The sequence below is a fragment of the Sphingomonas sp. 2378 genome, from assembly GCF_038084995.1.
Lineage (GTDB): Bacteria > Pseudomonadota > Alphaproteobacteria > Sphingomonadales > Sphingomonadaceae > Sphingomonas.
This window is the reverse complement of record NZ_JAXCMJ010000008.1, coordinates 1-57040: the sequence shown is the minus strand read 5'-3', so window position 1 is coordinate 57040 and position 57040 is coordinate 1. Positions and strand designations below refer to the sequence as shown.

The 57040-nt window shown below is 65.2% G+C and carries 55 protein-coding genes and 2 tRNA genes (1 of these 57 cut by a window edge); 32 read left to right on the top strand and 25 right to left on the bottom strand.

From position 1 onward, the window contains the following. Both SM191_RS06365 and SM191_RS06360 read right to left on the bottom strand, forming a co-directional pair. A protein-coding gene (locus SM191_RS06365; RefSeq protein WP_341505433.1) for a YDG domain-containing protein crosses the window boundary here: on the bottom strand, positions 1-5499 show its 5' portion. The gene continues 2193 nt to the left of window position 1, outside the view; 5499 of the gene's 7692 nt are visible here — the first part of the coding sequence; it begins with the start codon at positions 5497-5499; its stop codon lies off the left edge, out of view. A gap of 65 nt (positions 5500-5564) precedes the next feature. Continuing rightward, positions 5565-7244, bottom strand: coding sequence for a ShlB/FhaC/HecB family hemolysin secretion/activation protein (locus SM191_RS06360; protein WP_341505432.1), 1680 nt, complete (start codon positions 7242-7244; stop codon positions 5565-5567). A 1211-nt stretch (positions 7245-8455) separates the two neighbouring features. Between SM191_RS06360 and SM191_RS06355 the strand changes: the two genes are divergently transcribed. Continuing rightward, on the top strand, positions 8456-8704 hold the full coding sequence (locus tag SM191_RS06355; protein ID WP_341505431.1) for a hypothetical protein: 249 nt from the start codon (positions 8456-8458) through the stop codon (positions 8702-8704). Between the two features lie 44 nt (positions 8705-8748). Here the strand turns inward: SM191_RS06355 and SM191_RS06350 are convergent, their stop codons facing one another. The 7 genes from SM191_RS06350 to SM191_RS06320 form a co-directional block, all read right to left on the bottom strand. Then, complete coding sequence (locus tag SM191_RS06350; RefSeq protein WP_341505430.1) at positions 8749-8934, bottom strand: hypothetical protein; 186 nt, start codon at positions 8932-8934, stop codon at positions 8749-8751. An 87-nt stretch (positions 8935-9021) separates the two neighbouring features. Then, positions 9022-9504 (bottom strand): DUF421 domain-containing protein, encoded by a 483-nt coding sequence (locus SM191_RS06345; RefSeq protein ID WP_341505429.1) that lies wholly within the window; start codon positions 9502-9504, stop codon positions 9022-9024. Continuing rightward, positions 9504-10040 (bottom strand): hypothetical protein, encoded by a 537-nt coding sequence (locus SM191_RS06340; RefSeq protein ID WP_341505428.1) that lies wholly within the window; start codon positions 10038-10040, stop codon positions 9504-9506. Before SM191_RS06340 ends, SM191_RS06345 begins: the two co-directional genes overlap by 1 nt. Next, positions 10037-10705 carry a phosphatase PAP2 family protein gene (locus SM191_RS06335; RefSeq protein ID WP_341505427.1) on the bottom strand — a complete coding sequence of 223 codons (669 nt, stop codon included), beginning with the start codon at positions 10703-10705 and terminating at the stop codon, positions 10037-10039. The genes SM191_RS06340 and SM191_RS06335 overlap by 4 nt, the downstream gene beginning before the upstream one ends. Positions 10706-10831: 126 nt before the next feature. Then, positions 10832-10916 (bottom strand) — tRNA-Leu (locus SM191_RS06330). 58 nt (positions 10917-10974) lie between these two features. After that, entirely contained in the window at positions 10975-11286 is a 312-nt protein-coding gene (locus SM191_RS06325; RefSeq protein ID WP_341505426.1) for a hypothetical protein, read from the bottom strand. A gap of 31 nt (positions 11287-11317) precedes the next feature. Beyond that, entirely contained in the window at positions 11318-12832 is a 1515-nt protein-coding gene (locus SM191_RS06320) for a YifB family Mg chelatase-like AAA ATPase (protein ID WP_341505425.1), read from the bottom strand. A gap of 199 nt (positions 12833-13031) precedes the next feature. On the opposite strand from SM191_RS06320, the gene rpmH reads away from it, so the two are divergent. The 6 genes from rpmH (at position 13032) to SM191_RS06290 (ending at position 16980) form a co-directional block, all read left to right on the top strand. Further along, a complete protein-coding gene (rpmH, locus tag SM191_RS06315) occupies positions 13032-13166 on the top strand; it encodes a 50S ribosomal protein L34 (protein ID WP_007404632.1) in 135 nt (44 codons plus the stop codon). 59 nt (positions 13167-13225) lie between these two features. After that, positions 13226-13612: a ribonuclease P protein component gene (gene rnpA / locus SM191_RS06310; protein ID WP_445949822.1), complete on the top strand. Its 387-nt coding sequence runs from the start codon at positions 13226-13228 to the stop codon at positions 13610-13612. Between the two features lie 2 nt (positions 13613-13614). After that, positions 13615-13827: a membrane protein insertion efficiency factor YidD gene (gene yidD, locus SM191_RS06305; protein WP_341505471.1), complete on the top strand. Its 213-nt coding sequence runs from the start codon at positions 13615-13617 to the stop codon at positions 13825-13827. 18 nt (positions 13828-13845) lie between these two features. Next, on the top strand, positions 13846-15543 hold the full coding sequence (gene yidC / locus SM191_RS06300) for a membrane protein insertase YidC (protein WP_341505424.1): 1698 nt from the start codon (positions 13846-13848) through the stop codon (positions 15541-15543). After that, the gene (gene yihA / locus SM191_RS06295; RefSeq protein WP_341505423.1) at positions 15540-16214 is read left to right on the top strand and encodes a ribosome biogenesis GTP-binding protein YihA/YsxC; all 675 of its coding nucleotides are present in this window, start codon (positions 15540-15542) and stop codon (positions 16212-16214) included. Before yidC ends, yihA begins: the two co-directional genes overlap by 4 nt. Positions 16215-16317: 103 nt before the next feature. Then, positions 16318-16980, top strand: coding sequence for a glutathione S-transferase (locus SM191_RS06290; RefSeq protein WP_307001923.1), 663 nt, complete (start codon positions 16318-16320; stop codon positions 16978-16980). 42 nt (positions 16981-17022) lie between these two features. Here the strand turns inward: SM191_RS06290 and SM191_RS06285 are convergent, their stop codons facing one another. Beyond that, complete coding sequence (locus SM191_RS06285) at positions 17023-17205, bottom strand: hypothetical protein (protein ID WP_341505422.1); 183 nt, start codon at positions 17203-17205, stop codon at positions 17023-17025. Between the two features lie 119 nt (positions 17206-17324). Between SM191_RS06285 and dapE the strand changes: the two genes are divergently transcribed. Further along, complete coding sequence (gene dapE / locus SM191_RS06280; RefSeq protein ID WP_341505470.1) at positions 17325-18440, top strand: succinyl-diaminopimelate desuccinylase; 1116 nt, start codon at positions 17325-17327, stop codon at positions 18438-18440. On the opposite strand, the gene SM191_RS06275 is transcribed toward dapE, so the two are convergent. Genes SM191_RS06275 through SM191_RS06265 form a run of 3 tightly spaced genes read right to left on the bottom strand, consistent with a single transcriptional unit; the run spans position 18418 to position 20978 of the window. Continuing rightward, positions 18418-18945, bottom strand: coding sequence for a Smr/MutS family protein (locus tag SM191_RS06275; protein WP_341505469.1), 528 nt, complete (start codon positions 18943-18945; stop codon positions 18418-18420). The genes dapE and SM191_RS06275 overlap by 23 nt on opposite strands. 25 nt (positions 18946-18970) lie before the next feature. Beyond that, a complete protein-coding gene (locus SM191_RS06270) occupies positions 18971-20329 on the bottom strand; it encodes a murein transglycosylase A (protein ID WP_341505421.1) in 1359 nt (452 codons plus the stop codon). Between the two features lie 25 nt (positions 20330-20354). After that, the gene (locus tag SM191_RS06265) at positions 20355-20978 is read right to left on the bottom strand and encodes a Tim44/TimA family putative adaptor protein (protein ID WP_445949821.1); all 624 of its coding nucleotides are present in this window, start codon (positions 20976-20978) and stop codon (positions 20355-20357) included. 220 nt (positions 20979-21198) lie between these two features. Here SM191_RS06265 and secB point away from each other — a divergent pair, with 220 nt between their 5' ends. The 3 genes from secB to trpS are packed head-to-tail and all read left to right on the top strand — an operon-like array spanning position 21199 to position 24321. Further along, positions 21199-21714: a protein-export chaperone SecB gene (gene secB / locus SM191_RS06260; protein ID WP_341505420.1), complete on the top strand. Its 516-nt coding sequence runs from the start codon at positions 21199-21201 to the stop codon at positions 21712-21714. Positions 21715-21727: 13 nt separating this feature from the next. Then, positions 21728-23305, top strand: coding sequence for a murein biosynthesis integral membrane protein MurJ (gene murJ / locus SM191_RS06255; RefSeq protein ID WP_341505419.1), 1578 nt, complete (start codon positions 21728-21730; stop codon positions 23303-23305). Between the two features lie 8 nt (positions 23306-23313). Then, complete coding sequence (gene trpS, locus SM191_RS06250; RefSeq protein ID WP_341505418.1) at positions 23314-24321, top strand: tryptophan--tRNA ligase; 1008 nt, start codon at positions 23314-23316, stop codon at positions 24319-24321. Positions 24322-24801: 480 nt separating this feature from the next. Here the strand turns inward: trpS and dnaA are convergent, their stop codons facing one another. The 3 genes from dnaA to mutM form a co-directional block, all read right to left on the bottom strand. Then, a complete protein-coding gene (gene dnaA / locus SM191_RS06245; protein ID WP_341505417.1) occupies positions 24802-26358 on the bottom strand; it encodes a chromosomal replication initiator protein DnaA in 1557 nt (518 codons plus the stop codon). Positions 26359-26833: 475 nt separating this feature from the next. Then, positions 26834-27097: a 30S ribosomal protein S20 gene (gene rpsT, locus SM191_RS06240; protein WP_007404699.1), complete on the bottom strand. Its 264-nt coding sequence runs from the start codon at positions 27095-27097 to the stop codon at positions 26834-26836. Between the two features lie 87 nt (positions 27098-27184). Next, positions 27185-28000, bottom strand: coding sequence for a bifunctional DNA-formamidopyrimidine glycosylase/DNA-(apurinic or apyrimidinic site) lyase (gene mutM, locus SM191_RS06235; RefSeq protein ID WP_307001933.1), 816 nt, complete (start codon positions 27998-28000; stop codon positions 27185-27187). Between the two features lie 74 nt (positions 28001-28074). Between mutM and SM191_RS06230 the strand changes: the two genes are divergently transcribed. The 8 genes from SM191_RS06230 to SM191_RS06195 are packed head-to-tail and all read left to right on the top strand — an operon-like array spanning position 28075 to position 34663. Further along, the gene (locus SM191_RS06230) at positions 28075-28806 is read left to right on the top strand and encodes a class I SAM-dependent methyltransferase (RefSeq protein ID WP_341505416.1); all 732 of its coding nucleotides are present in this window, start codon (positions 28075-28077) and stop codon (positions 28804-28806) included. A gap of 42 nt (positions 28807-28848) precedes the next feature. Continuing rightward, positions 28849-30384 carry a 2-polyprenylphenol 6-hydroxylase gene (ubiB, locus tag SM191_RS06225; RefSeq protein WP_341505415.1) on the top strand — a complete coding sequence of 512 codons (1536 nt, stop codon included), beginning with the start codon at positions 28849-28851 and terminating at the stop codon, positions 30382-30384. 15 nt (positions 30385-30399) lie between these two features. Beyond that, complete coding sequence (locus tag SM191_RS06220; RefSeq protein ID WP_341505414.1) at positions 30400-31506, top strand: hypothetical protein; 1107 nt, start codon at positions 30400-30402, stop codon at positions 31504-31506. Next, the gene (gene coaBC / locus SM191_RS06215) at positions 31503-32690 is read left to right on the top strand and encodes a bifunctional phosphopantothenoylcysteine decarboxylase/phosphopantothenate--cysteine ligase CoaBC (RefSeq protein WP_341505413.1); all 1188 of its coding nucleotides are present in this window, start codon (positions 31503-31505) and stop codon (positions 32688-32690) included. Before SM191_RS06220 ends, coaBC begins: the two co-directional genes overlap by 4 nt. Then, positions 32687-33136 (top strand): dUTP diphosphatase, encoded by a 450-nt coding sequence (dut, locus tag SM191_RS06210; RefSeq protein ID WP_341505412.1) that lies wholly within the window; start codon positions 32687-32689, stop codon positions 33134-33136. The genes coaBC and dut overlap by 4 nt, the downstream gene beginning before the upstream one ends. Continuing rightward, complete coding sequence (locus tag SM191_RS06205; RefSeq protein WP_307001941.1) at positions 33133-33552, top strand: hypothetical protein; 420 nt, start codon at positions 33133-33135, stop codon at positions 33550-33552. Before dut ends, SM191_RS06205 begins: the two co-directional genes overlap by 4 nt. After that, entirely contained in the window at positions 33549-34310 is a 762-nt protein-coding gene (locus SM191_RS06200) for a HesA/MoeB/ThiF family protein (RefSeq protein ID WP_341505467.1), read from the top strand. The genes SM191_RS06205 and SM191_RS06200 overlap by 4 nt, the downstream gene beginning before the upstream one ends. Beyond that, a complete protein-coding gene (locus SM191_RS06195) occupies positions 34307-34663 on the top strand; it encodes a hypothetical protein (RefSeq protein ID WP_341505411.1) in 357 nt (118 codons plus the stop codon). Before SM191_RS06200 ends, SM191_RS06195 begins: the two co-directional genes overlap by 4 nt. Before the next feature lie 160 nt (positions 34664-34823). Here SM191_RS06195 and galU read toward each other — a convergent pair whose 3' ends face one another. Next, on the bottom strand, positions 34824-35684 hold the full coding sequence (gene galU, locus SM191_RS06190; RefSeq protein ID WP_267434124.1) for a UTP--glucose-1-phosphate uridylyltransferase GalU: 861 nt from the start codon (positions 35682-35684) through the stop codon (positions 34824-34826). Positions 35685-35796: 112 nt separating this feature from the next. Between galU and wecB the strand changes: the two genes are divergently transcribed. The 4 genes from wecB to SM191_RS06170 all read left to right on the top strand — a co-directional run bounded on the left by wecB (position 35797) and on the right by SM191_RS06170 (position 39616). Further along, positions 35797-36936, top strand: coding sequence for a non-hydrolyzing UDP-N-acetylglucosamine 2-epimerase (gene wecB, locus SM191_RS06185; protein ID WP_341505410.1), 1140 nt, complete (start codon positions 35797-35799; stop codon positions 36934-36936). Continuing rightward, complete coding sequence (wecC, locus tag SM191_RS06180; protein ID WP_341505409.1) at positions 36920-38188, top strand: UDP-N-acetyl-D-mannosamine dehydrogenase; 1269 nt, start codon at positions 36920-36922, stop codon at positions 38186-38188. Before wecB ends, wecC begins: the two co-directional genes overlap by 17 nt. 288 nt (positions 38189-38476) lie before the next feature. Further along, positions 38477-39181, top strand: a complete 705-nt coding sequence (locus tag SM191_RS06175) for a metallophosphoesterase family protein (RefSeq protein ID WP_307001952.1) — start codon at positions 38477-38479, stop codon at positions 39179-39181. 195 nt (positions 39182-39376) lie between these two features. After that, positions 39377-39616: a hypothetical protein gene (locus SM191_RS06170; protein ID WP_307001954.1), complete on the top strand. Its 240-nt coding sequence runs from the start codon at positions 39377-39379 to the stop codon at positions 39614-39616. Between the two features lie 622 nt (positions 39617-40238). Here the strand turns inward: SM191_RS06170 and SM191_RS06165 are convergent. Then, on the bottom strand, positions 40239-40808 hold the full coding sequence (locus tag SM191_RS06165; protein ID WP_341505408.1) for an FKBP-type peptidyl-prolyl cis-trans isomerase: 570 nt from the start codon (positions 40806-40808) through the stop codon (positions 40239-40241). A gap of 166 nt (positions 40809-40974) precedes the next feature. Next, on the bottom strand, positions 40975-41181 hold the full coding sequence (gene rpsU, locus SM191_RS06160; protein WP_007404630.1) for a 30S ribosomal protein S21: 207 nt from the start codon (positions 41179-41181) through the stop codon (positions 40975-40977). Between the two features lie 376 nt (positions 41182-41557). Here rpsU and cysS point away from each other — a divergent pair, with 376 nt between their 5' ends. After that, positions 41558-43012 (top strand): cysteine--tRNA ligase, encoded by a 1455-nt coding sequence (gene cysS, locus SM191_RS06155; protein ID WP_341505407.1) that lies wholly within the window; start codon positions 41558-41560, stop codon positions 43010-43012. Positions 43013-43024: 12 nt separating this feature from the next. On the opposite strand, the gene SM191_RS06150 is transcribed toward cysS, so the two are convergent. Both SM191_RS06150 and SM191_RS06145 read right to left on the bottom strand, forming a co-directional pair. Beyond that, the gene (locus SM191_RS06150) at positions 43025-43339 is read right to left on the bottom strand and encodes a hypothetical protein (protein ID WP_267434118.1); all 315 of its coding nucleotides are present in this window, start codon (positions 43337-43339) and stop codon (positions 43025-43027) included. A gap of 53 nt (positions 43340-43392) precedes the next feature. Continuing rightward, a complete protein-coding gene (locus SM191_RS06145) occupies positions 43393-44436 on the bottom strand; it encodes a M48 family metallopeptidase (RefSeq protein ID WP_341505406.1) in 1044 nt (347 codons plus the stop codon). 196 nt (positions 44437-44632) lie between these two features. Between SM191_RS06145 and SM191_RS06140 the strand changes: the two genes are divergently transcribed. From SM191_RS06140 to SM191_RS06125, 4 genes are all read left to right on the top strand, one after another. Continuing rightward, entirely contained in the window at positions 44633-46006 is a 1374-nt protein-coding gene (locus SM191_RS06140; RefSeq protein ID WP_341505405.1) for a class II 3-deoxy-7-phosphoheptulonate synthase, read from the top strand. 123 nt (positions 46007-46129) lie between these two features. Next, positions 46130-46205 (top strand) — tRNA-Glu (locus SM191_RS06135). Positions 46206-46300: 95 nt separating this feature from the next. After that, positions 46301-48118, top strand: coding sequence for a site-specific integrase (locus SM191_RS06130; RefSeq protein ID WP_341505466.1), 1818 nt, complete (start codon positions 46301-46303; stop codon positions 48116-48118). A 330-nt stretch (positions 48119-48448) separates the two neighbouring features. After that, positions 48449-50092 (top strand): P-loop ATPase, Sll1717 family, encoded by a 1644-nt coding sequence (locus tag SM191_RS06125; RefSeq protein ID WP_341505404.1) that lies wholly within the window; start codon positions 48449-48451, stop codon positions 50090-50092. A gap of 429 nt (positions 50093-50521) precedes the next feature. Here the strand turns inward: SM191_RS06125 and SM191_RS06120 are convergent, their stop codons facing one another. The 3 genes from SM191_RS06120 to SM191_RS06110 form a co-directional block, all read right to left on the bottom strand. Beyond that, entirely contained in the window at positions 50522-51010 is a 489-nt protein-coding gene (locus SM191_RS06120) for a hypothetical protein (protein ID WP_341505403.1), read from the bottom strand. A 55-nt stretch (positions 51011-51065) separates the two neighbouring features. Further along, a complete protein-coding gene (locus SM191_RS06115; RefSeq protein ID WP_341505402.1) occupies positions 51066-51575 on the bottom strand; it encodes a hypothetical protein in 510 nt (169 codons plus the stop codon). Between the two features lie 71 nt (positions 51576-51646). Then, entirely contained in the window at positions 51647-51955 is a 309-nt protein-coding gene (locus tag SM191_RS06110; RefSeq protein ID WP_341505401.1) for a hypothetical protein, read from the bottom strand. A gap of 643 nt (positions 51956-52598) precedes the next feature. On the opposite strand from SM191_RS06110, the gene SM191_RS06105 reads away from it, so the two are divergent. From SM191_RS06105 to SM191_RS06090, 4 genes are all read left to right on the top strand, one after another. Next, positions 52599-54458: a S8 family serine peptidase gene (locus SM191_RS06105; protein ID WP_341505400.1), complete on the top strand. Its 1860-nt coding sequence runs from the start codon at positions 52599-52601 to the stop codon at positions 54456-54458. Beyond that, positions 54455-54595 (top strand): hypothetical protein, encoded by a 141-nt coding sequence (locus SM191_RS06100; protein ID WP_341505473.1) that lies wholly within the window; start codon positions 54455-54457, stop codon positions 54593-54595. Before SM191_RS06105 ends, SM191_RS06100 begins: the two co-directional genes overlap by 4 nt. A gap of 290 nt (positions 54596-54885) precedes the next feature. Further along, positions 54886-55926, top strand: a complete 1041-nt coding sequence (locus SM191_RS06095) for a serine hydrolase domain-containing protein (RefSeq protein WP_341505399.1) — start codon at positions 54886-54888, stop codon at positions 55924-55926. 13 nt (positions 55927-55939) lie between these two features. Beyond that, positions 55940-56416, top strand: coding sequence for a nuclear transport factor 2 family protein (locus SM191_RS06090; RefSeq protein WP_341505398.1), 477 nt, complete (start codon positions 55940-55942; stop codon positions 56414-56416). A gap of 48 nt (positions 56417-56464) precedes the next feature. Here the strand turns inward: SM191_RS06090 and SM191_RS06085 are convergent, their stop codons facing one another. After that, positions 56465-56665 carry an anthrone oxygenase family protein gene (locus SM191_RS06085; protein ID WP_341505397.1) on the bottom strand — a complete coding sequence of 67 codons (201 nt, stop codon included), beginning with the start codon at positions 56663-56665 and terminating at the stop codon, positions 56465-56467. Positions 56666-57040: the final 375 nt, after the last annotated feature.

Below are 57040 nucleotides of genomic sequence, written 5' to 3'. Positions count from 1 at the left end.
ACCGACATCCTTATCGGCGAAACTGGCGGTCGCACCGGTATAATCCAGCGCCACCACATCGCCCGAAACGCCATTGACGAGCGTCAGGCCAGTGGTGTCGACCGATGCGCCGGTGGTGCCGTCATAGCGCTTGTCGCCTGCGACCAACTGTCCGGTCAGCGAAAGCTGCCGGGCGGTGATCGTGCCGGTCAGCCCGCTCGGCTGTGCCAGCGTGTAGTTGCCGGCGTCGCCGCCCCACAATGTGAAGCCCGATGCGGTAACGGCCTTGTCCGCGCCGACATTCTTGTCCGCGAACCGGCCGACGCCAGCCTCGATCCGGACATCCTCCCCCGATACCACGCCGACCAGGCGGCCGCCACGGAAGGACGCGGCGGCCGTGCCGTCATAGGTCCGCGTCGCCACCAGCATATCGGCGATCGTCAGTGCCTTGGCGACAATGGCCGCTGACACGCCGTTCGAAGGTGCAAGGACATAGTTGCTCGCCACGCCGCCATTGGCGCCGTCCGCCAGCGTATAAGCCACGCTCGTCGTATAGGTGCCGACATTACGGTTCGACAGTGCAGTTGCGACACCCGTCACGTCGAGTGTCTCCGCACCCACCAGGCCCGACAGCGCGCCGATGCTCAGCGCACCCGGGGCCGTCGTACCGTCATACGCCTTGTCCGCGATCGACGGAGCGCCGATCGACAGAATGCCCGGCGTGATGCTCGCGGTCGCCGTCGGTGCCGATGCGACCAGGACATAGTTGCCTGCATCCGCGCCGGTCAGCGCGCCCGCGGTGCTGAGCGTCACCGTCTTGCCCGTGCCGACATCCTTGTCCGCAAAGCTGGCCGTGGCGCCGGTGTAATCCAACGCGACCGCATCGCCCGACACCCCGTTGCCGATCGTCAGGAAGCGCGTGTCGATCGACGCTGCCGTCGTCCCGTCATAGGCCTTGTTGTTGACCAGCAATCGACCGACCAACGAAAGCTCGCGGGTCGTGATCGTCCCCGTCAGCCCGGTCGGCTGCGCCAGCGTATAGTTGGCGGCGTCAGCGCCCGTCAGCGTGAAGCTGGCGAGCGTCACCGCCTTTCCGGTGCCCACATTCTTGTCGACGAACTCACCGTTGATGTTGCCCCTCGTCACGTCATCGTTCCCAAGAACGCCCGTCACGACTCCGCCCGTGACGATCGCGCTCGTCGATCCGTCATAGACCTTGGGGGTCACCGACAGGCTGGAGACGGTCAGCGCCCTGGGCGTGACGACGGCCGAAACCGTCGAGGGCGCAAGCGTGTAGTTGGATGCCAGACCGCCATTGGTGCCGTCCGACAGCGTATATGAGACGGTCGTCGTGTAGTTCCCGGCATTGCGGCTCGACAGCGCCGCCGCGACACCCGCGACGTCGACCGTCTCCGTGCCCACAAAGCCGGAGACCGTACCGATACTCAGCACACCCGGGGCCGTCGTGCCGTCATAGACCTTGTCCGCGATCGACGGTGTGCCGATCAAGAGGATGGCCGGCGAAATGATGCTGGCCGCATTCGTCACCGACGTCGGTGTCAGCGTGTAGCCATATACCGGCTTGCCACCCGCCGACGCACTCAGGATCGACAGCCCCGTGGCGGTGACCGTCTTGCCCGACCCGGCGTTCGCATCCGAGAAGGACGCGCCCGTCGCGTCCAGGATAACCCTGTCGCCCGACAATACGCCCGTGGCGACCAGCCCGTTGACCCGCGCCGTCGTCGTCCCGTCATAGGCTTTCGACGTCGCTCCCAGGCTCGCCCCGATCGCCGCCGTGCGTCGATACATCAGGCCGTTTCCAGCCCCCGCGATGCTGCTCTGCCCGTAAGTCGCGCCATATTGCTTGAACGCGAAGTTCAGACCGCCGATCTCGTCGTTGTTCGGGGTGCCCGACCAGATCGACCAGGAACCGGCTGGCGTGACCAGGGCACCGGCCCCTGCGGTGTTGACGAATCTGTCACCCACGATGGTGATCGCCTCGCCCGACGCCCCCGCCGTCAGCACCGCTCCCGACAGAAGCACGACACCATTCCCCTGGGTCGGCCCATCGTTGATCACACTGATGCGACCGGCGGTAATGGACGAGAGCGAGATATCGCTGCTGGCATAATATGTCTTGTCCGTACCGCTCCGCAGTTCGAACACGGCGTCGCCGGTGCCGGCATTGATCGTCGAACCGGACGCCATGGCAATGGCCGCCGCACCGGAATCGCGCTGCGCATCGACCACGCCGTTGGAGAGCCAGTCGTTGGCGATCACCGTCACCCCGCCACCGGCGGTGGCGATGTCCGCATTGATCAGGACCGACCGGCCCGCCTGCAGCGTCAGCGCACCAACAGGCAAGGAGCCCGCGGTCACGGACACAGGCCGACTGACCGTGATATCGTTCGAGGCCTGCAGCGTAACCGCCGTACCGCTGGCGAGTTGCGCCGCCAGATCGGTAGCGCTGACCGTCACGGTGTCGGATGGGTTGCTACCATAGGTCGGCGTTGACCAGCCGGCATTCGATGGGGGAACGTCGCCGAAGAGCAGGACGGCGCCCGATCCCGCATCAGCGTTGGAAGCACCCCGCTTGCCGGCAACACCAACAGCCAGCTTATCGCCGGTGGCGTTAAAGGCAACGCTGTTCCCAAAGTTATCATATGGATCAATCTGGGTTACATCCAGACTCGGCGTATTAGGATCCGTTCCTCGCCCAATGCCTGTCGAGAATACGCCTCCCGAAAAATTACCGTCGCTGAAGGAGAATAGTCGGACATACCCGGAATACTGGAAACTGTTATTGGCACCGGCATCATAAGGCGCGCCAACGGCCAGCTTTGTACCATCGGCGTTCAGAGCGACGGCGCTACCGAAGAATTCGTTCCGCCCCAATCCAGTGACGTTGATGTTCTTACCGCCGGTCTGCCCCTTGCCGATCACGGCAGTCAGCGATCCACCGCCAAAGGTGGTATCATTGAAGCTGTAGAGAAACACTGCGCCAGTTTGCTCACCGGCATTTCCGGCTGTCGCAAAGGCCGAGGCGCCGACTGCCAGTCTGTCCCCGGCTGCATTCAAGCTGACGGATCGTCCAAAGTCGCCGTTACTGACCAGCGTGGCGAAATTTATATTATTGCCGCCAGTGTAATCCCTGCCGATCGTAGCGATGCGGGAAGCACCGCTGAAATTGGTGTCACTGAACCCGAACAGGTAGGCAGCACCATATTGCAAACTCTGCGTCGTATAATTCTGGCCATCATCGCCAGGAACACCGACAACCAAGCGGTCACCGCTTGCATTTAATGAAACGGAACTTCCGAAATAGTCATAGCTCCCTACCCCAGAAACGGAAATATTCGATCCGCTATAACCAGAACCCATAATGATGGGCGTCGAAGCACCGGAGAAATTTGTATCTGAGAACCTGAAGAGATATACAGCACCGGCATTTATAACGGCATTTGACGCCCCCATATCACCGGGTGCCCCCACGGCAAGTCGCGTGCCATCAGCGTTCAAAGATACCGTTTGGCCGAAGGCATCGGATTGTTCCAAACCGGAAATATTGATATTCTTGCCACCGGCATATCCCCTGCCGATGATACCTTCCAAAGCACCGCCGCCGAAGTTGGAGTCCGTGAAGCTGAAGAGATATACGGCTCCTGCTCCGTTCGTGGCGTTGTCTACTCCGCGATCGCTGACTGCGCCGACCGCCATCCGGGTCGCCGTCGCATTCAGTGCGACACTAGCACCGAAGTGATCGTTTTGCTCGAGACGAGCGACATCTGTCGGGGTATAGCCCTTCCCCATGATTCCGATGTAGGACCATCCTTGCTGTGCCACGACGTCGCCGATGATCAAATTCTTCGGGTCGAGCAGCAACTGCCCCTTCCCCACGGTCACCCGGTCCAGCGCGGCGTGGCGCAGGTCCTGTGCGGAGGAAATCTCGACCGACCCGTCGGCAGCGCCCCCGCGCGCATCGATCGCGCCGAGGAAGGTGGTCTGCGCATCGGACCAGATCACCGCCGTGCCGCCGTCACCACGGCTCGCCGACACGTCGATCCGCGTCCCGTCATTGACGAAGCTGTGCCCGGCGGCGGCCAGCGTCGGCAGGGTGCCCCAGCGCCCGGTGAAGCTCTGCGCATAGGGCTTGGACGGATCCGTGGCCTTGCCGCCCTGGAACGCGCCACCGATGCGGACCAGGCCGCCCCGCTGCCGCCCCGTCGCCGAGATCGTCGTGCTCAACAGGCGCAGGTCCATCGCGGTCAGGTCGATGCGCCCGCCCGCGCCATAGACACCGGCCGCCCTATACTGACCCGAGGCCATGGCGGTGCCGCCGATCACGGAACGGATCGCGCCGCCGTCGATCAGCCCCGAGACATCCGTGTGCCCGTCGCTGTTCTCGAACAGCCGAGCCGCGCTATAGCCGACGCTACCGCCCGACCCCAGCGCGCTCGCCGCGCGCGTCGTTCCGCCCAGCGACAGCAACCCGCCGCTGTTGACGGTGATGGTGCCGCCCGTCTGGCGCAAGCCGGTGGCGGAGGCGTCGATCCCGCCGCCCAGGGCGACCGCTCCCCCTTCGACCGCGACGGCGCCGCCACTGGTCCCGGTCGCCAGGATCATCGACCCCGTTTCGGTGACGATGCCGCCCGAGCCGCTCAACGTGATCACGCCGCCCTGGGAGGAGGCGGAATCCGCACGCACGACGCCGCCGACATTGACCGAGGCATTGACCACCTCGCGCGCAGCGGTGGCGGTCAGCAGGATCCGGCCACCCCGGGCCGCGATCGTGCCCTCATTCTCGACCAGCGCCTTGAGCGGCGTGCCGGACGCATCTTTCAGGGTTTCGCCGATCGCGTCGCCCGCGCTGAAACGCACCAGTCCGTCGCCATAAAGGTCGATACCGAAGCCCTTGCCCGCGCCCAGCGAGATACGGCCCATATCGGCCTGGATCAGCCCGGCATTGCGCACGCGCGGGGCGACGAAGGCCGCCATGCCGGCGTCACGGATGGAAATCCGCCCCTCGACGACGATTTCCGCGCCGGCATTGCCGCCATCGTTGAAGCGCAGCACCCGGTCCCCGGCCATGAAGCCCGCCGCATCGATGTCGTGCGAGGTGACGATCAGCCCGGCGGTATCGACGGTCGAGCCCTTGCCGAACAGCACGCCGTTGCGGTTGATCAGCACGACCTGGCCATTGGCCTGGATCGAACCGAGGATCGTGGACGGATCGCTGCCGGTCACGCGGTTGACCGTGATGGACTTCGCATCGGGCTGGCGGAAGATCGCCGCGTCGCCCGCATTCAGGGAGAAGCGGTTCCAGTCGAGAATCGCCCGGTCGCTGGTCTGGTTGACGACGGTCTGTGCCGTTCCCTGTCCGGTGATCGTCGCCTGACCGGCTACGACCGTTCCGCCGACGGTTTGCGCCTGCGCGGATGCGGTGTGCAGCAGCATCCCCGCCGCAACGGTCAACGCGACGCCGCTCGTGCCGCAATACCAACGCTTGCCCCTGTTCGTCATCACTTCTTCACCCCGTGTTTTTCATATGCCTCTGGTCGCGTCCGGCCGATCCCGGCCGGGCGGGATCAGAAGCGGAAGCCGATATTGCCGACCAACCGGCCACCATGGTCGAGCGGGCTGCCCGTCGGCGCCCGGACGATCCGGCTCGCCTCGATCCCACCCGAAATATGGTCGGTCAGGCTGAGCCGAAGCCCGAGACCCGCCGATGCGGCCGAGGCGCTGCGACGCTCCTGGGGAAGCAGTGCACCCGCCTGCCAGATGCGACCCCCGTCGATGAAGCCGTAGAGTTGTGTCCCGAACGACACGCCATCGACCGCGCCGCCCGTGCTCCAGCGCAGTTCCGCACTGCTCAGCACGCAATGGTCGCCGACCAGCACACCGGCATCAAAGCGTCGGCCGAAACGGCGGCCGCCCAGGCTGCACTCCGCCGCGCTGTAGAGGGGGCCGCGCGCGGCCGCCTGGCCCTGGGTGGCGACCAACGCCGACACCTGCCCGCCCGCCAGGGCGAAAAGCGGCTGGAGGCGCTGAACCTCCATCGTCACCAGCATATAGTCGAGCCGACCATTGGCGCGGCTGTTGGCCCGGGCATCGAACCAGGTCAGGCCCGTCTCGACGCCCAGGCGCAACTGCGTCACGGCCTGCTGGCTGTTCGTCTCGCCATAATTGAGAGCCGCCGTGGCCGAACGCAGCCGATCGCGCATCTCGCCCGCGCCGAGCAGCTGGGAGTCGGCATTGGCCAGCCCCGTCCCCACCTCGATCCCCAGATTGCGGTTGCGCGAGCGGATGATCGGATAGGCCAGCGAAACCCGCGCCGTGGCCGTATCACCCTGATAGTCGAGCAGGCGCAGCAACGGGGTGACCGGACGCGTATGCGAATAGCCACCCGACAGGTTCAGGGTCAGGCCATCGGGGCCGATCATGGAGCTGTAATCGCCGGACAGGTTCCAGAAGGCGTCGTCCGTGACGCTCTTGAACGCGCCCAGGCGCACCCGGTCGCCGCCGGTCAGCACGCCGTTGAAATCGACCGTACCCCCGACGACATGCGTCCCCAGCGAACGCGGCAGATAGCTGTTATAGCCGACATCCATGCCGCGGCGCATCCGCGCGATCTCGATGGTCAGGACCGAGCCGCCCATCACGTCCTTGGCAGGCGACAGGGTGGCGCGCGCGCGGACGCCGGGCACATCGTTGATGAGGAGAAGATAGCGTTCGAGATCGGCCGTGCGCAGCGGCCTGGACGCCTTGATCCGATCGGCAATGCCCGCGACGGGCCCGGTGTCCAGCAACCCCTTGGGCAGGGGCTCGCCTACGAACTCGACATGGTCCACGAAGCCTTCGACGACGCGGATCACGACATTGCCGTCTTCGATCCGCTGCTCGGGCACGATCGCGAAGGACAGGGCATAGCCTTTACGGCTGTAAAGCCGCGTGATCGCGTTCGCGAAGCTGAAGACGTCTTCGACCGAGACTTCCTCGCCCGGCGCGTGCTTCCATTCCTTCAGGATTTCGGCAACCGGGATCGACTGGGCGCCCTCGATCCGGACATCGCGCCACACGAAGCGCAATTTACCCGCATCGGCGGGCGCCGCCTGCTGTTCGCCTTGCCCGATGACGAGTCTGGGAGCGGGCTTCAACTCCGGCGCCGCCTCCAGATTGCCGCCGACCCGGTTCGGATCGACCGTCGAGGGAACGCCCTGCTGCGCGAAGGCGGGCTGGGCGGCCAGCACCGCACCGAACGTACCCAATGCCCAGGCCAGGTGACGAACCAGGGCGGCATTGCGCGACTTCCGGAATCGAAACCGGGCAGACGAAGCGAGGAGATGATCTGACAAAGTTACCTCATTGGAAAAGGATGCGGGCCGAGCGCCCCGATGATCGCGTGCCCCCGTGCCGATGGACGCAACGAATGGACGCGAGCGGGCGACATGCGAGGACGGATGCCGCAACACGGACCCGTCCGGACGAGCCGTTCCGGAAAGTCGTTGCAGCGCGAGAAAAAGGGGCGAAATCTCGCGCTGCATTCCGCTCGCCCGGATGGAGTCCGACCGAACGAAACTCGAAGTGGATATGCGTGCCCGAAACCGACGAAGCCGCATGCGTCGAGCGCCAGGGCCTGACGCTGCGCCCCGCTCCGGCGGGAGCAGGCGGATCATCGACCGCGCCCGACCGCGATCCCGACTTGCACTCTTCGCCGAAGTATCGACACCAGCAACCGGCGCTTCGGGCACCACAAGCCCGCCCTCGCCGCGATCGATCAAATATCGAGCTAGGTACGAATGCGCGGCTGGTCGCCCCTGTTTGACGGAAGTCAATAATGTGACTGTTTTGCTGGCGCCATCCCGGCGACGGACCGATCCGTCGCCATGAGTGATCCAAGTAATTACACAGCCAGAGCTTGCACGCCTGCTTATCATCATTTTCGCGGCAGAATAGAAAACGGTTCCAGAATTATCTTGCACGAAATAGACCAAGTATTTCTTGTCACCATACAGGCTACAATTATTTTTCATGCGAATGACCAGGAACGAGAAAGCCAGACGTAAATTCTGTCGACACAACGACATAGATTTCGACATGGCCGCCTCCACATCGTTATGACACAAAACTATTTAATTTGTCTTTTTTAACCCAAATTATAACCATCTACAAGTTTGTAACTTAGATTTGATGCTAGCCTTGGGGAATTGCCCGCAAACAAGCCCATGTCTTTGAACGAAAATTATGACTTTCTGAAAATATATTCATCACAGGCATCAGGTTTATGGTTAATATCAATATATAAACGTAATTTCCTCTAAGCCATGGCAAAAGAAGCATTTTAAAACTAAAAACTATTCTTACCGTCGTAAAAACTTTTGAGTCTTAACCTTATTTTTTGCTTTCCGCCCGCCCCAAACGGCCGCCCCTCTCAGGGGTATATCAGCCTGAGGTATGCGATTTTGACCAAATCATCAGAATGACGAATTTCTTCGAATTCCTGTCATTGCCAATTTGGCAATTCCCCATGAACCGGAAGTCGGAACAGACCTCCGGCGCCAAGAGTGTTTTCCAAGTTTTTTCTATGCCTTGGAGGCCAGCAAGATTGCTTTTTGAGTATTGCGGCAAGAGCGACCGCAACAACGCGGCGGTCGTATCGTGTGCCGGTCAAAGCGACCGGCACGAAGTTTCAACCGCTAAGCGTGAAGCTCAAGGATCGGCAGAGTGATCGCAACACCATGAGCATTGCCCTCGCGGCCCATCGCGGGCGGCTTACGCCATGAGAGTAAGAAGGCGGTCCCCCTCTCCAAGCGCATCCGCAAAGTCGCCATCCCTCACGATGACGCTGTCTGCAAACATCGCAACCAGATGGGGTGATGCTTTGGCCGCCTTATGCAATTCCGCCGCATCGCCACCGGCTGCGACCGCCGAACCATCCACTTCGACCGCTTCGTCCACCGCGCCGCCGCCATGATCGGGCTATGGCGAATGTCGATCGACCCTAGAGACGTGGCGAGGTCGCGACTTTCCTTCGGCTACGGTACGTCACGCAGTGCCAGCATCGTCGTCATCGGACAGCACTTCGCCGCCATCCTTGCGGATGAAACTGATCTTGCCCTGCGTTTCCAGGATCGCCCAAGCGACTTGGTTCATATGGGCGATTCCCGCCAACCGCATTTCCGCCTCGACCTCTGCGCGCGTGATGCGGTCGCGGCGAAGATTCTCTTCGATCAGCTGGCCATCCCGGATGATGACCTGCGGCCGACCATCCAACAGCGTCTCCAGCCTGGGCGACAGGTAAGTCGCCCAGCTCATCACCAGCGCCCAGAAGGCGAAGGTCGCAATCGCGAGGATCGAACCGGTAAGGCTGAAGTCGTTATGCGTGACGCCTTGCTGGACCAGGTCGCCCATCACCACGATGACCACCAATTCGAAGGGCGTGAGTTGGCCGATCTCGCGCTTCCCCAGCAGCCGCAACAACAGGTAGAGCGCTGCGAACGTCACCGAAGCCCGTAGGACGATGTCCATTATGGCAAGACCGGAATGGCGATGTGCGCCTCGGTCAGCGGGGCGTCGTCATCCAGAAGTGTGACGTTTCCCGCCACATGGCCGATCAACGGCGGATTGGTCTGGCCGTCGATTTTAACTTCCAATGTCTCCCCGGCCTTCAGTCCGCCATATTCGAAGCGATACTGCCCATGCTTGAAGCTCTCATTGGTCGGGGCGGGGACCTGACTGTTGATGGTCAGATCACGCCACAAAGTCGCGTCCACCCCGATGACGGGCTTGGCAATGGCTTGTCGAGCGGTGACCCGAATACGGGTTTCGAAAAACAAGCCGCTGCGTAGCGGTCGGGCGATCTTGAGTTCCAGCGAAGCGGCGGGAGCGTTGACAGTCATGACGGGCGCGGGCGCACCTCCCAGCAGTCCGGTCGCCGCCACGGCCAGCGTTGCGCCCAGAACCACGGAGGCGAGCGGGCTGGCATGCGCCCGAAGCCCTCGCACGGGTGCCACATGGCGCTCTTCGATGCCGTCAGGCAGGTCGGTGCCATCCCTCTGTTTCATCGGGCCATTGTGCGCCTATGTTGGCGGACGATCGGCGTCGCTTCGTCATCTCCGATCCCATGCCGCCGTTTCGTGAGCGCATGCCGAGTCCATCGTACCGCCAAATCAATCGCTGCGTCGCTCGCCCGTTCGGCGATCAGGCCTATGGCTATCCCGGCGACCACATCGCCAGCGTAATGCGTTCCGCGCGGCACCTGTACAACGGAAACCGACAGCGCCGCACCACGGGCAGCGACCAAATGATCGGGATAGGCTCGCGCAAAGGCCTCGCCGACCGCAACCGCACCGGCGCTGTGGCCGGATGGGAAGGAATTGTCCTCGTGGCGGTCGCTATCCCCCCGGCCTACCCGCGGATCGTCACCGTTTTTCGGGCGTCTGCGGTCGATCACGGCTTTAATCCCGCTCTTGGTCCACGTCGCAACCGTGTGCGCCGCCAACATCCTGAAGCCGGCACCGGTGAGGTGCCGATCCCGTCGGGCGATGCCGAGCGCGATCGTGGCGGCGCAAATCGTCCGCATTTCCGGCTGATCGCCGATCTCGCTGGCGGTGCCCATCAGCCGCACCGGCCAGCTGTCGCGCTCGTCATTCACTTTCGAGGTGATCTTGCGGTCAGCCCGCTCGACAGCCGTGGTTTTGCGTTCCCGATCCATGGTCGTTGAACACATGGATCAATCCTTTGGCTCCGCCCCATCGGCGTAGGAATGTGCTGTCTTATGAAATGACTGCCGCATAGTCTGGACGTGCGAAGCGGCTACGCCACCGTGACCATGGTGCCCGGTTCTGACCGGAAGTGGTGCCCCTGGCCGGACTCGAACCAGCATGCCTTGCGGCGTTCGATTTTGAGTCGAATGCGTCTACCAATTTCGCCACAGGGGCAGCGAAGAGGCGCTGCTAGACGAGGGTGATGCGGGGCGCAAGCGGTGATTGTCGTCGCCTACGGACAATCATGCGTGGCGATGCAGACGAAATAGACCAGGGTCGTCATCAGCACCAATGCCATAACGACCAGATAGAGTGGCAGGATCAACCACTTGGTGCTCCTTCGCACGGTAAGTAGCGCCAGCCCGATGAGCCCCGGCGTCACCGCAAGAGCGGCGAGGCCATAGATGAAGATCGGCTCCTGCGGCCCCCACGCCACCGGGTCCGACCACAGGATCGCCAACCATGTCAGCGGCGGCCCCAACACGATCAGGGCCGCGATCCCAACCGCGCGGGCCAGCGTCGATGCCCTATGCCGCTTTGCCATGGCCGAACGTTCCACGCCGCGACCGCGCGCGTCAATTGGTCGGAGGGCGCTGGCGATAGCTGAGCGCTTCGGCGACATGGATGCGCCCCACCCGCTCCGTGCCCGCGAGGTCGGCGATGGTCCGGGCGACCCGCATCACGCGGGTATAGCCGCGCGCGGTCAGGCGCATCCGCTCCGCCGCCTCGGCCAGCAGCGTGCGCCCCGCTTCGTCCGGCATGGCCCAGCGTTCGAGGAGCGCACCGTCCGCCTCCGCATTGGTACGGACCGTGACAGCCGCGTCGCGATACCGCTCGGTCTGGAGCGCACGGGCCGCCGCCACGCGCCGAGCGACCATCTCCGACGATTCAGCGGCGGAGGGTTGGAAGAGATCGACGGCGCGCACCGGCTGGACCTCGACCGACAAATCGATTCGGTCGAGCAGCGGCCCCGAGATCTTCGCCTGATAATCGGCGGCACAACGCGGCGCGCGCGCGCATGCCAGCGCCGCGTCGCCCAGATGGCCGCAGCGGCACGGGTTCATCGCCGCGACCAGTTGCACCCGCGCCGGGAAGGTCACATGGGCGTTGGCGCGTGCGATGCTGACCGTTCCCGTCTCCAGCGGCTGGCGGAGCGAATCGAGCACGGCGCGTTGAAACTCGGGAAGTTCGTCGAGGAACAACACGCCCAGATGCGCGAGGCTCACTTCACCCGGTCGCGCCTTCAGACCGCCGCCGGTCAGCGCCGCCATGGATGCGGAATGATGCGGCGCACGGAAAGGTCGTGTCCGGGTCAGCCGCCCGCCGGCCAGCGTGCCCGCCACCGACTGGACCATCGACACTTCCAGCGCTTCGGCCGCGTCCAGCGGCGGCAGGATGCCGGGCAGACAGGCGGCCATCAGCGACTTGCCCGATCCGGGCGGTCCGCTCATCAGCAGGTTGTGGCCGCCCGCCGCCGCGATCTCCAGCGCGCGGCGGGCATTTTCCTGACCCTTGACCTGGGACAGATCGGGGCCGGGCGCACCGTCCTCCACCGTGCCGCCTTCGGGCAGCGGCAACACGCTATGGCCTTTCAGATGGTTGATGAGCGACAACAGGTCGGGCGCGGCGACCACCGAACCGCCCCCGGCCCAACTCGCCTCCGCCCCTTGCGCGGCGGGGCAGATCAGCCGCTTGTCGACCGAGCCCGCATGGATCGCCGCCAGAAGCACGCCCGGCGATGGGCCGATCCGCCCGTCCAGCGCCAACTCCCCCACCACGACATGATCGGCGAGCAGTTCGGCGTCGATCACCCCCATCGCGGCCAGCAACGCAAGCGCGATGGGCAGGTCGAAATGCGATCCTTCCTTGGGCAGGTCGGCGGGCGACAGGTTCACCGCGATCCGTTTGGGCGGCAGGGCAAGCCCCATGGCGGCGATCGCGGCGCGCACCCGCTCGCGGCTCTCGCCCACCGCTTTGTCGGCCAGGCCGACCAGGTTGAAGGCGGGCAACCCCGCGATCAACTGGACCTGCACCTCGACGGCGCGCGCCTCCAGACCCAGATAGGCCACCGTGGACACGATGGTCGCCATGTACCGCCCCCCTTGCACGAGCGCTCCCCTGCCCGCACACTCTCCCTGCAAAGGTTGATCGCCGCCCGCAAGAGGGAGACGGGCCTCGATGCGATGCCGACAGCGGATTGACTTGGAACCCGGCTTTGCGTAAGCGGCTTGCCACCAAGGCCGTCCTCGTGGCGGCCGTTTTTATTCAGACGTATCCAAGGAATGAACGATGAAGCGGACCTTTCAGCCGAGCAATCTGGTGCGCGCTCGCCGTCACGGCTTCCGTGCGCGGATGGCGACGCCCGGCGGCCGTGCGGTGATCCGGGCGCGTCGCGCGCGCGGTCGCAAGAAGCTGTCGGCGTAATCACGACGCTGACCCGCCGCCGCGATTTCCTCGCGGCCAATGGCGGGCGACGCGTGGCGATGCCCGGCTTCGTGCTGCAGGTGCGCCCGCGTGACGACGGTGAAGCGACGATTCGCGTCGGCTTCACCGTCACCAAGAAGATCGGCAACGCGGTCGTTCGCAACCGGATGAAACGCCGGTTGCGGGCGCTCGCGCGCGATCTTCTGCCGGTCAAGGGCGTTGCCGGTGCGGATCATGTCCTGATCGGGCGGCAAGGCGGGATCGAGCGCGATTATGCCGCGCTCACCGCCGAACTGGCCAAGGCCCTGACACGCGCCGCGAATCCTGAAACCGCCACCGACCAGCGACCGCGCGAACCGCGCGTCCACCATGGTCGCGGCAAGGGGCGCGGCCCCCGTGGCGGCGCGCATCGCCAGCCCGCCACCCCGACTCAAGAGCCCGCGTGACCCTGTTCGCGCGGGCCTTGATCCTCATCGCGCGGGGCTGGCAACTCGGCCCCTCGCTGATCCTGCCGCCCACTTGTCGCTATCAGCCCTCCTGTTCGGCCTATGCAATACAGGCCATTGGCCGCTATGGCGCGGTCAAAGGGGGCTGGTTGGCGCTCAAGCGCATTGCGCGGTGCCATCCCTGGGGCGGGCACGGACCCGACCCGGCACCCTGACACAACTGGGGTTTCGACGTGAACCAAGACCGCAAGAATTTCGTCGTGTTCGCGGTGATCGCGGCGCTGATCCTGTTCGGATGGCCGCTCATCCAGAACAAGTTCTTCCCGAGCAACCCGCCCGCGACCAGGATCGAGGGCGGCAAGCAGGTGGCCGTGGCCAATTCCACCGCCAACCCGACCGCGACGACGCCCAGCGCGATTCGCGATCGCCGCGTGGTGCTGGCCGAAACCCCGCGCGTGGCGATCGAGACGCCCCGCCTGAAGGGCTCGATCAACCTGAAGGGCGCACGGATCGATGACCTCGTCCTGCTCGACTATAAGGAAACGGTGGCGAAGGATTCGCCCCCGATCCGCCTGTTGTCGCCGGGCGGCGCGGAGGGTGCCTATTTCGCCGGTTTCGGCTGGCGCACCGACGGGCTGAACCCGCCCGCCGCCGATGCCGTCTGGACCCCCAGCGCGCCGGTACTGCGCCCCGGTCAGCCGGTCACGCTGTCCGCCGCCAACGCCACGGGCCAGCAGTTCCGCATCACCCTGTCGGTGGACAAGGACTATATGTTCACCGTCCAGCAGACGGTGGCCAATGGCGGTAATGCGCCCGTGCCGGTTGCGGCCTATGGTTACGTCAATCGCGGCATTTCCGCCGATCCCGACACCTGGACGATCCATGTCGGCCCGATGTCGGTCAATAACGGTTCGGCCAATTACGGCCCGAACTGGAAGGATCTGGACAAGGCCCCGACCCGCTTCACCACCACCGGCGGCTGGCTGGGCTTTACCGACAAATATTGGCTGGCGACGCTGATCCCCGATCAGGCCAAGGCGTTCGACGGCCAGTTCCGTGCCGGTGCGGGCCAGACCTATCAGGCCGACTATACGCTCCAGCCGCAGACGCTGGCGCCGGGCAAGCAAATCACCCAGACCACCCGCTTCTTCGCGGGTGCCAAGGAAGTCGCGCTGCTCGACCGCTATACTGACAAGGAAGGCGCGACGAAGCTCGATTACGCACTCGACTGGGGCTATCTGCGGGTCCTCGAAAAGCCGATCTTCTATTATCTCGACTGGCTGTTCCGTCTGGTCGGCAATTTCGGCGTCGCGATCATCCTGCTGACCGTCACCATTCGCGCGCTGATGTTCCCGATCGCGCAACGCCAGTTCGCCTCGATGGCGGCGATGCGCGCGGTGCAGCCCAAGATGAAGGCGCTCCAGGAACGCTACAAGGACGACAAGGTCCGTATGCAGCAGGAGGTCATGGCCCTCTACAAGCAGGAGAAGGTCAATCCGCTGGCGGGCTGTCTGCCGACCCTGATTCAGATTCCGATCTTCTATGCGCTCTACAAGGTGCTGATGCTGACGATCGAAATGCGGCACCAGGGCTTCGTGCTGTGGATCAAGGACCTGTCCGCACCCGATCCGCTGACCCCGGTCAACCTGTTCGGCCTGCTGCCCTTCGTGCCGCCGCACTTCATCGCGATCGGCGTGGTGCCGATCCTGCTGGGCATCTCGATGTACTTCCAGTTCAAGATGAACCCGCAGCCGATGGACGATGCGCAGAAGCAGGTCTTCGCGATCCTGCCCTGGGTGCTGATGTTCGTGATGGCGCCGTTCGCGGTCGGCCTTCAGGTCTACTGGATCACGACCAACTGCATCTCGATCCTGCAACAGCGCTTGCTCTACGCCCGACATCCGGGCCTGAAACAGCCGGTGGCCAAGTGAGCGACCTCCCCCCCCCTGCCCCCTCCGAGGAACCGACCGGCTTTTCGGAGGAACTGGTCGAGTCGGCGCGCAAGCTGTTCGCCGGACCGGTCACCTTCCTGAAGTCCGCGCCCGCGCTGAAATTCCTGCCTGACCCGATCGTGCCGGAAGTCGCGGTGGCGGGGCGGTCGAACGTCGGCAAGTCGTCGCTGCTCAATGCGATGACCAACCGCAACGGTCTGGCCCGCACCTCGAACACGCCGGGACGAACGCAGGAGTTGAACTTCTTCGACGTCGGCACGCCCCCCGTGCTGCGGCTGGTCGACATGCCGGGCTATGGTTTCGCCAAGGCGCCCAAGGACATGGTCAAGCAGTGGCGCTTTCTCGTGAACGACTTCCTGCGCGGACGGCAGGCGTTGAAGCGCGCGCTGGTGCTGATCGATTCGCGCCACGGCATCAAGGAAGTGGATCGCGAGATATTGGAGATGCTGGACCGTGCGGCGGTCAGCTATCGCATCGTGCTGACCAAGGCGGACAAGGTGAAGGCGACCGAACTCGCCGCCGTGGTCGAGCGGACCCAGGCGGAGGCGCGCAAGCGTGCCGCCGCGCACCCCGACATCCTGGCCACCTCCAGCGAGGGCGGCATGGGCATTCCCGAACTCCGCGCGGCAGTGCTGGAAGCCATCGGCTGATCGCCGTCCTCGCCACCGGATCAGGAAGGCCCGTTCGGTTCCCTCGAACGGGCCTTTTTTGTGCGGTTGCGGCGCGGGTTCGGGCTCGTTACCCCTTGGTCCCATGAAGCTGATCATCGGTAACAAGGCCTATTCCTCCTGGTCGCTGCGCGGCTGGCTCGCCTGTCGACAGTCGGGCTTGCCCTTCGAGGAGGTGGTCGTGCCGCTCTATGACGAGGATTGGGACAAGCGCCGCGAAGGGGCCGAGTTCGCCCCCTCCTCCGGCAAGGTGCCGATCCTGTGGGACGGCGAGGCGGTGGTGTGGGACAGCCTGGCGATCATCGACTATCTGGCCGACAAGGTGGGTCGCGACCGCTTCTGGCCGGAGGACGATGCCGCCCGCGCCATGGCCCGGTCGATGGCGGCGGAGATGCATTCCAGCTTCGTCGCGCTGCGTCGCAAGCACAGCATGAACATCCGTCAGGTCTATCCCGCCCAGACCCCGGACGAGGATGTGGTCGTCGATCTCAAGCGGATCATGGAGCTATGGGCCCAGGCTCGGGCGCGCTTCGGGGGCGGGGGCGATTTTCTATTCGGCGCGTTCGGCGCGGTCGACATCATGTTCGCGCCGGTCATCACCCGGATCGTGACCTATCAGCTTCCCGTCGCGCGCTTCGCCCTGCCCTATATGGACGCGGTGCTCCGCCATCCCTTCATGCAGGACTGGATCGCCGCCGCACAGGAAGAGGAATGGGTGATCGAACGGTTCGAACAGCCGGTAGCCTAGGCACGGCCGCCTTCCGATCGAGCGGTGGGGCGTGGCCCGACATCATTGCGCCGTCGGCGGCACCTCGTTCAACGGCGCGCGCTGCTCCGTCGCGGGTTCGGCGACGCGCGAGGCGAAGACATAGAGCAGGATCGCCGCGATCCCGACCGCGATGACCAGCCATAGCGCCAGCCGTCCGCCCGCCTTATGCCCCTTTTGATCCGGGTTGTGATCCGGGTCGTTCATCGCGTCACTCCTGTTACCAAAGACGGACAACGATGCCGGAGCGCCGGAGGTCCGTCCCACGTGACGATCGTCATCGACAGGGAATTGCCGTTCGCCGCGCCGCTGCCTATGCCCCCGGCATGACCGACGTGCTGCAACTCGCCCAGTCCCTGATCCGCGCCGACAGCGTCACGCCCGCGCGCGGAGCCGTGTTCGACGTGCTGGAGGGGGCGCTGCTGCCGCTGGGCTTTACGGTCGATCGCTTCACCATCGGCGAGGCGCCCGATGGCCCGGTGGAGAATATGCTCGCCACCCGGCCCGGCGCGGGGCCGCATCTGGCCTTTGCCGGGCATGTCGATGTCGTGCCCGCCGGGGAAGGCTGGCAGGGGTCGCCCTTTTCGGGCGAAGTGCGGAACGGCCTGCTCTTCGGGCGCGGCGCGGTGGACATGAAGGGCGCGGTCGCCGCCTTCGTCGCGGCAATCTCCCCCGCTCCCGGCATCCCCCTGTCGCTGATCATCACAGGGGATGAGGAAGGCCCGGCCATCTACGGCACCCGCGCGCTGATCGACCGGATGGCGGAGCGGCGTATCGCCCCCGACCTGTGCCTGGTCGGCGAGCCGACCTCCGCGCACCGGCTGGGCGATATGATGAAGATCGGGCGGCGCGGCTCGGTCAATATCTGGATCACCGTGCCGGGGCGGCAGGGCCATGTCGCCTATCCGCACCTGGCCGACAATCCGATCACCCCGCTGGTCGCGATCCTGGCCGAGATCGAGGGGATGACGCTCGACACCGGCAATGCCTGGTTCCAGCCGTCCAATATCGAGATCACCGACCTGCATGTCGGCAATCCGGCCCACAACGTCATTCCGGGATCGGCGCAGGCGCGGCTGTCGATCCGCTTCAACGACGAACAGAGTGGCCAGGCGCTGATCGAGCGGATCACCGCCATCGCACGCGCCCATGCCCCCGCCGCGCAGGTGACGGGCCGCATCTCGGGCGAGGCGTTCCTGACCCAGCCGGGCGCATTCTCCGCCATGATCGCCATCGCGATCCGGGCCGAGACGGGGATCGAACCCGAATTGTCGACCACCGGCGGCACATCGGACGCGCGCTTCCTGTCGAAGTTGTGCCCGACGGTCGAGTTCGGCCTGCTCAACGCCACGATGCACAAGGTGGACGAGGCGGTGGCGGTCGACGATCTTTACGCCCTGACCCGCATTTATGCGGGCGTCATCGCTCGCGCGGGCGCCTGAACACGATATAGAGCGCGCCCTGCCCGCCATGGCGCGGATGGGCGTTTCGGATCGCCGCGATCGAGTCGGCATGGCGCGACGCGCCCAGCCAGTCGCTGATCGCCGCACGGATCGCGCCGCGCGCATGGGGCCGCTCGCTTTCGGGACGCGGCGGCTTGCCGGTCACGAGCAGCAGCACCCGGTCCCCGCGCGAAATCGCCCGCCCCAGCCCCTGGTCGAGCATCGCATGGGCAGAGGCCAGCGTATGGCCGTGCAGGTCGAGCGAACTGTCGGGCATCACGCTACCCCGCGACAGGCGCTTGTCCCAGCCGCCGTCGAGCGTTTCGCCCGGTCCCTTTTTCGGCGCAGGCGACGGCGGCGCGGGCTGGCGCAACGGTGGCACCCGGCCCTTGACCCGCACCTTCGGCGCGCCCGGCGTTTCGTGGAACACCGCCTCCATGGTGGGCGGCGGGGCTGCGGGGCGGGCGGGGACGACGGCGGCGCGCAAGGGCCGCACCGTCTCCATCACCCGCGCCCAGAGTTGCGCTTCGTCAGGGTTGAGGGGGCGCACCGAGCGTCCCGTTCTGGCTGGGCAAGCCGGCCCGTGCCAGCGTGCCGACCGGCAGCAGCAGGAACGCCGTGCCCCGCGCCGACATGCCGCCCGCCACGGCCCGCGCCGTCTCACCCGCACCCCAGAAGGTGTCGAAGCGGTTGGAACCCTTGATCGCCCCGCCCGTGTCCTGAACCACCCACAGGCCGGTCACGTCCTGCCGGTCCATCGACAGGAAGACGGGCGCACCCAGCGGTACGAACTTCGGGTCCGCCGCCGCGCTGACCTGCCCCGTCACGGCATAGCCCATCGCCCCCTGCGGCGCGCCGTTCAGCTCGCGAAAGAACACGAAGCTTTTATTCTCGCGCATGATCGCGCGCCCCTCTTCGGGATGGTCGTGCAGCCATTGCACGATCCCCTGCATCGAGGTCTGGCCCGGCCCCAGCAACCCACGCGCCTTCATCAGCGCGCCGATGCCGGTGTAATCTCGGCCATTCTGGCTGTCATAACCGATCCGCATGATCGTGCCATCGGGCTGACGCAACCGCCCGGAGCCCTGGATCTGGAGGAAGAACACCTCGATCGGGTCCGCCCCCCAAGCCAGCACGGGCGCACGGCCCTCCAGCGAGCCTTGCTCGATCGCGGTACGGTCGTCATAGGGGACGAGGTTCGTCCCCTGCACCTTGCCGCGAACCTTCTTGCCCTTCAGATCGGTCGAGAAGGCGCCGAGATCGACATCGATCAGGTCGCGCGGGCGCGCATAGATCGGCACGTCGTAACCGGACCGGCGATCCCGCGATCCGGCGATTTCGGGCTCGTAATAGCCGGTGGCGAGCGAACGTCCGTCGCCGACCTGCACCGCCTCGAAATAACGCGCGAAAAAGTCCCGTGCTCCGCCGTTCGGCACGTTGGCGGCGGCCTGGCAGGCGGGTTGCCAGTCGGCCCCCTGCGTCAGGCCGCTGGTGTCGGTGCGTCGCATCAGGCCGGGGCAGGACAGCAGGAACGCCGCCCGCGCCGCCTCCGCCTGGGGTTCGGTCATCGGCAGGCTGGCGACCGCCGGTCCGGCGATCAGTCCCGCCTGCGCCGCATTGGCCGCGCCCGGCACGGCGACGACCGGGGTCGCGGGCAACGGCGTGGACGGCAGGATACGTACCGGGCCCGAGGGCACGCGCGACACGCTGGGGCCGTTCGGCTGCACCGCCGAGCCGCCGGTCTGCGGGCGAGGCACCGGACGGGGGGATGGCTGGTGCGGCGCGCGGGACGGATAGTCACCGGACACGCCGGGCGGCACGATCCGTCCGGCACAGGCCGAAACGCCGATCGAAAGCGCGACGATCGTCGCGACGCGAAACCCTTTCAAGGCCCCCTATCCCCCCGTAACCGCGTCAGGCTTCGTCGGTGTCGACAAGCTTCCAGTTCGGGTCGCCGCTCTTCAGCGTGCGGGCGAAGGTCCAGACGTCATGCGTCTCGACCGCATCGCTCAGCGAACCGGCGATGACGTTACCCTCGGCATCGCGGGTGATGGCGGCGATATCGGCGTCGAAGCGGACGGTGATCCGCGCCTGACGCCCCTCGACCTGCGCGTCGACGATCTTGGCGCTGTCGATACGGATCAGGCGGTTGTCGAGCGTTTGCCCGGCCTCGCGCCGCTGTTCGATGGCCTCGGAAAAGGCGGCGAGCACGTCCGGTTCGACCAGATCGGCCAGCGCGTTCTCATCGCCCTGCCAAAAGGCTTCCAGCGTCATGCGATACGCCGCCTGTGCACCGCCCAGAAACTGGGTCACGTCGAAACCCGGCTCGCCCGAGATGACCGAGCGAAGGCCCTGTTCGGCACGCGGGTCGATGTTGCGGTTCACCACCGGCGTCGTTCCCTGCACCGGCTCGGCGGCGCGCGGAAGAGTCACCGGCAGCGGGCGGTCGTCGGCACTGCGCGCCAGCGGCTGCTGTTCGTGACCCGTGCGCTTGCCCAGCACACTGTACAGCCTCAGTGCGAGGAAGAGCGCGACCATCGCGAGAAGAACGACGTAGAATAACAACACAAGCGCCTTTCACTATCACGACCGATATAGGCGCACGGGCCGACAATGAAAACCCGCGCTCCCGACGGAAGAGGGCAAGGTTGAATCCGTGCCTGCCCGCTGCTACGCGCAACGGCCATTGGGCCGAACGCGCGAACCCGCCCTTTCGGTTCCCTATCCCCCTTGACCTACACGCAAGAAGGTATTGACGATGGACGAACAGGGTTTGCCGCAAGGCTTCGAAGCGCCGACCGCAGACGGTGAGGATGCCGGCCCCGCCGCCGGTCTGATCTCGCAATATGTGAAGGACCTGTCGTTCGAGAATCCGAACGCACCGGGTATCTATCAGGCGCAGACTGCCCCTGGCATCGACGTGCAGTTCAACATCGCCGCCAGCCAGGTGGGCGAGGAAGTCCACGAACTGGTCCTGAAGATCGAGGTTCGCGCCGAGTCCGAGGGCAAGACCGCCTTCATCGTCGACCTCAGCTATGCGGGCCTGTTCGGTTTCCGCAACGTGCCCGCCGACCAGATCCAGCCCTTTATGCTGGGCGAAGCACCGCGCCTGCTCTTCCCCTTCGCCCGCCGCGTGCTGGCCGATGCGGTGCGTGACGGCGGCTTCCCGCCGCTGATGCTGGAGCCGATCGACTTCGCGCAGCTTTATCTGCAACAGGCCGAGGCGCAGGCGGGCACCGCCCAGCCCAATACCCCGGAAACCGGCCACGCCTGACCCGGACTGATCGATGAACCTGACCAAGGCGCTGGGCTCGGTCGGCGGGCTGACTCTGGCCAGCCGGGTGCTTGGTCTGGTTCGCGATTCGCTGTTCTTCCGCTTCGTGGGCGCGAATTTCGCCTCCGATGCGTTCCAGATCGCGTTCCGCCTGCCCAACATGTTCCGCGCGCTGTTCGCGGAAGGAGCCTTCTCCGCCGCCTTCATCCCGATGTTCAACCGCAAGGTGGCGGAAGGTGACAAGGTGTCGGAAGGCTCCGGGCTGGCGCAGGGGCTGGCCTTTGCCGAACACGCGCTATCGGTCCTCTTGCCGGTCCTGATCGTGATGACCGCGATCGTCGAGGTCGCGGCCTGGCCGGTCACCTGGGTCCAGACCTTCGGCTATGGCAAGGGCAGCGCGGCGCAGTTCGACTATATCGTGCTGCTCAACCGGCTGACCTTCCCCTATCTGCTGTTCATCAGCCTGGTGTCGCTGCTGGGCGGCATCCTCAATTCGCTGAATCGTTTCTGGGTCAATGCGGCGGCGCCGATCCTGCTCAACCTGACGCTGATCGTCGCCCTCCTGTTCTTCCACACGCACGACCCGATGGCGACCGCACGGAACCAGGCGATCGCGGTGTCGGTGGCCGGACTGCTGCAATTCGTCTGGCTGTGGTGGGCCTGCCGCCGCGCCGGTGTGCGGCTGAAGCTCCGCTGGCCGGTCATCAACGATGACGTGAAGCGGCTGATGAAGCTGATCCTCCCCGCCGCCGCTGGCGCGGGCGCGGTGCAGATCAACCTCGTCATCTCGACCGCGCTGGCCGCGCGTTTCCTGCCCGCCGGATCGGTCTCCTATATCTATGCCGCCGACCGGCTGAACCAATTGCCATTGGGTCTGATCGGCATCGGTCTCGGCACCGTGCTCCTCCCGACCATTTCCCGCCTGTTGGGTGCGGGTCGCGAGGTGGAGGCGATGGAGACGCAGAACCGGGGCATGGAACTGGCGCTGCTGCTCACCCTGCCCGCCACGGTCGCCCTGATCGTCTGCGGCCAGCCGATCGTCGCCGCGCTGTTCGAGCATGGCAAGTTCACCGCGACCAACAGCTATTACACCGCGCAGGCGCTGGCCGCCTTCTCGATCGGACTGCCCAGCTATATTCTCGTGAAGGTGCTGACGCCCGGCTATTATGCGCGGGCCGATACGCGGACGCCGGTGCGCTATGCGACCTGGTCGATGCTGGTCAATCTGGTGCTGAACCTGATCTTCATCTGGTGGCTGGGCCATATGGGCCCGCCGCTCGCCACCGCGATCGCCTCGACGGTCAATGTCGTGCTGCTCTATCGCACGCTGGCCCGGCGCGGGCATTTCGTTGCCGATGCGCAGTTGCGGCGGCGAAGCTGGCGGATGCTGCTCGCCGCCATCCTGATGGGCGGGGCGATGGCGCTGCTCAATACGCGGTTCCAGCCCTATGTCACCGGCACCAATATCGAGCGCTGGGGCGCGCTCGTCCTACTGGTCGCGACGGGGATGCTCGTCTATGCGGTGGCGACCTTCGCGACCGGGGCCTTCCGGGTCACGGATATCAAGCGGCTCGTTCGCCGCAACAGTTGAGGACCATCATGCGCGTCGTTTCCGGCATCAAGCCCACGGGCAACCTTCATCTCGGCAATTATCTGGGCGCCGTGAAGCAGTGGGTCGCGATGCAGGACGACATCCAGGCCAAGGGCGGCGAGACGATGTACTTCATCGCCGACCTGCACGGCCTGACCGAATGGATCGCGCCCGCCGACATGGCCGCGAACACCATCGAGATGACCGCGACGCTGATCGCGGCGGGCATCGACCCCGAACGCTCGATCCTGTTCAACCAGACCCGCGTACCGCAGCATAGCGAGCTGGGCTGGTTGCTGAACAATGTGGCGCGGGTCGGCTGGCTGAACCGCATGACCCAGTTCAAGGACAAGGCGGGCAAGAATCGCGAGGGCGCAAGCGTCGGCCTGTACGACTATCCGGTGCTGATGGCGGCCGACGTGCTGCTCTACAACGCCACGCACGTGCCGGTGGGCGAGGACCAGAAACAGCATCTGGAACTGGCGCGCGACATCGCGACCAAGTTCAACAACGACTATGCGCGCGAGGTCTTCACCCTGCCCGAGCCGCTGATCAGCAAGGCGGCCCCGCGCATCATGTCCTTGCGCGACGGCGCGTCGAAAATGTCCAAGTCGAACCCGTCGGAGATGTCGCTGGTCAAGCTGATCGACAGCGACGACCAGATCGCCGAGAAGTTCCGCAAGGCGAAGACCGACCCCGACGTACTCCCCGAGACGATGGACGGGCTGGAAGGCCGGGCCGAGGCGCGCAATCTGATCACCATCTATGCCGCCATGGCGGACCGCGAACCGGCCGACGTGCTGGCGCAGTTCGCGGGCAAGGGCTTCGGCGCGTTCAAGCCCGAACTGGCCGATCTGGCGGTGGCGACGCTCGGCCCGATCCGCGAGCGGCTGACCCGGTTGCTCGACGATCGCGGCGAGGTGGGCCGTATCCTGGAACGCGGTGCGGAGAAGGCCCGCGATTTGGCCGCGCCGATGCTGCTCGACGTGCAACGGACCATGGGCCTGCAAATCTGATGCGCTCCGGCCCTGTCGCAGACGAACAAGCGGCGGGGCCGGTGTGGGTCGGGAATCGCGTGGCCTTCGACTTGGCTCAGGCTGAACGGATTATGTGGCCCGGTGCCAGCGAGATGGGTCGCATACCGAACCCCGTTCGGCCTGAGCGAAGTCGAAGGCCACGCGAAGTAGACGCCTCCGGGGCGGCAATCGGCGGTTGGCTGGCAAGCCAGGACTGAATCATCCCGCCCCCTTACGCTCGGACGCCCTGGCGTGGCATCATGGGCATTTTCGACCGGGACCGCCCCCCGCAAGGGCCGCACGGACTATAGCAGGCGGACCCGCCCAGGGGGGCGAAACGGCGCTGGCCGAACCGGGCGAGGTTTTCCCTTGGCTTCGACTTCGCTCAGGCTGAACGGCTGGGGATAATGGGGTCATGGCCCAAACCCCGTTCAGGCTGAGCGAAGTCGAAGCCCACGCCCCAACCCGTCCCAAAGGGCGTCAGCCCTCCAATTCCTTCATCAACACCCGCACGGCATTGTCGATATCGCGGTCGGTATCGCGCAGTTCCTCGATCTTGCGCACGGCATAGATGACGGTCGAGTGATCACGCCCGCCGAACTTGCGCCCGATCTCAGGGAGTGAACGGGTGGTCAGGCGCTTGGCCAGATACATGGCGATCTGGCGCGGGCGGGCGATGGCGCGGGCGCGGCGGGCCGACACCAGATCGAGCGGCTTTAGTTCGAAATGGCGGCTCACCAGCTTCTGGATTTCATCGATGGTGATCCGACGCTGCGCCCCCCGCAGCACCTCGCCCAGCGTGGCGACGGCAAATTCCATGTCGATCTTGTCGCCGGTCAACTGCGCATAGGCGACCACCCGGTTCAACGCGCCTTCCAGCTCGCGGATATTGCCGCGAATCCGCGAGGCCAGCAGGTCGAGCACGTCGGTCGGAACGTGGATCTCGGGCAGGTCGGCGACCTTGCGGTTGAGGATCGTGCGACGCAGCGTCAGGTCGGGCGCCTTGATATCGGCAACCAGCCCCGCCCCCAGGCGACCGATGATCCGCGGCTCCACCCCGTCGAGCGACTGGGGCGAGCGATCGGCCGAAATGACCAGCCGCTTGCCCGCGCCGACCAGTTCGTTGACGGTATGGAAGAATTCTTCCTGCGTCGAATCCTTGCCCGCGATGAACTGAAGATCGTCGATCAGCAGGAGGTCGGCGGAGCGCAGCCGCGACTTGAAGCTGTGCGTATCGCGCGCGCGCATCGCGGCGACGAAATCGAACATGAACCGCTCGGCCGACATGCACAGCACGACCGCATCGGGATGCGACTCGAGAAAGGCATGGGCGATGGCGTGCATCAAATGGGTCTTGCCCTGCCCCGTACCGCCATGGAGGAAGAGCGGGCTGAAGCGCGGCGGCCCCGGCTCGGCCAGCGACAGGGCGGCATTGAAGGCGACGCGGTTCGACGAATCGACCACGAATCGATCGAAGGTCAGGCGCGGGTCGAGCGGTGGCCGGTCGCTGGGCACGCGCAGCGGCGGGGCGGGTGCCGCCGCGACCGGGCTGGCGACCTTGGCGACGCTGCGGTGAGCCGGACGCGCCACTGGTGCTTCGACCGCGACGGGGGCGGGCCGCTTGCGCGCTACAGGCTCGCCGAACAACGAAGGCTGCTCGTCATCCTGAGGGGCTTGCGGCTGGGGCTCTTCGTTGCGCGCGACGACGCGCAGCGGGGCGGCCTCCAGCGTCTCGGTGGTCAGGCGAGCGACCTTGCTGGGTGCACGGGTCTCGATGACCACGGCGCGCACCTCGGGCAGCACCGCCTTGAATTCCAGATGCAAGCGGTCCGCATAATGGCTGCGCACCCAATTGGTCGCAAAGGCCGAGGGGAGCGCCAGACGGACCGTGTCGGGCTCGTCACCCTCGATCAGTTCCATCGGCTTCAGCCACTGGTCGAACAGGCGGGCTCCGGCCGATTCGCGCAGGTTCGCGCGGACGCGCGCCCAGGCACGGGCCTGGTCGGTCGTCGGTCGCGTGGCCTGCCAATTCGTCACCCTTATGCTCCACCTATACCGACCGCATTCGCGCGGACAATGATCGTATCGATCGGCGACACAAACCCGATGGGCGAATCAAACGGATCCGGCCCGGTTATGCCACTTTGCTATTTCCATGACGCGGGCACGAAGCACCGCTGCTGGGATACCGATTATGAGCGATGGCGGGGTCCGATCAAGACCATGTCCGGCCATAAATCTGAAATAAACCGGATTGACAGGCAAAAGCCCGCAGAATCCCGTCCAATTATCTCATAACCTGTTGATATTACACGATATTAACCGATCGACCCGAATCATTCGAAAAGACCGAATCACTCGAATCGCGGATAAAGCTGGGGTTGCGCGAAACGACGGATGGTTCCGCCGGATCGAGTCCGAAAAAGCCGTTAACGCCTGTCTTGCGCGCACGAAAAAACCCGCCGGGGGACCGCCCCCGGCGGGTTTCATTCATCGCGGAACCGAGAGGCTTTTAGGCCAGCGCGGCGATGCGCTTGGTCAGGCGCGAGAATTTCCGCGCGACCGTGTTCTTGTGCAGCACGCCCTTGGCGACACCGCGGGCCATTTCCGGCTGCGCCGCGGCCAGAGCGACCGTCGCGGTTTCCTTGTCGCCAGCGGCCAGCGCGGCCTCGACCTTCTTCACGAAGGTACGGATGCGGCTGACGCGGTTGCCGTTGATGACGGCGCGACGCTCGTTGCGACGGATACGCTTTTTGGCCTGCGGCGTGTTCGCCATGAAAACCTCTAAATCTCGATCAAAAGGGATAGCGGCGCGACGCACCGGCTTTGAAGTCGCGCCCCTTACCGGTTGGTGCGCCGCCCGTCAACTGCGCTGGCAGGTCGCGCACCAGAAAGTGGAGCGCCCCGAATCGCTTCGCCGCCGCACGATCGCGCCGCATTCGCACGCCTCGCCCTCACGGCCATAGACCCGCCACTCCTTGGAGAAATAGCCCAGTTCGCCATCGGGTCGCACATAATCACGCAAGGACGATCCGCCCGCCAGGATCGCGGCCTGAAGCACCGCGCGGATCGACTCGACCAGTCGGCCGAGTCGCGCCCGCGAAATCTGCCCGCCCGCACGCCCCGGCGTGATCCTCGCCATATGCAGCGCTTCGCACACATAGATATTGCCGAGTCCCGCGACGATCCGCTGATCGAGCAGCATCGCCTTGATCGGCGCGGCCCGCCCCTCCAACACACCAGCCAGATAATCGGCGGTGAAGTCCGGCCCCAAAGGCTCGGGCCCCATGGCCAGGAAAGGCGGATAGCTGGCCAGTTCCGCCGTCGGCCACAGATCGACAAAGCCGAATCGACGAGGATCGTTCAGCGCCAGCCGCCGCCCCGTCCCCGTCTCCAAGAGGAGATGGTCATGCGCCAGCGGCTCGCCCGGATCGATCCGCCAGCGCCCCGACATGCCAAGATGAAAGACCATGGTGTCGCCGCGATCGGTGTCGATCAGGCCGTACTTCGCGCGGCGGCCCAGCGAGGTGACGGTCGCCCCGATCATCCGCTGGCGCAGGTCGCCGGGAAAGGGGCGGCGCAGGTCGGCGCGGCGCGGCTCCACCAGCGTCAGCCGCTCGCCCGCCAGCACCGGGGTCAGGCCACGGACCGTTGTTTCGACCTCGGGAAGTTCGGGCATCGTCTCTCTGCTTTCGTCGGCCAAACAGCTAGGTAGCGTTTGCCCCGCCAGCAAGGCCGGGCTAGGGCAATCCCATGAGCGATACCGTGTCCTTCGGCTATGAAGATGTGCCCCGCGACGAAAAGGCCGCCCGTGTCGGCGGCGTCTTCACCAACGTCGCCTCCAAATATGATCTGATGAACGACGCCATGTCGGGCGGTATGCACCGGCTGTGGAAGGATCGCTTCGTCCGCCGGGTGAAGCCGCGCGCGTCGGACCAGATCCTCGACATGGCGGGCGGCACCGGCGACATCGCCTTCCGCCTGGCCGAATCGGGCGCCAGCATCACGGTCGCCGACATCAATCCGGCGATGCTGGAAGTCGGCATGAAGCGCGCGCAGGAACGCGGCATCGACGGCCTGGTCTGGACCGAGGCGAATGCCGAAGTCCTGACCTTCCCCGACAGGTTCTTCGACGCCTATACGATCGCGTTCGGCATTCGGAACGTCACCGATATCCCGGCGGCTCTGCGGGAAGCGCATCGCGTGCTGCGGCGGGGCGGGCGGTTCTTCTGCCTGGAATTCTCGACCACCGTCTGGCCGGGCTTCTCCGAGGTGTACGACGCCTATTCGCACAAGCTGGTGCCCAAGCTGGGCCAGATGCTGGCGGGCGATGCGGACAGCTATCGCTATCTGATCGAATCGATCCGCCGCTTCCCCGACATGCCGACCTTCGAGAAGATGATCCGCGAGGCCGGTTTCATCGAAACCAAGGTCGAGCCGATCATGGGCGGCCTGGTCGCGATTCATTCGGGCTGGAAGATTTGATGCGAGGACGCCCGGGCGGATTCGCCCTGTGAGATTCGTGCTATGACCCAGCCGGTGGTGCATCTGTGGCGTCTGCTCAAATGGGGGCGGACGCTGGCGCGGCATGGCGCGCTCAAGGGGATCGAGCGCGATCCCAACACCCCCGCCCCCGTGCGGCGGCTGGCGCGGATTGCCCGGTTCGGCGCGCGCGTCCCCGCCAAGCCCGCCTATGCCGATGCGTTCCAGGCGATCGGCCCGGCGGCGATCAAGCTGGGCCAGACGCTCGCCACCCGCCCCGATCTGGTCGGCGACGACGCCGCGCACGATCTGCTGCGGCTTCAGGACCAGCTACCGCCCGTCCCCTTCGCGACGATCTGCGCCGCGATGGAGGCGAGCATGGGCCGTCCGCCGTCGCACTTCTTCACCTCGATCGAGGAGGTGCCGGTCGGCGCCGCCTCGATCGCCCAGGTGCACCGCGCGGTGACGACCGATGGCCGCACGGTCGCGGTCAAGGTGCTGCGCCCCGGCGTCGAGGACGACTTCGCACGCGCCATCGATACCTATCAATGGGCCGCTGCCCAGGTCGAGGGGATGAGCCCGGAGGCCGCGCGGCTTCGCCCGCGCCTGACGGTCGAGAATTTCCGCCGCTGGACCTTGCGTGAGTTGAACTTCCGGCGTGAAGCCGCCAGTGCCTCCGAACTCGCCGAGGCGATGACCGCCGAGCCCGATTTCATGGTGCCGCAGATCGACTGGGCGCGCTCCACCGCCAAGGTGCTGACGGTCGAGTGGATCGACGGCATCAAGCTGTCCAACCGCCAGGCGCTGGTCGAGGCGGGGTACGACCTGCCGCACCTCGCGCAAACGCTGGTCCGCGCCTTCCTGCGACAGGCGATCGCGGAAGGATTCTTCCACGCCGACATGCATCAGGGCAATCTCTTCGCGCTGCCCGGCAACAAGATCGCCGCGATCGATTTCGGCATCATGGGCCGGATCGACCGGCGCGCGCGGGTGTGGCTGGCCGAGATCCTCTATGGCCTGATCACCGGCAATTATAAGCGCGTCGCCGAGATTCACTTCGAGGCGGGCTATGTGCCCCCGCATCACAATGTCGCCGAGTTCGCGACAGCCCTGCGCGCGGTGGGCGAGCCGATGCGCGGCCTGCCGGTCAAGGACATGTCGATCGGCATGATGCTGGACGGGTTGTTCTCGATCACCCGCGACTTCGACATGGTGACCCAGCCGCATCTGCTGCTGCTGCAAAAGACGATGGTGATGGTGGAAGGCGTGGCGACAAGCCTGGACCCCGATATCAACCTGTGGGACTCGGCCGCGCCGTTCGTCCGCGAATGGCTGCGCACCGAACTGGGCCCCGAGGCCAAGATCGCCGATCGCCTGATCGAGGATGTGCGGACGCTGGCCCGCCTGCCCGAACTGGTCCGCCGGATCGAGGCGCGCTACCCCGCCCCCGGGGGGGAGCCGCCCGCGCCGCCGCTCAAGCAGATCGAGGTGGTGCGGATCGGCGGCGGCTGGCGCTATGCGCTGCTGTCCATGCTGTCGGCGGCGGCGGGCGTCGCCGCGACCCTGGCCGTGCTTCGGTAGGATAGGGGGGTAGGCATGCCTGGCAGCGCGCCCTCCGCCCCCTCGCGCCGTATGCCGCGACCGCTCTGGCTGGGCCAGCCGGGGCGGCTGTTCAACATATCGCCTATGGTGGCGATGGGGGTGCTGGCGCTGCTGGTCCTGTTCGTACCCGTAGCGCTGGCGACGCAAGGGCTGGTCGAGCCGGTCGCGGATCACCTGTCGCCGGTTTCGCTCGCGATCCTCGATCATGTCCGGCACGGGCAGTCCTTCTACCCCGCGGCGATCGATGCCCTGCGCGAGAATGACCGGGCGCTGCGCCCCGCCTTGCTCGCCATTCCCCTGCCCGCGCTGACCGTGACGCTGGCCGTGCTGCCGCCGGTGCTGGGGCGGGCGCTGATTGCGGCGCTGGGTCTGGCGGTGATGGCGATCTGGCTGCGGCGCGTCGCGCCGGTGATGAGCTATCGCGGCCCGGTGCTGCTCGCGGCGATCCTGCTGGCGGCGGGGCTCTATCCCTTGGTCGATGGCGCGATGGTCGCGGTGCCCGAGGCCTGGGCCGGGCTGCTGATCGCCTTGTCGCTGGTGCAGCGCCGGCCGGAGGGGAGCCTCAGCGCCATCGCCCTGGGGCTGGCGGCGATGATCCTCAGCCCCATGGCGCTTCTCTATGGCATGGTCATGCTGGCGCTGGCCTGGCGGGCGAAGGTTCGGCAGGAGGCGATCGGCTGGATGATCACCCTGGCTGTCGCGCTGCTCGTTCTGGCGGCGCATGCCCATGCGCTCCACGATCTGGTCGGCGTGGCCGACCCCGCCCTGGGCTCGCCCATCGCCATCCTCTCCCCCGGTCGCTGGGTCGCGAGCCTCGCCTCCATCCATGCGATGGGATTTCTGCCGATGGCGCTGGTCGTGCCGCTGACCGCATTGGCCGCGCTCGGCTGGGCGAACTGGCGGCAGGCGCTGGCGCGGCGGGCGGCGGCGACGATCTTGGCCTATGCGCTGGCGGGGCTGCTGACCGGAGCCCCCGTGATGATGCTTGGCCTGTCTCCCTTGTTCTTCCTGGGCGTCGTCTTCGCCCCCGATGCGGTACGCGAGTTGATCCTGGCTGCACGCGACCGGCGACGCATCACCGTGACGCGAGTCGTGCGATGAGCCATATCCTGTTGATCGTCGGCGGCGGCATCGCCGCGTACAAGTCCTGCGAGCTGATCCGCCTGCTCCGAAAGAGCGGCCACAGCGTCCGCTGCGTCCTGACCGAAGGCGGCAGCCACTTCGTCACCCCGATGACGCTCGCCGCGCTGTCCGAGAATCAGGTCTTCACCACCCTGTGGGACCTGAAGGACGAGGCGGAGATGGGCCATATCCAGCTGAGCCGCGAGGCCGATCTGGTCGTCGTCGCGCCCGGCACCGCCGACCTGATGGCACGGATGGCGAACGGCCATGCCGACGATCTGGCGACAACCCTGCTGCTCGCCACCGATACGCCGGTGCTGGTCGCGCCCGCCATGAACGTGCGCATGTGGCTGCACCCGGCGACGCAGCGCAATGTGGCGCGGTTGCGTAGCGATGGCGTCGAGGTGATGATCCCCGACGAAGGCGCGATGGCCTGCGGCGAGTTCGGCCCCGGCCGCCTGCCTGAGCCGCCCGCCATCCTCTCCGCGATCGAGGCGAAGCTGGCACCCGCCGCCCGCCCGCTGGCCGGCCGCCATATCCTCGTCACCGCCGGGCCGACCCATGAGCCGATCGACCCGGTCCGCTACATCGCCAACCGGTCCTCCGGACGACAGGGTTTCGCGGTGGCGGGCGCGCTGGCCGCTTTGGGCGCGCGGGTGACGCTGGTGGCGGGGCCGGTGACCCTGCCCACCCCGGCGGGCGTGGACCGGGTCGATGTCGAGAGCGCACGCCAAATGGCGGAGGCGGTCGACGCCGCGCTCCCCGCCGATGCCGCCGTCATGGTCGCGGCGGTGGCCGACTGGCGGGTCGAAGCGGCCGGACAAAAGGTCAAGAAGGATGGCGGCGCGGCCCCCGCCCTGACGCTGATCGAGAATCCCGACATATTGGCGAGCGTCGCCGCCTCGCCGAAACGCCCCGCCCTGGTCGTCGGCTTCGCGGCCGAAACCGAGCAGGTCATCGACCATGCCGTCGCCAAGCGTGCCCGCAAGCGGGCCGACTGGATCGTCGCCAACGACGTATCCTCGGACGTGTTCGGAGGGGATGCCAACAGCGTTCACCTGATCACCGCCGATGGCGTGGAAAGCTGGGCGCGGATGAGCAAGGACGATGTGGCCAGGGGGCTCGCGCAACGTATCGCCGATGCGCTACAAGACCGGTCATGACGATTGCTCCCATCTCCATTGCCATCAAACGCTTGCCCCATGGCGAAGGGCTTGTCCTGCCCGCCTATGCCACGCCCGGCGCGGCGGGCATGGATGTCGTCGCGGCGGAGACGCTGACGCTCCATCCGGGCAAGCGCGCCGCCGTCGCGACCGGCTTCGCCATCGCCATCCCGCCGGGCTACGAGGTGCAGGTGCGGCCCCGTTCCGGCCTGGCGCTGAAGAACGGCATCACCTGCCTTAACACGCCCGGCACGATCGACGAGGATTATCGCGGCGAGGTGAAGGTGATCCTGGCCAATCTGGGCGAGGAGCCGTTCGAGGTGGTGCGCGGCGAGCGGATCGCCCAACTCGTCCCCGCCCCCGTCCAGCGCGCCACCCTGACCCTGGTCGATGAGCTGGACGAGACGCAGCGGGGTCATGGCGGGTTCGGATCGACCGGCCGATGATCGTGCTGTCGCTCCTCGCCGCCGCGCTGCAAGTCACCGTACCGGCGACGCCCGCCACGCCGCCGCCCGCGCCGACCGCCGCCGAGCCGCCGCACGACTGGTCGACGCTGGCCGCGATCACCCTGCCCCCGGCCAGCCCCGACATGGTGCGCTTCGTCCGCGACGAGGTGACGGCGGGGCGCTGTCCCCGGGCGAAGGCGACCGACGAGCAGATGGTGCTGGTCGTGCCGCTGGCCGTGCGGCTGGGGCCGGACGGCATCGCGAACAGCGTGGTGCCGCTCGCCATCGGCTGTCCGACGGTCGAGCAATATAGCGCGGGCGTGGCGCAGCGGATGATCCGCCGCCTGACCCACCGCACGATGATGGCGGGCGATCGCTGGTATCGCACGGTCATCACCTATACATGGCCGGGATGATCCTGACCGACGACGAACTTGCCCGTTATGCCCGCCATATCGTGTTGCGGGAATTCGGGGGCGGCGGTCAGATCCGGTTGAAACAGGCCAGGGTCGCGGTGATCGGCGCGGGCGGAATCGGCTCCCCCGCCATCCAGTATCTCGCCGCCGCCGGGATCGGATCGCTCATCCTGATCGATGATGACGTGGTCGAGCCGTCCAACCTGCAACGCCAGACCATCTTCACCACCGAGGATCGTGGCCTCCCCAAGGTCGAGGCCGCCGCCGCCCATGTCGCGCGGCTCAACCCCCATGTCGCGGTCACGGTCCATCGTGCGCGGGTGACGGCGGAGAATGCGGGCGCGCTGATCGAGGGCGCCGATGTCGTGCTGGACGGGTGCGACAATTTCGCGACCCGGCTGGCCGTCGCCGACGCCGCGCTGGCCGGGCGAATCCCCCTTATCTCGGCGGCGGTCGGGCAGTTCGAGGGGCAGTTGGCGGTCTATCGCGGGTGGGAGGCGGACAAGCCCTGTTACCGCTGCTTCGTCGGCGACGCGGTCGATCAAGCGGGACTGACCTGCGCCGATGACGGGGTGCTGGGGCCGGTGACGGGCGTGATGGGCAGTCTGGCCGCGCTGGAAACCCTTCGCGCCGCCGCGCCCTTCGGTCGGGACAGCGCGGGCAGCATCCTGATCGCCGATATGCTGACCATGCGGTTCCGGACGCTGATGCTGCCCAAGGACCCCGGTTGCCGTTGTGCCCGATCGGTGGCGGCATGAGCACGCCCCCCGCGCACCCCGCCCCGCCTGCGGGCTGGTTCGACTGGACCGGCGACAAGAGCTGGATCGGCCGGATCACGGGCCTGCCGGACAGCACGCTCCATGTCCATGCGGGCATGGCGATCCTGGTCCTCACGGCGCTGGTGATGCGGCGCAAGCCCTGGGACTGGCGCTGCTGGCTGACCGTGCTGGTGATCGAGACGGTCAACGAGGCTTACGACCTGCTCCAGCCCTTCTATCCCACCGACGAGGGCAATCTCCCCGCCAGTTGGTCGGATATGTGGGAGACGATGCTGTGGCCGACCGTCATCCTGCTGACCTTCGCCTGGTTGAGGCGACGCGGTAAGCAATAGTCAGTCCCAAATCCTCCCCATCCGCGATGGGGAGGGGGACCGCCGGCCACCACCCGGCTATGCCGGGCGGTCCCCCTCCTCAAGCAAAGCTTGGGAGGAATAAGAAAAGGGGCGGTGGCCGTTCGGCCCCGCCCCTATCCTCACCACTCGGGAAACCCGATCAGGCGAACAGCGTCTTGGCGAATTCGCGTACCGCCGGACCGATGTCCTCGCGCGCGACGCCCAACGCCAGATTGGCGGTCAGCCAGCCCGCCTTGTCGCCGCAGTCGTAACGCTGCCCGTCGAAAGTGAAGCCATGGAAGGGCTGGTTGCCGATCAGCTTGGCCATCGCGTCGGTCAGCTGGATCTCGCCGCCCGCGCCCGGCTCCTGCGCGTCGAGGATCTGCATCACCTCGGGCTGGAGGATGTAGCGACCCGGGATCATCAGGTTCGACGGCGCCTTGCCCTTGGGCTTTTCGACCAGCGCGGTGACCTCGGTCAGGCGGCCGTCCTGCTTGCCCGGCGAGATGATGCCGTATTTGTCGGTTTCGCTGTCGGGCACTTCCAGCGCGCCGATGACGTTGCCGCCGACCTTGTCATAGGCCTCGACCATCTGCTTCATGAAGCCGCCGACCATCAGTTCGTCGGGCAGCAGCACCGCGAAGGGCTCGTCGCCGACGATCTCGCGCGCGCACCACACGGCATGGCCCAGGCCCAGCGGCTCCTGCTGGCGGACATAGACGGGCGAACCCGGCTTCTGGCGAATGCCGTCGATCACCGCGAGCGACTTGCCGCGCGCCTTCATCGTGGCTTCGAGTTCGTAGGAGATGTCGAAATGATCCTCCAGCGCGCCCTTGCCGCGACCGGTGACGAAGATGATCTGCTCGATCCCCGCCTCCAGCGCTTCCTCGACCGCATATTGGATCAACGGCTTGTCGACGACGGTCAGCATTTCCTTGGGCATCGACTTGGTCGCGGGCAGGAACCGCGTTCCCAGACCGGCCACCGGAAAAACGGCCTTGCGCACTTTCTTGATCGTCATGAAACCTCCCTGAACACGGACGGCATTACCCTGATTTTGCGCCGCAACATAGCGTAACGACGCGCCGATACGATTAGGATGTCCTTAAAAGCGACAGCATAGAATGCGATCCATGAACCCTTCACCGATCCCTGCACCGATTCTGGTCGTCTTTGGAACCCGGCCCGAAGCGATCAAGCTTTTCCCGGTGATCCGGGCCCTGGCTGCGACAGGCGCACCGGTCCGGACCTGCGTCACGGCCCAGCATCGCGGGATGCTGGACCAGGTGCTGGCGATCGCCGGGCTGACCCCCGACCATGACCTGGACCTGATGGAGCCGGGCCAGTCGCTCGACCGGCTGACCGCGCGGCTGCTGACGGGTCTGGGCGAGGTGATGGACGCGGTGCGGCCCGCCATGGTCGTCGTCCAGGGCGACACCGCCACCGCGATGACCGGGGCGCTGGCCGCCTATTACCGCAAGACTCCGGTCGCCCATGTCGAGGCGGGGCTCCGATCTGGCGATATCTATCAACCCTGGCCGGAGGAGGTGAACCGGCGGATCGTGGCCCCCATCGCCGCACTGCATTTCGCCCCCACCGAAACCGCGGCCGCCGCGCTGCGGGCCGAGGGGATCGATCCCGCGCGCGTGCATGTCACGGGCAACAGCGTGATCGACGCGCTGCATTGGACCCGCGACCGGATCGCCGCCGACCCGGCACTGGCGGCCGATCTCGACTCCGTGCTGGCGCGCATGGCGGGCAGGCGGATCGTCCTGGTGACGACCCACAGGCGCGAGAATTTCGGCGGCGGCATGGCCTCGATCGCGCGCGCGTTGCGCCGGATCGCCGAACGACCCGATATCGGCATCGTCTTTCCGATGCATCCCAACCCCAATGTGGCGCAGGTGATGGACGAGATACTGGGTGACCATCCCGCCATCGCCCGGATCGCGCCGCTCGACTATCCGCATTTCGTCCGGGCGCTCGACGCCGCCCATATCGTCCTGACCGACTCGGGCGGCGTGCAGGAGGAAGCCCCCGCCCTCGGCAAGCCTGTCCTCGTGATGCGCGAGACGACCGAGCGGCCCGAAGGCGTCGCGGCGGGCACCGCCCGGCTGATCGGCACGGACGAGGACCGGATCGCCGAGGAAGTCTTCGCGTTGCTGGACGACCCCGCCCGCCATGCCGCCATGGCGCGCGCCCATAACCCCTTCGGCACCGGCGACACCGCCGACCGGATCAGCAGGATCATTTGCGATGCCCTTGGACTCTGAACTTTCGGTCACGGTGATGGGCCTGGGCTATATCGGCCTGCCCACCGCCGCTGTGATCGCCCGCACCGGCGCGATGGTGACCGGCGTCGACGTCACCCCCTCCGTCGTGGAGACGATCAATTCGGGCCGTGTGCATATCGAGGAGGTCGATCTGGACGGCCTCGTCTCCGGCGTGGTCGCGCGCGGGAACCTGAAGGCTTCGCTGACCGTCGCGCCCGCCGACGTCTTCGTCATCGCCGTCCCCACCCCCTTCACCGAGGCGCGCCAGCCGGACATCACCTATGTCCTCGACGCCGCGCGCGCGGTCGCACCGGTCCTCAAGACCGGGGACACGCTGATCCTCGAATCGACGTCTCCAGTCGGCACCACCGAGCAGGTGCGCGACCTGATCGCGGATGCGCGTCCAGACCTTAAGATGCCTGGCCTCACCCGCGCGGGCGAGCAGGCCGACATCGCGATCGCCTATTGCCCCGAACGGGTGCTGCCGGGGCGGATCCTGGTCGAGCTGATCGACAATGACCGGGTGATCGGCGGCATCACGCCGCGTTGCGCACGCAAGGCGCTGACCTTCTACCGTCGCTTCGTGCGCGGGGCCTGCGTCACCACCACCGCGCGCGCGGCGGAAATGACCAAGCTGACCGAAAACGCCTTTCGCGACGTCAACATCGCCTTCGCCAACGAACTGAGCCTGGTGGCCGATACGCTGGGCGTCGATGTGTGGGAGGTCATCCGGCTGGCCAACCGCCATCCGCGCGTCAACATCCTGTCGCCCGGGCCGGGCGTCGGCGGGCACTGCATCGCGGTCGATCCCTGGTTCCTGGTCGCCGCAGACCCCGCCAACACGCCGCTCATCCGCACCGCGCGCGAGGTGAATGACGGCAAGACCGACCATGTCATCGCCCGCGCCGCCACGATGATCGAGGCCCAGCCCGACGGCCGCCCGGTCGCCTGTCTGGGCCTGGCGTTCAAGGCGAATATCGACGACTTCCGCGAAAGCCCCGCCCTGAAGGTCGCGACCGCGCTCGCCCGGCGATTCGGCGAGCGGGTTCGGATCGTCGAACCCTATGCCACGGCCCTGCCCCGCGCGTTCGACGGGACGGGCGCGACTCTGATCGACATCGACACCGCTTTGGAAACCTGCGAGGCGATGATCGTTCTGGTCGATCACGACCTGTTCCGATCGATTCCGCTGGAGGAGCGACGCGGCAAGACCGTCCTGGATACGCGCGGGCTCTGGCCCGACCAGGGCTGACCAGGGCTGATCCCCGCTTCGCATTGTATGGGGGATTGTGGGGACTGGGGTCCGGACCCACAAACGGCAACGGCCGTGACGCGTCCGCCGGCTGCGTCGCGAGGCTTGCAGGTAGCGCCGTTACCTGCTGCACCACGCTCTTTGCCGGGCGAATACGACAGGGCAATCACGGCCATTGCCGTTTATGGGTCCGGACCCTAAGGACAACCGCCTGTTGCGGACACCAAAACATCCATGCTTGCCAAGTTATTGAATCTTCGAAAGCGCGCACCCGATTTCGTGCCGGTCATGGATCCGGGCGTTCGGGTCTATGCGGTCGGCGACATTCATGGTCGCCTCGATCTGCTGGACCGGATTCTGGAACGGATCGACTCGGATCATGCCACGCGCGCGCCCGCACAGCGCCACATCATCTTTCTGGGCGACCTGATCGATCGCGGACCGGATTCGGCGGGCGTGGTGGAGCGCATCAGCCGCCTCGCCGCCGCCGACCGCCATGTCCATTGCCTGATGGGCAATCATGAGGAAATCCTGCTCCGCGCGATCGATGGCGACGACAAGGCGCTGCGCTTATTCTGCCGGATCGGCGGGCGGGAAACGATGATGAGCTATGGCGTGACGGCCCAGGATTATGAGCGGCTGGACTATGCCGAGGTTCATGAGCGGCTCAACGCGATCGTCCCCGCCGCGCATCAGCATTTCCTGTCCAACCTCAAGGAGATGATGATCATGGGCGACTATGCCTTCGTCCATGCGGGCGTTCGCCCCGGCATCCCGATCGCCGAGCAGAAGCTGGCCGAGACGCGCTGGATCCGCGACCCCTTCCTCGACCACCGCGCACCGATGGAAAAGATGGTGGTCCATGGCCACACCGTTGCCGAAGAGGCAGAGATTCTGCCGCATCGCATCGGGATCGATACCGGCGCCTATCAGAGCGACCGGCTGACCGCGCTTATGCTCGAAGGCTCGGAGCAGGTCATTTTCTCTACCTGAAGCCTATTTACCGAGGCGAAACGATTGCTGGGGCATTCCGTTTGACGGCAAAGCACAGTATAGCCGCTTAGCGGCGAAGTAATGTTGCATTGCCGCATCAGTGTGGGAGCATAACTGTCCCATACTCGTTGGTGGGCTTGCCATGTCCCGGTCTCCGTGCCATGGCCCTACCCGCATATCTTAAGGGAGTTCGACATGCGTCTTGGGAAGTTTCTCGTCGCCGCTGCCGCCGTTTCGATGACCGTCGCTCCGGCGATGGCTGCGAATCCGGCTGCCAGCCTCTCGGTTTCGAAGTCGGTTCGCGCTTCGGCCCCGACCGCCAAGAAGAACGGCCTGGCCGGCGGTGGCATCCTCGTTGCGGTTCTGGCGGCTGCTGCCGTCGTTGCCGGCATCGTCGTGGTCGCCGACTCGGACGACAACGCCGACAGCAACTAAGTTGCTTCAGCCTCACGGCTGAAAGGAATAGCGGCCTTCGGGCCGCTATTTTTTTGTGCCGTGAAGATCGTGTTGGCGGGAGAGGCGGGGTCGGTAGAACGCCCACGATAGCCTGCGACGCCCCCAAGCGACCTACAGCGTCGGTCGCCACATTTCTCTAGTCGTCGCCCCAGCGCAGGCTGGGGCCTTTCTCGGCTAGGAACGGAACCCGCCCAGACGCAAGGGGGCCGACGTCCGTTAGAACAGCGAAGAGATTGTTCGCGCGAAGACGCGGAGACGCGAAGGCGTAAGACTTTTCCTCAAGCGGCAGAACTATGTCTACGAAATCGAGCCGCTCGAGACGCCTTTGCATGAATTGCCGATGCTTGAAGGCATACAGAAGCGCAATCGCCTCCCGGTCCTCGCCGTCCCGCCCGAATGGCGGGAGCGCTCATTCCGAGAATGGATAGCTCCCAGCCTTCGCTGGGGTGACCTGCATCATCGCGGCTAACGCCTGGAAAAATCGCCTGGGCCAGTCCGCCATTCCGTCCCCCGCACCGCTCATAAGAAAATCGCCGGAGCCCCGTCAGGGACTCCGGCGATCTCGTTTCGATCCGGTTGGCCCCTGCGCGGAGCCGGTCGATCAACGGGGAGACGGCGCGCCGGGAACGCCGCCGGGAGCCCCACCAGGCATTCCGCCCATCATCGACTGTTGCGCCTGCATCTGCCGCAGCACCGCCTCGGGAATGAAGTCGAGCAGTTCGACATCGAACACCAGCGTCGAATTGGCCGGGATCTTGTCGTTCGCACGGTCGCCATAGCCGATCTTGGCAGGCAGCCAGAAACGGTACTTCGCGCCCTTGGGCATCAGCTTCAACGCCTCGGAGAAGCCGGGCAGCACGCCCGACAGCGGCATCGGCGTCGGCTGCTGCGACTTGTCGAAGACGGTGCCGTCGATCAGGCGACCGGTATAGTTGATCAGCGCCACGTCGCTGGCGGTGGGATGCGCACCGCCCTGCCCCGGCTCGATCACCTTGTACTGGAGACCCGAGGCCGTGGTGACGACGCCCGATCCACGCGATTCACGCAGCAGCGCGGCATCGCCCTGACGCGCCAGCAGCGCGGCGACGACGACGGCGGCGGCCACCGCAACCCATATCCAGACCAGATAGGAACGCCGGACGGGACGAAGGGGAACAGCGGTTACGGACATGCCTGCTTCTCGCTCTGTACGTGGGCGTTCGTCGGGGCCGTCACGATGCGACCCTCAAAGCGCTGGGGCACGATCCGCCAGAGCGAATCGGCCGACCGTCCGATCGGCGCCCCGCCCCCGCCGTTTCACGACTAAGGGGCGGAGCATAGCCGATCGAGTCGGTCTATTACCGTGCGCCGTCGCGCTCGGCGCGCTTGCGCTCCAGCTTGCGGGCGCGACGCACCGCCGCCGCACGCTCGCGAGCGCGCTTTTCCGACGGCTTTTCGTAGTGGCGACGGAGCTTCATTTCGCGATACACGCCTTCCCGCTGCAGCTTCTTCTTGAGCGCGCGAAGGGCCTGATCCACATTGTTGTCGCGAACGATGATCTGCATAAAAACGAATTGCTCCGGCAAAACAGGATAAAGCGGCCGCAGAATGCTGTGGCCGCAACGTTGGGCGCTCCTAGCAGCGCGGTCGGGCGAATACAACCCGCTGGATCGCAAATCGCTCCGGCCCGCGTCATTCGGCCAAGGATATGAATGATCTTGTCATGCTGCGGCCATGCGGCGGTGATGCGTCGCGCCCTATAGCGTCCCTCGTCCGGCCAACTCCCGTACGCCGGACACCCTGACATGTTCTCGGGGCCTTTCAGGCCTTGGAACGAAACAGGCGCGGTGCCTCCCCTGTCATCCGCGCCGGTCCCGGTCCGGCCTCCACCGGACCGGGGCCCCCTTTCGGGGCGAAGCCGACATGGCTAAGGCAAGCGCCATGACCGCGCCCGCCACCTCCACGATCCCGCTGACCCTGTATAACAGCCTGACCCGCGCCACGGAGACGTTCCGGCCGATCGATCCGGCCAATGTCCGCGTCTATTCCTGCGGCCCGACCGTCTACAACTACGCCCATATCGGCAATCTGCGCGCCTATGTCTTCACCGACACGCTGTCGCGGGTGCTGCGCTGGAAGGGCTGGCCGCTGACGCACATCATCAACATCACCGATGTCGGGCATCTGACCTCCGACGCGGATGCGGGCGATGACAAGATGGAGGCCGCCGCGAAGAAGAGCGGCCAGGATATCTGGGCGATCGCGGGCCATTATACGGCTGCCTTCAAACAGAATCTGAAGGACCTGGGCATCGCGGACCCGACCCGCTTTCCGCTGGCGACCGAGCATGTCCCGCAGATGATCGAGTTCGCCAAGGCGATCGAGGACAAGCACTGCTACCGCCTGCCCGACGGCCTGTATTTCGACGTGACGACCGTGCCCGATTACGGACGGCTCGCCCGCCATCACGACGATGAGGGCGAGAGCCGGATCGATCCCGTCGCGGGCAAGCGGCACCCCGCCGACTTCGCCATCTGGCGCGCCTCCGCACCCGGCGAGAATCGGCAGATGGAATGGGACAGCCCCTGGGGCCTCGGCGCGCCCGGCTGGCATCTGGAATGCTCGGTGATGAGCAAACAGTATCTGGGCGCGCAGTTCGATATCCACACCGGCGGCATCGACCACCGCGAAATCCATCACCCCAATGAGATCGCGCAGAACCAGGCGCATGGATGCACCGCCGATACCGGTGCGAACATCTGGATGCACAACAACTTCCTGGTCGACCGGACCGGCAAGATGTCCAAATCCTCGGGCGAGTTCCTGACGCTCCAGGCGCTGGTCGATCGCGGTTTCCACCCGCTGGCCTATCGCCTGATGTGCCTTCAGGCGCATTATCGCTCGGAAATGGAGTTCGGCTGGGACGGCCTGGCCGCCGCACAGGTCCGGCTGAAGCGACTCGTCCAGTCGGTCGAGGGTTTGCGCATCCGTGCCGATGCCCCGGAGAAGGGCGATGCGGCGCCCTATCGCGAGCGACTCGACGCCGCGCTGTCGGACGATCTGGCGACGCCCCGCGCGCTGCCGGTGCTGGACGAGATGCTGGGCGACAAGAAACTGTCCCCCGGGGTGCGGCTGGCGGCACTGGCCGATTTCGACGCGACGCTGGGCCTGCAACTGACGACGCTGACCCGTGCCGACCTGCGGACTCGCCCCGCCACCGCGACTTTGGACGAAGCGGCCATCGAGTCGCATCTGGCCGATCGCCGCGCCGCACGGGCGGACAAGGACTTCGCCCGGTCGGACGCGATTCGAGACACGCTGCTCGCCGCCGGGGTCGAGGTGATGGACGGCGACCCGCTCGGCTGGGACTGGAAGCCGGTACTGCCGGAGGGCTAAACCCTTCCGGCGTCAGCGCCGCCCGCGCGGGCTTCGCATCCTCAGGCCGATGAACAACACGGTCGGCCAGAACATCGTGTTGGCGATATCGCCCAGCGTGTCGGTCCAGCGCCAGGATCCGTAATGCAGCCGATCGAGTATCTCGTTCGCTGCCTCCGCCAACGCGACACAGGCGAGCGGTATCGGGGTGGCCAGCGACTTGCGGGTCAGGATTCGCGCCAGGAACAGCACCGCCATCCCCGCATGGACGTGCAACAGGCTGTCCGCCATGCCGGTTCCGTCGCCGATCCATTGGATGAAGTCGGCATAGCGTGCGGGAATATCCATGATCGCGCCCTTGCCGTGTGCGGGGCCAAGAGACAATCCCTCCATCCCCGCCTTTATTGCAGGGGAGCGGCGGCGCGATCGAGCAAGGGCGGGCGATAGGGGATGGGCGCCCCCGCCGGGATCGCCGCGATTTCTCCCGCGACCGCATCGGCCCGTGCGGAAGAGGACGGATGGGTCCGGCTGCGGAACAGGCCACCATCGACCTCACCGCCATGCTCGCGCCAGAAGCGGACGGCGTCCTGCGGATCATATCCCGCATTGCGCATCAGATGGACGCCGAGCAGATCGGCCTCGGTCTCGGTCTGGCGGAACAGCCGCCCGTTGCGGCCGAACTCGGACAGGATGCCCCGCTTCACTCCGGCCGCGTCCAGCCGATCGCGATGATGCAGGATATTGTGCGAGAATTCGTGCGAGACGACAACCGCGATCATCCGGTCGTCGAACCGTTCGAAAAAGCGCGATCCGATCTGCACGATGTCGCCATCCGCCGACGCCGACAGGCCGGGGCCGATCAGCATCTCGAAGCGGGAGCGGCATCCCGGCTGGGCCGCGATCGTCACCTCCCGCCGCTGGCCTTTTCGCAACAGGCTAAGGTGCAGGGGACGATCGGCGGGCTCGGCGGCGATCCGACGCTGCGCGGCGTCGCGGGTGGCAGTGCTGGCCTGGGTCGTCCCTGCCGGATCGAGGGACAGCGGCTTGCCGTCGACCGCCTCGATCGTATCGTTGGCAAGGACGCCCGCCCTGGCGGCGGCGCTCCCCGCGACGACCGCCTCGACCGCGACCGGTCCCTCAAAGCCGAACAGCGCGGGCAATTGCTTGCGCACCGCCGGATCATATTGATCGATGGCATGGACCACCAGACCAGGGGTCGGCGCGACATCGCGGCAGATGGCGGCATTGGCCGTCGCCAGCCGCCACGCGATCGTGGCCAGCCGCGCATCGGCATCGCGCATCGCCCCGAACAGCGCGGTATCGTCGCTCCGTTCGCCGGCGACCATCGACGCGACCGGCATGGTCGCGACCGCTTGGGGCGGCACCGAAAGCAGGAACGCGGACAGGGCGACGAACGCCGACGACAGGATGGGGACACGCGACATCGCGCTTTTGCTAGCCGCTCCGTCCGCCAACCGCAAAACCGATCGGCGCAATCGGCCACCGCTCGGCGCAAAGCGGTATCGTGCGCAACAAAGGGCGCGACTTGAGGGGCCCAAACGCCAACTTCATTGCGTCTCCCCACGATTCGGCGCATGGGCGATCGGATCGATAGCTAGAAGACGAAAGAGCAGGACCGCCATGGCCGCGAAATGGGCCCCCGATAGCTGGACGAGTGCCGAGGCGCGCCAGCTTCCCAACTATCCCGACCAGAATGCGCTGGACGCCGCGACGAAGACGCTGGCGACCTATCCTCCGCTGGTCTTTGCGGGCGAGGCGCGCAGCCTGACCGCGGAGCTGGCCGAGGTGGCGGCGGGCCGGGGTTTTCTGCTCCAGGGTGGCGATTGCGCCGAGAGCTTTGCCGAGCATAGCGCCAACAATATCCGCGACACCTTCCGCGTCATCCTCCAGATGGCGGTCGTCCTGACCTTCGCCTCCAAGCTGCCGGTGGTGAAGCTGGGCCGCATGGCGGGTCAGTTCGCCAAGCCGCGCTCGGCCGATACCGAGGTGATCGGCGGCGTCGAACTGCCCAGCTATCGTGGCGACAATGTCAACGACATCGCCTTCACCCCCGAGGCGCGCGTGCCCGATCCCCAGCGGATGCTGCGCTCCTATGCGCAGTCGGCGGCGACGCTCAATCTGCTCCGTGCGTTTGCACAAGGGGGCTATGCGAACCTGCACCAGGTGCATCGCTGGACCCACGACTTCATGGGCCGCAGCCCTTGGGCACAGAAATATGCCGAAACCGCCGACCGGATCGGCGAGGCGCTGGACTTCATGGCGGCGTGCGGCATCGACCCCGCCTCGGTCCCGCAACTGGCGCAGACCAGCTTCTACACCAGCCATGAGGCGCTGCTGCTCCCCTATGAGCAGGCGTTGACCCGGCAGGATTCGCTGACCGGCGATTGGTACGACACTTCGGCCCATTTCCTGTGGATCGGCGACCGCACCCGGTTCGAGGGCTCGTCGCACGTCGAGTTCCTGCGCGGCATCGGCAACCCGATCGGCGTGAAATGCGGCCCCAGCCTGGAGCCCGATGCGCTGTTGCGGATGCTCGACACGCTGAATCCGGGCCGGGTGCCGGGGCGGATGACGCTCATCACCCGCTATGGCCATGACAAGATCGAGGCGCACCTGCCCAAGCTGGTCCGCGCGGTCACGCGTGAGGGGCATCCGGTCGTCTGGTCGTGCGACCCGATGCACGGCAACACGATCAAGGCGGCGACCGGCTACAAGACCCGCCCCTTCGACCGTATCCTGGCCGAAGTGCGCGGCTTCTTCGCGGTTCACCGTGCGGAGGGCACGCATGCGGGCGGCATCCATGCCGAGATGACCGGCCAGAACGTGACCGAATGCACCGGCGGCGCGATCGACGTGACCGAACAGTCGCTGGCCGACCGCTACCACACGCACTGCGACCCGCGCCTGAATGCGGGCCAGAGCCTGGAACTCGCGTTCCTGCTGGCCGAAATGCTGAACGAGGAAATGGCGGAGCGTCGCAAGGACGCCGCCTGATCTGGCCGGAAGGGGCGGCGTGACGAACGGTCACCCCGCCCCTTCCACAATTATGTCGTTTTTGGTGGCGCGGCGCTTGACGCCCCACCCCACCCCCGCTAACAGCGCCCCTCCACCGCACACGGCCCCTTCGTCTAGCGGTCTAGGACGTCGCCCTCTCACGGCGAAAACACGGGTTCGATTCCCGTAGGGGTCACCAGCACCCGCCAGAATGGCGGATTTGCGCGGTTTAGGCGGTTTTCATGGACGCTTTACCCATCCTTGTGTACAAAGGATGCGTACAAAGTGATCCGTATGGCCACGCCTTTCAAAGATCCTCGCACCGGCATTTTCTACTTCCGACGGGTCGTCCCCGCCGCGCTCCGCCCGTTCTTCGATGGCGCGTCGAGCGAGTATAAGCGCACCCTCGAGACCCGCGATCCCAACGAAGCCCGTCAGCGCTACCACCCACATGCCGTGATCTATGAGCAGAAGCTTGCCGCGGCTCGTCGCACCTTGGCCAGCCAGCAACTCCGCTCGGCACGCGTGATGGTCGACGATTTTCTCGACGGACAGTCGGACGATCAACTCCGCGGCATGGCGCAAAAGCTCGCCGCGCTCGAGCTCGGGGCCTTCGAATATGCCAATGGCCTGACCGACCATGCGCCCGGTGCCCGCTACGACTTCGGCGTGCCGCCGGGCCTTGATGATCTTCGCGATCACGCAAGCCGAACCGCCATGCTGAATGCGGTGCCCGACTTCATGCCCCTGCCTTGGCTGGAGACGCTACAGCGCGTTGCCGCCCTCCCCACCCTCGATCCGATCGAGTGGTTGATCGCGGCGGTGGCCTCCGCAAACACCCTGGGCTGGCCGCTGGCGCCCGAACTCTATGAGGCAATTGGTCGCGCTTACCTCGACAGGCTCTGCGCCGCCTGCACCCTCAGCATCGATCCCGCACGAAGCCGTATCCTACCACCTTCGGTCCTTGTGGCGGGCTCCGGGACGGTCGTCCCCGCGCTATCCCCACCTTCGAACGAACCACAGCTGCCGACACCTCCAGCCAAGACGGTGCCGACGATCACCCAGGTCTATGAAGCGTGGGCTAAGTTCGAGCCGCGCGAGGCCAAACTCGTCGACGAGTGGCGAACCGCCGTGAATCGCTTTGCCCAGCTTCATGACGACCCACCCGTCGATCAGATCACGGCATCGATGGTACGAGCCTATCGCCGCACCTGCGCCGGACTTCCAAGCCGGGCAAAGAAAGAAGTTGCCGCCCTACCCCTGCTGGAACAGGTCGCACTTGCGGAAGCCGAGGGAATGCCCACGCTTTCGCCCGCGACCGTCAACAAGGCTTTGTCGGCCATAAGGGTGACCCTCGAACACGCGGTTGACGAACTGGAGGTCATCGACGGCAACGTCGCCAAGACCGTGAAGTCCATGCCCAAAAAGTCAGTGGAGGATGCACGCCTCCCCTTCGAGCCGGAGGATATGACCCGGATTTTCACCGCGCCCTTGCCTGAACGCAGCGGGGTGGCACCCCGAACGCTGTTCTGGATACTGATGCTCGCGCCATTCACCGGTTGCCGCCTCGACGAACTGGGCAAGCTGCGGCCGGGGAACATCAAGACCGACGATGGCATCCCATACATTGCCATCGAACCCGATCGGTTGCGCGTCCGCCAGGAGCAAGAGGGGCCAGCCAAGCGGATGAAGACCGCCAGCGCCAAGCGGGACATCCCGTTGCATTCGACGCTGCTTGAAGCGGGCTTCCTCGATATGGTGAGCGCGCGCCGCGCAGAAGGCGCGGAGTGGCTGTTTCCCGAACTCGAAGCCAATGCCTATGGCAGTCGGACACAGCGCCTGTCGCGCGTGCTGAACGATTTCCTCGATGCAATCGGCCTGTCCGATCCGGAACTGGTGTTCTACTCGTTTCGCCACACCGGGAAGCGCGCCGTGCGCGGCAAGGTTTTGAGAGAAATCGTCGATTTGCTCTTCGGCCATGCAGATGGATCCGTCAGCACGCTGTATGGGCGCGGCGCCGAAATGACGGTACTCCGCGACGCCGTAGAGAAGATCCAATACCCTTCTGTCGATTGGCAACCGGTGATCGCAAAGGGCCGAACAATGACATGAGGACCCGCGCGGCGAGCCAAACTTCACGTCGCTGCTATGATATGTATCCCGCCGTAATGGACGACGAGTAGCGGCGGCTACCGACCAACTCAGGCCGTTCCGATGCAGCCGCTCGAACGTCCCGTTACACTGAAACCGGTCCTTCGCCCATCGAACGGCTGCCGGTCGGCGACGCGCCCTTCCAAGTCGCTCAAGTGAGAAAATGGCGCGCATATGAGCGGTCCGTCCGCTTACGAACGGAGCTGTGACGAAGCCGCCATTCCCAATAGACATGCGGCGACCGCTTCTCCGAGAAATTTTTGAAACACATCGTTTAATCATCGACGCAGAATGAGCAACTCTGATGGAAAGCACTCTGGCAGACCCCAAGAGAAAATGGCACATAGCGGCCATCGCGGTGCCACTCGCCTTAATTCCTACGGCATGGCACGGCACGATATGGGCAAAACTGGGGGCGGTGTGACAAAATTATTGAAGGAGATTAGATTTGGCGAACCGGATGCGAACGTTGAATATATTAACTCGCTTCGTTCCAATACGAGTCCGCTGTATCTTCGAGCCTGGAGCAGGCCCGAGGTTCAGAACTACGATGATTTTGCCAATGGCCAGAAATTTATCATAACTGGGCACAAAGGTACTGGGAAAACAGCAATTTTGCGGCACATGGACCATACGGCCGTTCAAGGTGGCTATAAAACTGAGTTCATTGTCTTCAAAAATGAAATTTTACGCGAAGCTGAACTTCTACAAATTGACAATTCGGCGATGACCGGCTCGATAATTGAAGAAGATAATTTTAGAACCACCAAGTTTTATTATCATGCTATCAAAAGGGTTATGGTATCGCTGCTGGTCTCAAAGCTCAAAGCGAGCGACTCTTCGGCCGCTAACAATGGCGACGGAAAAGATCTGATAACTCGGCTGGTTGGCGTCGGCGGCAAGGAGGCTCTCCGGATTGCTTTTGACTCCATTCTTAACGTCGTACAGTCGGTCGATATCGATCTTGAAAAGGCAACGAAGGGCATTCTAAAAGTTGACCCTAGCCAATTAGTAAAGAAGGCAAACGACGATTTTCTAAATCAGGCAGTGCGCATGGCTAAAGCGCAAAGCGCAAAAATACGTATATTTTTCGACGAGATGCATTTTGCGTTTCGCGACAGGGATACTTTGCGGGCTGACGCTGCTCTCGTGCGGGATACCATTCTCGCAGCTCAATCTATCAACGAACGGTTTGCCGAAGAAGGCGTGGATGTCGTCATTTACTTGGCACTTCGTAGAGAATTTTTAGATCAGCCAGAAATTGCTCAAGCTGACATTGTGCATTCGGTCGAGTCCTACGGAGCGGTAGTATCTTGGGAGCACTATCCGTCGACAAAAGCCCACCCCATTTTCGACTTTATCACATTACGGTTCAAGGCGGCCATTGGTCCGAATTTTTCACGAACCGCTTTGCTGGACACCTATCTCCGGGATATCGATCCCGTTGATTTATTGAATTACACATGGGCAAAGCCAAGAGATATAGTCCGATTCTTCAAGGCCGCGCAAGCAGTTGATGGCAATACTGTAATTATTAGCCCTAATAAATATAAAACCATTATAAGAATTTACTCTGAACAGTCTTGGAGAGAGTGCAAGTCCGCGCTCGCGGCATTTATTCCCACTGAGGCAATGCCCTTGCTTGAGCGTGGCATTAAGCGCTTGGTGCCAACTCAATTAGATGGTAGCGCCAATCTAAAACTCGCGCAATTTCAACAATCGGTGCGACCGGCATTCCAAGCAGCACAAGAAGCTGGCGTCAAGTATGATTTGGATGACTTTACAGATGTATTGTATATGATGGGTGTTTTCTATTACAAATATACAGACAAGAATGGTCAGGCAATTTTCCAACAATATCATCGTGGCAATCGAAGCCCTGACCAAACAGGGGAAGTTCGCGTTCACCCCGCTATAGCTAAAGCACTTAGTTAGACAGAGCCAAACGGTCTGCTTTTCGATCTAACGTTCGCAGATGCACTGTCCGATGGCGAATTCGGGGCGGCTGCTGTCGCCCTGTGAGCGGCAGCTATCCCAGCTTCTACGCTCTGAAACCGACATTCGTCTATCGGCCCGCGTTGTGCGTTCGCCGACCGATCGTTGGAGCTCCGGGAATGGCGGGTGTTGGACATGCACCTGCCATTCTCGGCGATCAATGCGAACGGCGGGTTTGTCCCAACGGCGGCCGCCCCGGTGCCAGCTAATATAATGGAACGACGCCGTTGGGCACGACGGTGATAGCCACGTCCTCATACCCTATGCGGACGAGGCGGCATATTCGGACACGAAGGTAACAATTTTATTGGCAGGTGTCCGAATTCGCTGGTTCGTCCGTATAGGATGATAGACCTCGACCAAGGGTCGTCAGGCGGCCTGCGCCCACAGCGTGCACTGCGCGTCGTCATACTGGACGCCCGAGCGCGTGACCTGTCGGTCCAACCAGTCGCTGGCGCGTTCGATGCCCTCGCTCAGATCCTCGGCCGGCTTGCCGTCGATATGCACGATCTCGCGCGGTGCGAGCCGGAAATGCCCGCGGACATGAGCCTGCGGCAGGATCAGCCCCCGGTTGCCCGACTTCGACAGCCACAGGCGGCAGCCGCTCTGGATGTGGCAACGGCCATCGCGCGGCAGGAACATCGTGATCCCGGTCAGCGCCGGGTTCGGACGGTCGCGATATTCGAGGTGCAACACGTCGGCGTCGGTCTCGACCGCGTGACGGCCCATCTCGATCTTGTCCTCGATTTCCAGCGCATCACCGCCGGTGATGACGACGCCGGGCTTGAGCCGGCGGTTGCCGAGCAGCAGCTTGACGACGGCGCGGGTGACAGCGGCTTCGTAGGTCGTGGTGGTCATCATTCTATCTCCTTGTTTCATCCCCGCATCGGGGCCGTTCATCATGTCGTTCATCTCAACCCTGGTGCTCGGTTCGGCAGGCGCGCACGATCTGGGCGGCGGCGCACTCCAGCCCTGCAGCGCGGTCCCACAGGCAGTTCCAGGGCAGCCGGGTGCCGATCTCGACACCGTGGCGGCCGAGCTTCACCGACAGCCCCCCGCGCTCGGGCACCAGATGCAGGTCGCGGTCACGGTCGCGAAAGAAGGCGAGATCGGTAAGCAGCAGCGGGCCGGTGATCGAGCGCAGCGCGACGTCAACGCGGACCGGGTCGATGGTCTCCGGGTGGAAACCGTGCCGAATCAACAGCGTATCGCGACGGCGCGTGGCGGCACAGCGCAGCAGCGCCTGATCGAACATCGGCTCGGTGATGGGGGTCATCGCGATGATGACGTTATGGTCGAGGCATTCGACCGCACCGGGCAGGCCGGAGTTGCCGAAGAGCGGTGCGGGTTCGTCGCAACCGAGAGCTGCGAGGGCATAGTTCATCAGCGCGACCGAGGCGGTCGGCAAAACATCGTGGATCATGAGAGACATGGCGCCTTTGTGGACGTGCGTGATCCCCGGACCGGCTGGTCCGGATCAGGCCCCTTCGATTTTCATTTCTCGTCAGGGCTTCGCTCGGCCCCGGCCGATCTTCCCCTCTTCACGCGGCAGCGATCGCGGCCATCGCGGAAGATGACGTTGCCGATGACGGCGTAGCCCCAGCTATCGAGTGTCCGCGCGCTGTCCGCGATGGTACCCGCGCGGTGGATCGCGGCGGCTGGGCAATAGACTTCGGCCATGGCGGGCACCCAGCCGGCGATGCTGCCGGCGGGCTGGCGTTGCCACCATTGTCCGGCGATCAGGGCGGTCAGCAGCAATGCGGCGCTCAGGCGAAAGATGACGGGGAAGCGGCGGCGCTTCATTTTCTTTTCTCCAGCAGATTGTCGCTGCCGGAGAAGGTAAGCGTCTCGAAATACGCCAAATCGTACTGTCAGAATCGGCCCAACCTGCCGCATATTGCAGCAACCCGAACGTCATTCCTGCACGGCGGGACTTGGTTCGTTAACGGGTTCGGCCTACACTAACCCCGTTCGCCAGCAGGCGGACCGAGGCGTGACAACCTCGTCGGTAAGTAGCCGTAAGCCCGGCCCGAATCTCTTCGGCCGGGAAGCGGGCGTGCATGTCCAGGGCTCTTTCGGGGGCCTAAAGACGCTCGCGCCTGTCTTACCGCAGGTTGTCACCTCCCGGCTTTTGGGCCGGCATCGCCTCGTTTTCATATGGGGCGGTGCCGCCGGCTGGGGAAGCCAAGCACTGCCCGACACGGGGGTGCGTATGGTTGCGGGACATGGTCGCCACTGGCGGAAAGCGTTTCAAACATCATCGGTGATTTCGGCAGCCATGCTGCTCGCCGCCTGTGGCGGTGGAGGTGGTGGAGGCGTTAATTCGTCCGGATCAATCCCGACGCCTGCACCCACGCCGACGCCCAGCCCGACACCGACTCCATCCCCCACACCGACCCCACCGCCCAGCGCTGCCGATAGCGCCGAGTACAAGGCGTCCGCCGCTGTGGTCGGCGCGAAGGCCGCCTACGCCTATGACAAGGGCATAACCGGCAAGGGCGTGACCATCGCCGTCATCGACACCGGTATCGCCACCAGCAGCGTCGAGTTTGCCGGCCGCATCTCGCCCGACAGCAAGGCGTTCGAAAGCAGAATCGCGCGTTGCGCTACCTGTGCACCGGAGACGGTGACCTTCCCGCTCGACGATGTGCAGGGCCATGGCACCGAGGTCGCCTCGTTCGCGCTGGCAGCGAAAAATGGCACGGGCGTGCACGGCGTCGCCTATGAAGCGACGCTGCTCGCCCTCAAAATCGCCGCGCCCGATCTCGAGAACGTCACCGCCACATCGGTCATCAAGGAAGCCGATGGCGCCAATCCGTCGAATATCGCTCCCGCCATCACCTATGCGGTGGAGAAAGGCGCGTTTGTCATCTCGCTGAGCCTGAACGGCGAGGCAGCCGGTCACACGGCGACCGAACAACGCAACGCGATGGACGGCGTCGTCAAAGCCGACCGGCTGCTGGTACAGTCCGTCTCCAACTTCGTCGATGACAAGAGCGCCGCGCCCGGTACGATCACCCGCAACCTCGTCGGCGAAAAGCTGGAAAACAGGGACAGTTTCCTGTTCGGCATCCGCGTCGACAGCGCGCTGCGACCGCCTAGCGGCAATGGCCTGCCCGGCGATCTTGCAGACCGCACGCTGGCGGTGGTCGCGACGGACGTCAGCGTCGTCGGCAAGGACGGGCTCGCGGCGGATCATCCCGATCCACGAGCATGTCCTGACGCTCGGCTTCGAGCGCTACGTGAGCGCGCTGAAGGACGCGGGGAGCGAACTGCTGTTTCCGGATCTTCGCCCCAGCACCTTCGGCAAGCTGACCAAGGAAGCCAGGCACGTGCAACGATGATCGCATGGCGGCAGAGCTTCGCTGCCCAGATCAACGCCAGTGATTGGCGCGGGCGCCGGGACCAGATGAACGCCGCGCGCCGGATGTTCGGCATGCATTTCGCCACGATCGAGCGCGCGCTGATGGCGGCAACCGCGCCGGCAGTAGCCGCGCTCGATGCCGCTGCACGCTTCCCGTCCTACGACGCCTGGTGCGCCGGCGCGAGTGCTCCTTCTGTCCCGCAAGCTCTCGGCCTTGCGGTGCCGATGGTGGTCGCGTCCTCCGGAGACCATGCCGCTGCGGGCATTCCGGTCGCCGGCTATGCGTGGCACCGCGACGATGGGGCCTGCTTCTATCGCCGCATCAATCAGCCGGGACCAGCGTTCACCGACCATGGGCCGACGCTAGCGATCCACACGCTCCGGCGTGCCGATGTGGTCGCGGCGCTAAAGCTAGCGCAACGGAAATGGGGAACGGTCGAACTGATCGCAGGAAGTGATGCATTCCTGCGGATGGCGGTCGAGGTCGCAGACGAAGAGAAGATAATGCTCACCGGCAAACTCGCAACGCGCATCCGAGAAGAGATCGCGCTCGACGCTGCAAGATCCACCCCGCCCGCACAACCGGTACCTACAGCAACAATCGAAGCTGGCCCGGCATCAGTCAGCGCGGTGTCGTTGCCGGCAGCGACGACTATGTCCCAACCGCCCTCACCTGCCCCGCCGACCCTCGACGAAATGCGCGGTGAACACCCGGCGGTCGATGCATGGCTGGATGAATGGCGGCGTGATCCGAAGGCGATGGCAAAGCTGAGGCCGCTGGCCGCGAAAGCGTTCGCCGATACGAAGGCACGCAACCTGCTCGATCAGTGGGCTGCCGAAGGGCTGCAGGCGGCGATGCGGTTGCGGCAGCACGCAGGTGATCACGCGAAGAGGCTGGCGGCACAGGCGCAGGCACCCGGTCGAGGGCTGCAATTGCGGTGACCGGCACGGCGGTGTGCCACCGTCGCGCCGCTGCGCGATCAACCGGCGAGATGCGCCTTGCAAACGTCGCGGACGAGATCCTGCAGGACGCCGACACGCTCTGCGAGCACACCAGTCCCTCGCCGCTGACCTTCTAAGGCGGCGAGTAGCGCGAATCGACACCCGATCTGAGCCCCGATCGACACCACCGTGGACCAACGCGACGGGTGATCCTTATCTTGGTCCAGCACCATCCGCGCCGCGCGCACTCCTCCGGCGAAAAGTTGTTCGGCGTCCCGCCCTCATAGCCCCTTCCTCTCAGAAGTTGGAGCCTCCGACAAACCCGGCGCGGTTCAGTACGATCCAGGTTGCAGCCAAACAGCAACGTCGCTACCCGTCTTGCATGACTAATACAGCACATCTTCTGAAACGGACGGTTCAAGGGAGTTTGATCGCGCTGCTGGCTTGCGCCTCGATGGCGAACGCCGGAGCCAACGCCTCTCTGTCGGATATGACCGCAACCCTTCGCGAACAGCGCGTGGAGAGCGCGTCGGTTGCCGTGATCCGCGACGGACGTATCGTCTCGACGGGTGCCTGGGGTATGGCGGGGCCGAACCGGGCGGCGACCGTCGCCACGCCCTACAATCTCGCCTCGCTGACGAAGCCGCTCACGGCGGAGGTCATCCTGCGACTGGTATCGGCCGGCAAGCTGTCGCTCGACGAGCCGATGGATCGCTACTGGAGCGACCCCGACCTGTCGCGCGATCCCCGCCGGACGAAGCTCACGGTCCGCATGACGCTGAGTCATCGCACCGGGTTGCCGAACTGGCGCGATGCGAAGGGGCTGGCGTTCGATCATGATCCCGGCACGACCACCGGCTATTCGGGCGAGGGGTATCAATATGCCGCGCGCTACGCCGAGCGCCGCACCGGGCAGGCGTTCGAGACGCTGGCCGGCCGCTGGCTGTTCGCACCCGCCCACATGCGCGCCTCCGGGTATGTGTCGGCGCAAGGCGAGACGGCACCGATCGCGGTACCCTATGACGACGCAGGAATGCCGCTGCCCGTTGAGCGGGTCACGCGATACAACGCTGCCGATCTGGCCCACGCGACGGCGCGTGATTATGCGCGCTTCCTCATTGATGTCCGCAACGACCGGGGCCTGGTCGCGTACGTCGCTGCAGAGCGCAGCACATCGCAGGCCGACCTCACGCCTGAACTATGTGCCGGATCGAAAGCAGCCAGCTGTCCCCGCTGGACCGGCTTTGGCCTTGGCTGGCAGCTCCTCGGCTTTCCCGATGGCACGACGATGCTCCACACCGGTAAGGATGCTGGCGCCTTCACCTTCGCCGCGATCGATCGTGCGAGCGGCGACGGCATCGTCATCCTGACCAACAGCGACAACGGGTGGCGCGTCATCCTGCCCATCCTCGAACGCACTGGCACCGACCCGAAGCTGATTGCCTTCCTTCGCGGCCAGATGAATTGAAAGGACCGGGATCATGCTGACCGCCATTGCCGTTGCCGCAGCCCTTCTGGCGGCACCCGCGCCGTCTCCGGCCGATCCGTTGACGACCGAGATCGGCGCGCTCGATGCGAAGGTGTTCGACGCCTACAACCGCTGCGACCTGCCGACCTTCTCGAGCTATTTCGATCCGAAGGTCGCCTTCTACCACGACACCGGCGGCGCGACATTCGAACGTGACGCGATGGTGGAAGGCGTTCGCAAGTACATCTGCGGGAAGGTGAAGCGCGAGCTCATACGGGCGACGTTCCGCGTCTATCCGATCAAGGACTATGGCGCGATCGAGGAAGGCGAGCACCGCTTCTGCGACCTCGCGACGGGGCGCTGCGAAGGGATTGCCAAGTTCGTGATGGTCTGGGCGAAGCAAGATGGCGCCTGGCGGATTACCAGTGTCCTCAGCTACGGGCACCGCGCCGCGACGGCTGCCGAACAGCGGGACGCTGCCGGCAGATAGATCGTCGGCCATTTCTCAATTGGGATGGCATTTCGAGAATGCGGAGCGTTACGCGATTCCTGCGAGCGCCAGTCCAAAAATCGCCGTTGCCACCACGCCCAGCACGCTCCTGACATTGTGCAGCTTTCCCCACGACACCAGTAGCGCCCGGCTCGCCGGCCCGACTTCATCGGAGCGGATAACCTTGAGCTGCCGGTAGGTCGGCATGATCGCGAACAGGGTGAACGACCAGTTCGCAAGCAGCGTCAAGCTCCCCAAACTTCAGAAAAATTGCCAGATAGATAGCAGGCACCAATGCCAGCCACCCCTCTCGCAACAGCCAGACTGGACTGGATCGGAAGCGCCCTGTCGTAGCTTGGCTTCCACTGCGAAAGCAGGTGCCCGGCGCCAGTCGTAAGCCCGTCTGTCCATCCTATCAAGGTACAACGACCTGTCTGCCGCCCTCGTGGAAGCCGGCACTCAGGGCAGATCGCTCCGCGATTACCCCAATGTTTCGGGAGAAACCTTAATTCGGCCGCTCCTGTATAAGGATTCCTCTGCGAAACGGCTCATTTGTGACAGAGGATCTGGGCGAGGCTTTCGCTGCAGGGATCCGGTACGGGCCTTGGTCAGCTTTGGCTGGCC

Excerpts from the sequence above, each read along its gene's own strand:
- SM191_RS06355 (WP_341505431.1), top strand. The coding sequence starts at position 8,456 with ATGACGAATTTCTTCGAATTCCTGTCATTGCCAATTTGGCAATTCCCC.
- ubiB (WP_341505415.1), top strand. The coding sequence starts at position 28,849 with ATGACCCAGCCGGTGGTGCATCTGTGGCGTCTGCTCAAATGGGGGCGG.
- rnpA (WP_445949822.1), top strand. The coding sequence starts at position 13,226 with ATGCCCGGCTTCGTGCTGCAGGTGCGCCCGCGTGACGACGGTGAAGCG.
- coaBC (WP_341505413.1), top strand. The coding sequence starts at position 31,503 with ATGAGCCATATCCTGTTGATCGTCGGCGGCGGCATCGCCGCGTACAAG.
- rpmH (WP_007404632.1), top strand. The coding sequence starts at position 13,032 with ATGAAGCGGACCTTTCAGCCGAGCAATCTGGTGCGCGCTCGCCGTCAC.
- SM191_RS06345 (WP_341505429.1), bottom strand. The coding sequence starts at position 9,504 with ATGGACATCGTCCTACGGGCTTCGGTGACGTTCGCAGCGCTCTACCTG.
- SM191_RS06170 (WP_307001954.1), top strand. The coding sequence starts at position 39,377 with ATGCGTCTTGGGAAGTTTCTCGTCGCCGCTGCCGCCGTTTCGATGACC.
- SM191_RS06200 (WP_341505467.1), top strand. The coding sequence starts at position 33,549 with ATGATCCTGACCGACGACGAACTTGCCCGTTATGCCCGCCATATCGTG.
- SM191_RS06275 (WP_341505469.1), bottom strand. The coding sequence starts at position 18,945 with ATGGAGACGGTGCGGCCCTTGCGCGCCGCCGTCGTCCCCGCCCGCCCC.
- wecC (WP_341505409.1), top strand. The coding sequence starts at position 36,920 with ATGCCCTTGGACTCTGAACTTTCGGTCACGGTGATGGGCCTGGGCTAT.
- SM191_RS06175 (WP_307001952.1), top strand. The coding sequence starts at position 38,477 with ATGGATCCGGGCGTTCGGGTCTATGCGGTCGGCGACATTCATGGTCGC.
- SM191_RS06265 (WP_445949821.1), bottom strand. The coding sequence starts at position 20,978 with ATGGTCGCGCTCTTCCTCGCACTGAGGCTGTACAGTGTGCTGGGCAAG.
- SM191_RS06290 (WP_307001923.1), top strand. The coding sequence starts at position 16,318 with ATGAAGCTGATCATCGGTAACAAGGCCTATTCCTCCTGGTCGCTGCGC.
- SM191_RS06195 (WP_341505411.1), top strand. The coding sequence starts at position 34,307 with ATGAGCACGCCCCCCGCGCACCCCGCCCCGCCTGCGGGCTGGTTCGAC.
- trpS (WP_341505418.1), top strand. The coding sequence starts at position 23,314 with ATGCGCGTCGTTTCCGGCATCAAGCCCACGGGCAACCTTCATCTCGGC.
- wecB (WP_341505410.1), top strand. The coding sequence starts at position 35,797 with ATGAACCCTTCACCGATCCCTGCACCGATTCTGGTCGTCTTTGGAACC.
- SM191_RS06325 (WP_341505426.1), bottom strand. The coding sequence starts at position 11,286 with ATGGCAAAGCGGCATAGGGCATCGACGCTGGCCCGCGCGGTTGGGATC.
- rpsU (WP_007404630.1), bottom strand. The coding sequence starts at position 41,181 with ATGCAGATCATCGTTCGCGACAACAATGTGGATCAGGCCCTTCGCGCG.
- SM191_RS06205 (WP_307001941.1), top strand. The coding sequence starts at position 33,133 with ATGATCGTGCTGTCGCTCCTCGCCGCCGCGCTGCAAGTCACCGTACCG.
- dut (WP_341505412.1), top strand. The coding sequence starts at position 32,687 with ATGACGATTGCTCCCATCTCCATTGCCATCAAACGCTTGCCCCATGGC.
- secB (WP_341505420.1), top strand. The coding sequence starts at position 21,199 with ATGGACGAACAGGGTTTGCCGCAAGGCTTCGAAGCGCCGACCGCAGAC.
- SM191_RS06110 (WP_341505401.1), bottom strand. The coding sequence starts at position 51,955 with ATGAAGCGCCGCCGCTTCCCCGTCATCTTTCGCCTGAGCGCCGCATTG.
- SM191_RS06230 (WP_341505416.1), top strand. The coding sequence starts at position 28,075 with ATGAGCGATACCGTGTCCTTCGGCTATGAAGATGTGCCCCGCGACGAA.
- SM191_RS06320 (WP_341505425.1), bottom strand. The coding sequence starts at position 12,832 with ATGGCGACCATCGTGTCCACGGTGGCCTATCTGGGTCTGGAGGCGCGC.
- SM191_RS06340 (WP_341505428.1), bottom strand. The coding sequence starts at position 10,040 with ATGAAACAGAGGGATGGCACCGACCTGCCTGACGGCATCGAAGAGCGC.
- SM191_RS06335 (WP_341505427.1), bottom strand. The coding sequence starts at position 10,705 with ATGTGTTCAACGACCATGGATCGGGAACGCAAAACCACGGCTGTCGAG.
- SM191_RS06090 (WP_341505398.1), top strand. The coding sequence starts at position 55,940 with ATGCTGACCGCCATTGCCGTTGCCGCAGCCCTTCTGGCGGCACCCGCG.
- SM191_RS06220 (WP_341505414.1), top strand. The coding sequence starts at position 30,400 with ATGCCTGGCAGCGCGCCCTCCGCCCCCTCGCGCCGTATGCCGCGACCG.
- murJ (WP_341505419.1), top strand. The coding sequence starts at position 21,728 with ATGAACCTGACCAAGGCGCTGGGCTCGGTCGGCGGGCTGACTCTGGCC.
- SM191_RS06115 (WP_341505402.1), bottom strand. The coding sequence starts at position 51,575 with ATGATCCACGATGTTTTGCCGACCGCCTCGGTCGCGCTGATGAACTAT.
- SM191_RS06145 (WP_341505406.1), bottom strand. The coding sequence starts at position 44,436 with ATGTCGCGTGTCCCCATCCTGTCGTCGGCGTTCGTCGCCCTGTCCGCG.
- SM191_RS06150 (WP_267434118.1), bottom strand. The coding sequence starts at position 43,339 with ATGGATATTCCCGCACGCTATGCCGACTTCATCCAATGGATCGGCGAC.
- SM191_RS06120 (WP_341505403.1), bottom strand. The coding sequence starts at position 51,010 with ATGACCACCACGACCTACGAAGCCGCTGTCACCCGCGCCGTCGTCAAG.
- SM191_RS06140 (WP_341505405.1), top strand. The coding sequence starts at position 44,633 with ATGGCCGCGAAATGGGCCCCCGATAGCTGGACGAGTGCCGAGGCGCGC.
- galU (WP_267434124.1), bottom strand. The coding sequence starts at position 35,684 with ATGACGATCAAGAAAGTGCGCAAGGCCGTTTTTCCGGTGGCCGGTCTG.
- cysS (WP_341505407.1), top strand. The coding sequence starts at position 41,558 with ATGACCGCGCCCGCCACCTCCACGATCCCGCTGACCCTGTATAACAGC.
- SM191_RS06125 (WP_341505404.1), top strand. The coding sequence starts at position 48,449 with ATGAGCAACTCTGATGGAAAGCACTCTGGCAGACCCCAAGAGAAAATG.
- rpsT (WP_007404699.1), bottom strand. The coding sequence starts at position 27,097 with ATGGCGAACACGCCGCAGGCCAAAAAGCGTATCCGTCGCAACGAGCGT.
- dapE (WP_341505470.1), top strand. The coding sequence starts at position 17,325 with ATGACCGACGTGCTGCAACTCGCCCAGTCCCTGATCCGCGCCGACAGC.
- mutM (WP_307001933.1), bottom strand. The coding sequence starts at position 28,000 with ATGCCCGAACTTCCCGAGGTCGAAACAACGGTCCGTGGCCTGACCCCG.
- SM191_RS06285 (WP_341505422.1), bottom strand. The coding sequence starts at position 17,205 with ATGAACGACCCGGATCACAACCCGGATCAAAAGGGGCATAAGGCGGGC.
- SM191_RS06130 (WP_341505466.1), top strand. The coding sequence starts at position 46,301 with ATGGCCACGCCTTTCAAAGATCCTCGCACCGGCATTTTCTACTTCCGA.
- SM191_RS06165 (WP_341505408.1), bottom strand. The coding sequence starts at position 40,808 with ATGTCCGTAACCGCTGTTCCCCTTCGTCCCGTCCGGCGTTCCTATCTG.